Source organism: Paenibacillus bouchesdurhonensis, from assembly GCF_900155685.1.
GTDB classification, from domain to species: Bacteria; Bacillota; Bacilli; order Paenibacillales; family Paenibacillaceae; genus Fontibacillus; species Fontibacillus bouchesdurhonensis.
Window position 1 is genome coordinate 647794 of sequence record NZ_LT732548.1, and the last position, 53926, is coordinate 701719.

Below are 53926 nucleotides of genomic sequence, written 5' to 3' on the forward strand. Positions count from 1 at the left end.
TGCTGGTAGCTACGCCGAGGCGGGATGTGGTTCTGGAGCTGGCGCCGCGGATTGCTGCAGCATTCCCTGACGAGCCGGCGGCAGTTCTTTATGGAGGGAGCTCGCAGCGCTGGGACAGGGCTAGGCTTTATTTGGCCACGACGCATCAATTGATGAGGTTCCATCAAGCTTTCGATCTCGTCATTATCGACGAGCTGGATGCCTTTCCGTATATGATAAATAGTATATGATTTAAGACACAAAAAATTAGTTTAATTTCAGTTCCTTGATGTAAAAAGGCAGTGACCTTCCTTTTCCTGCTACTCCTCTCCCAGTCTTAACTTTACATTCTATAAATATTTTTTCGAATAGTATTTGGGTTAGTTCCCTTTTGTCGTTGTCGTCCAAAACTTCCCACAGATCAGGTAACTCGAAAAACCTATTTAAATTTTCTTTAGATACGCCAATGTTTTCTGATTGCAACTCTTTTATTTTCTCGTTAATCAACTGTTCTTTGATGTCTTCTTCATTTTTTCTTTCTTTAAAATCACTAACATTGATTAAATTTTCGACAAACATATACTGCCATTTTTTTCTCCTTTCCGTAATGTTTTTAAGTTCTTTATTAAGTTTTTCTATCTCGAGGACATTTTTTTGTCTGTTTGGTGTTTTTCTTTTTAATTGATCCAATATCTTAGATTCCTCTAATTTCTTTTTTTTAATGTGTTTTAGCAACAAGTCCTCTGCTATGTGTTGTCTAAGCAGCGGTAAGTCGCACCCTTTAGAAAGTGACCTACTAGAGCAAATATAATTGTAAACATTCTCCGTCTTTGTACCGTCTACCTTGGTATTTCTATAAGGTCTTCCTATTAGTGTTGCTCCGCATCTAGCACATCTTAATACGCCAGTAAATAAGTATTCTCTTTTTTTTGAATGTCCATAAAATTCTTTTCTTTCCATCCTGGCTTTGTGTTCTTGATATTCTTCCCATGTGTAGATGGTTGGAAAGTTTGTTTCCGACCAAATTACATCAACCAGCTGTTCCTTTTTGCGAGATGCATATTTCCCGTTTTTCTTTTTTTCACCATATCTTATTTTTCCGGCATAAAAAGGGTTGTCCAATGTATACCAAACAGATTGAGAAGACCACTTCTTCCCGCGTCGCATTAGTCCCAGGGCATTGAGTTTTTTAGCTGTACTCCCCAATCCTTCACCGCTCATATACGTATCCCTTAATGTGCGTAAAATATTCGCTTCCTCTTCAACGATTAACATCGTTTTACCTGTCCATTCATAGCCATACGGCACGGGTCCACCGTGCCAGTTTCCTTTACGGACTAACTCCTCCATTCCAAATCTAACTCTTTCTGATAAGTTTTCTCTTTCCCATTGTGCTAGTGCTGCAACAATAGTAATAAATAATTTCCCCATTGCTGTAGTTGTGTCGTAAACCTCAGTGGCTGACTTGAATTTAATAGAGTGTTCCTCAAACATCTGTAGCATGTCATACAGGTCGACAACTGACCTCGTTAGACGGTCGAGACGGTAAACTAGTATAACATCATACATCCCACTTCTAGCGTCTCTCAACAAGCGTTGCAATTCTGGCCTATTTGTATCTTTAGCCGATTTTCCTTCTTCGGGGTAAACTTCTACCAGTTCCCAATCATTTTGTGATTTACAAAAATTAATCAATTTTTCCCGTTGGGCATCTAAGGAGTATCCCTCTTTCGCTTGCTCCTCTGTAGATACACGGATATAACCAGCAACTTTCATTGTTTCACCCTCTAAAATTTAATATTAAACGGAGACATAAACCAAACTAATTTTCCTATTATTTGAATCATTTCACTCTCTTCATCAGAATTGTATGTTTGTGCTCGATGTTCAGGGTTATAACTATCAGGTTCGAGCACAGTAGTGTTTTGTAGTTTGTAAATTCTTTTTAAAGTTGCTTCAAAACCATTTACAGATACAGCCACTACATCTCCATTCGCTGCCTCTTTACAAGGTGTAATCAACGCATAAGCACCGCTAGGAACGACTCTATTCATGCTGTCACCACTTACTTTTAATAAAAAAGCATTAGGGTATTGTTCTGCTACAGTTTTTGGAACGTCAATATAATCTTCTACTGGAATCATTTCTAACGGCAGTCCGGCTGAAATCGATCCGTACAAAGGTTTTGGAACGGAATCACCCACAACACTAACTGTTTTGATTGGCTTTTCTATGTCTAGACCAAGTTCATCTCCAACAAATAACAAAGGATTAACTCCAAACATTAAAGAAATTTCTTTAATTTTTGATAGGTGAGGAGATTGCTCTCCGGTTTTCCACCTGCTTATTGTTGACTTGTTAACATTTAATCTACGCGCTACTTCCGCATCATTAAGTTCAGATTTATTAATCAGTTCACCAAAAACTTTACTAAACGCACTCATTTTTTCCATTTAATCTCACTCCTCCTATGTTGTCTATAATACAACAAAATTGTGCCTTGCACAACATATATATTGAAACTAAAATGATTATTATAAAAAACACAAAATATAGTTGCGTCGGGCGCAACGTTGGTGTAATATAGGTATTAGCAAGGAGGTGATAACATGCGTAAACTTGCTACTGAATATGCAGAATTGGCTTATATCAGAAAGAATGTAAAAAAGTTCAACGCTACTCAAATGGCTGAGGCCATTGGGAAAAGCACGGAAACATACTTACGATCCGAACGTGGCGAAAGAGAATTTACACTATCTGAAGCTATGAGAATCGCTGTTTTTTTGGAAATGCCTATAGATGAAGTGTTTCCAAAAATTTTTAAAGTAAACGTTGCGTGAGGCGCAACTATAGAGAGGTGGTGTTGCGCAATGGACAATACTCTATCTGATAAGGCCGAAAATGAGCTGTATCTATTTATCGGACGCATTTTACCGAAGTATGTTGTCGAACTAAATAAAATCACTAAAGAGCGCAATAGAAAAGAGATTCTAACTTTGGAACATAAAGAAGCTGTATAGAAAGGAGTAACCAAAATGACAAACCTGATCAAAGAAATTGTGGGTTGCTCAGAAAAAGAAGCTAACGAACTTCTTAAACTGAGCAAAAAAGAATTGGCTTTTGTAATTGCATCTAAAGAAATAATTAAGAATTTAAATCGATACCACGTTCCTTTAGTTGAGCAGTAAGAGCTTTGTGATACTCCTCAAGCATAGCTGACATCATTTCTTCGATGATAATGATATTTGTTTTTTGCTCACGGACAAGTTTAGCCATTTCAGGGTCTTGTTCTTCTAGCAAACGTGACAATTCATTTTTCGGTTCATTTTTTTCCTGAACAAAGCGTTTCGCAATTGCTTCACTTGACTTTTCAAATGCAACTCGTTTGATTTCATCGAAATTCATATTTAACCATTCTCCTTTCTTTAAAAATTGGTAAGTCTGGACAACTTCATTTTAGCAGAAAGGAAAAACAATCAAAGGAGTAACTGTATGAAAAACACTGAGTTAACTTTATTCGACGGTCATAACGTAGCAATCTTATTCCCGGATGATGTAAACATCCAATTTGTCGGAGATTTTATCATCAGCGCGAAGGACGTTGCGGCAGTTCTTGAATATCAAGGTGCATCGGCAACGAGTGAAGTCCTTAAGTTTTGTAAGAATAAACATATATACACTGTAAAAAATTCAGACATGGCGAATCGCCATATCCGAAAATTGAACAACGCCGGGGAAAAATTCATTTCGAACTTATCATTAAATCGCATCTTAGGACAATCACAACAACCTAAAACAGGAAAGTTCCAAGACTGGCTATATGAAGACATGCTCCCATCAGTTCAAAAGTTCGGGGCTTACCTCACGCCATCCAAAATCGAAGAGGTATTACTCAATCCTGATACGATCATCGACCTGGCAACGCAATTAAAAGCAGCTAGGGAAGAAAACGAGAAGCAGAAACCACTCGTGGCATTTGCGGAAATTTGCCTACAGTCTAGCGACTCGATAAAGGTTAGAGACTTGGCGCACTCGCTTAGTAGTCACGGTATTACAATCGGTCAAAACAGGCTCTTTGAAAAGCTACGGGAGTGGGGTTTGATTAGTCAGAAATCCACGGAACCGACACAGCGGGCGGTTGAGCAAGGACTGTTCGAGGTTGTCACCGGGGTAAAGCAAAAGCCTAGCGGAGAGCCGTTTACATGGCGTACGCCTTACGTGACAGTTAAAGGCCAGGTTTATGTAACTGACCGCTTGCGAAAAGAAATGATTGCTTAGAAAGGAGTAGCCCATGAACCCGAATGCGATTGTGTTAACACCAGAACAGTTTGAGAAATTACAGGAAAATTTGAAATCTGAGCTGCTTGCACAGTTGAAAAGTCAACACAAGCCAAAACGAATGTATTGCACTGAATGGATTAAAGTTCGAACTGACTTAGAAGAACTGTTATGCGGCGATTACAACGACGGATGCGGTCAATGGTATATGAACCAGCAAGGAGTATATGCGGTGTTCAGGCTAGCGTTTCAAAAAGAGCGGGTGCAATACCTGAATGGCGTTAAAGAGGGTCGACTAACCAACTTTTATACCGAGCTAATGGCACTCATTAATAAGTATCGTGATGGACAAGACCTTGAAGGGAAGGAGTAATGAAATGAACCCAAAACAGAACAAAAATTTTATCGGTAAAGAAAACCTCCATTCGCCGGAGCAAACGGAGGATCAAATGATTTCTTGCTTGAAAGAACAATTTTCGTTGTTGGCAGCTTGGAATGTTAGAAATTTAAACCTCGATCCAGAACAAGTTAGAAAAAACATTGAAACAATGCTTGTGATATTTACTCACTTACCTTCTTGTCCAGGTTCTCCAGAGTCTCATTAACACTTACTATGACGTTGTTGACAGCTTCAAGGGTAAGTGATGAACTAATTGAATTTCCATTTTTATAAACAAGCCTTGGGTTTGCGTTAATCAAAGCAACAACAATTTCGACAGCCAGTTCTTTGTTCGTTTTAGACATATCTCAACCTCCCTTCAATGTAATGAAAGCTCAACACTTCCAAATATTCGACAGGGAGAGCACAAATCCTATACGGAAAGGAATGATTATGTGAATCAATTAGTTCAAATCAAAGTAGACAACTACTCTCAGTCGGTAACGATCAAGGAGTTCGAGGGAAAACGTGTCGTCACACTTAAAGAAGTAGACGAGCTACACCTTAGACCAGACGGAACAGCAAGAAGAAATTTCAATGAGAATAAAAAGCATCTTATCGAGGGTGAGGATTTTATCGTACGAAATTCGTACGAAGCCAAAAATGAGTATGGCATCACAGCTCCTAATGGTTTAGTGCTTCTAACAGAGTCGGGTTATCTCATGTTGGTCAAATCCTTTACAGATGATCTTGCATGGAAAGTGCAGCGGCAACTAGTTAACAGTTATTTCCGTGTACAAGCATCTAACCGCGACACTGTAAAAGGCTTACTGCTCGCGACTAAGAACCTCTTGGCAGCACACGAACTTATGGAAGAACGTGTGGATGATCTTGAAGACAAGGTAGAAAACCAGATCACACTCGATAGCGGGCAGCAGCGGCGTTTGCAGCAAGCGATTAACAAAAAGGTATGCAGCATCGAACCGGACAAAACGGAGCGTGGAGAACTGTTCAGGCAGCTACACCGGGAGATTAAAGACCGCTGGCAAGTCCCGAGTTACAAGGATATTCGCAGACAGGATTTACAGGATGTTTTAAATTACGTTTCCGCTTGGGTTCCGATCCGGCGAGCTAGTTAGGAGGTACAAGCCATGAACCTTAACATGGACGATTTATACACAATTAGCATAGCTTTGTCAGATCGCATCGAGAAGCTAGAAAAAATACTGGCCTACAGATATGACGACATGATCGACAAAACAAAAAAAAAGGTAGAAGACTTGCTGGCAAGGGTTGAACGTGAAAGGAAAGGGGAGACAAGCCAATGAGTTACGAGGAAGAAATATTGCGTGTCACGTTTCAAAATTTGCTAGATCGAAAGGTTAGCCCGGAGCAATTGCAAGACTTCATAGACCGCTCCAAACGCTATCACGCTGGCGATGAAAATCTTATTGCAGTGTTAGACGAGCTGGAAAAACAAATCTAAATCAAATTAGGAGGAGTATCAAATGTCAATCAAAGGTTGGAAAGGTTTCGACAAGGATTTGAAATGCCGTGGAATGCAGTACGAGGTAGGCAAAACGTTTGAAGAACAGGAAGCGGTGGCTTGCAGCAAAGGGCTTCACTTTTGCGAAAATCCACTTGATGTGTTTGGCTACTATCCACCAGCGGACAGCCGCTACGCAGAAGTTGAGGGCAATGGTCAGTTATCCCGTGATGGTGACGATAGCAAGGTTGCGGCGACTCGCTTACACATTAAAGCAGAGATTGGGCTTCCTGGCATTATCAAGGCTGGCGTGGATTATATCAAATCAAAAGTAGATTGGGACAATGCCAAGGAATCAAAAACAGGCGACCGGAGCGCAGCAACCAACACAGGCTCCCGTAGCGCAGCAACCAACACAGGCTACCAGAGCGCAGCAACCAACACAGGCTCCCGTAGCGCAGCAACCAACACAGGCTCCCGTAGCGCAGCAACCAACACAGGCGACCGTAGCGCAGCAACCAACACAGGCTACCAGAGCGCAGCAACCAACACAGGCGACCGTAGCGCAGCAACCAACACAGGCTCCCGTAGCGCAGCAACCAACACAGGCGACCGTAGCGCAGCAAGTGTAGAGGGAAAAGAGTCTGTAGCGATGGCAATTGGTTACGAAAGCAAGGCTAAAGGCGCTATGGGATGCTGGATCGTCCTGGCAGAGTGGGAAGAGGGTGACGAAGGATATCACATTACAGATGTGCAAAGTGCTCATGTCGATGGTGAGAGAATCAAACCGGATACATGGTACATGCTTAAAAACGGTGATTTTGTGGAGGTTGAATAGTATGGGCAAATACCAAGGCGGTAAAAAGAAAGGCAATCTCATTTACGTTCGTTGTGGCGGCGCTTGGTTTGAAATCAACGCATTGATTCAAATGGAAAAGGAAGCCGCTCGTTACAGGGCTTGCACAGTATAGAAAGGATGTGAGGTCATGAGCAACGCAAACATATTTACAGTCGCTCTTAAGAATGGGGAAGTAGTTTTTGCGGATAGGACAAAATGCAGGTTTATGATTTATCCGCCGGGTCACACATCGGCATCTTTTAATTTGAAAAGTGCCTTTGACATTATAGCCTTGCGAGATTTACTTAACGATGCGTTTCCACCGGAGGACTTTAGGTATGATCCAGTGCGCCGGGTGTGAGAGAGAAGCCTTGTATGAAGTCTACAAAGACATTAAGCAGCCGCACTGTTTGGAGCACATGTTAGAAGCTATTGATTGCAGTGAATTTGTATATGTTAGAAGGTTGGATGAACTTGCAACTAAAAGTCAGGATCGCGGCGAAGGATGATTTTGCGTCACGATATGCGCTGGCGCTGGTAGGTGGTCGGTATGTAGACGGGAAGCATCCAAAGTTCGAGTTTCAGAACCACGCACACAGAGGCGATTATGACCGTGTGTTACGGAGATTGGAGGAAGAGAATGCAGCATCTAACAAAGGCGCTAACCGATCTAAAGCAGCTCCAAGAAGATATCCATTGCCAGTCGGTGGGACACGCCTTGTGCGCAATGGGAGAATTTATAACCCATGGCACCTTGGATAGTGTTATAGCCAACTTGGAGACAGTGGAACAGGTGCTAGAAACGAAGAATGACCACGGTTGCCGCCGTGATCACTAAGACACTTTCAAATAAATTGTTACGGACACAATAACNCTTACTATCCAATCCCATGCATACGCTAGTCCACTCAAATAAAAAGTACTGGATGCCTCGGCTTCTACTCTATTTGCAAAACATGAAAGATGGTAAAGACCCAAGTGTGATTTTGAACGAATTACGGAATAAAGCAAAACTAAGCGGGTGGTGACATGAGCGGATGGATCAAACTCCATCGGAAGTTGATGGAAAGCGAAACGTTTTCCAGACTCACTGCAATACAAAAAGTCATTGCTATTTATATCGTACTGAACGCCAATCACGATGATGGCGTTTGGTACGACAAATACAAGGATATCGAAGTTGAGGTAAAGCGTGGTCAATTGGTTACGTCTAGAGCAAAAATCGTCAATGAATGGTTCCGAGATGATAAAGATGTAACTGAGATGAAAGTAAGGACATGCTTAGACAAATTAGAGAGATTAGGTTTTTTAACCAAGTCTACAACCAGTAACTTCACACTCATAACAGTGCTTAACTATGAGGTTTATCAAGGTTCAGATACAGACGACAACCAAGAAGATAACCAAGTCGTAACCAAGTCTCAACCAAGTGTTAACCAAGCAATAACCACAAACAAGAATGATAAGAATGTTAAGAATGATAAGAAGGTAAAGAAAGAAGATATATACTCTCCTGAATTTGAATCTTTCTGGACTGCTTATCATCCAAACAAAAGAGTTGGAAAAAAAGTTGCATGGGGTAAATGGCAGACTGCAATTAAAACCGGAGAGAACGCTGAACTAATAATTTCATGTGCTGCAAATTACACGAATCAATGCCAAAGGAAAAAAACCGAAACTCAATACATTTTGCATCCATCTACTTTTTTAAACAAAGAAAGATACAAAGATTACCTGAAAGGAGGAGCCGAAGGTGGAGAGTCTAAAGGACGCACTCAAGAGCTTCGATCTGGAAGCGATCAAAAAGAAAGCGAGTATGCTTTCCTCGATGAAAACCGACCAATTGAATGGGAATGCGAACCAGACCCAACAATCTTTTAACTGTGAGAAGTGTAAAGACCAAGAGGGCTGGTTCTATCGCAACGAGGAAGGGAAGGAATACTGGCGAGATTGCGAGTGTGTAATGAAAAAAAGAATAGAGAGAATTATGAAGTCTAGCCACATCACGGAGGAATTCCAAAAGAAGACCTTCGGCAACTTCGATCACGAGGGAAGGCCTGATGTAGTCGTTCAAGCCTTCCAGATAGCCCGCAAATACGTTATAGACTATCGGAGCATCAAACAGACGAGGCATAACAGCGTGGCGCTCCTAGGCCGTCCAGGGTGCGGCAAAACGCACCTCCTTATGGCAGTGTCTAACAACTTGATACAAAAAGGTGTTGAAGTGGTCTACTTTCCTTGGGTCGAAGGATTCAACGAATTAAAAAGTGACTTTGATCGAGTAGAAGAGCGGATAAATAGATTGCAACGGGCAGAGGTTTTGTACATTGACGACATGTTCAAGGGGCGCAAAGAGCCAACGGACTTTCAAAAAGAGCAATTATTCGCAATTATCAATTTTCGCTATCTCGAAAACAAGCCGATCCTTGTAAGCTCCGAAAAGAGCATTGCTGAAATGTGCGAGTTTGACGAAGCGATTGGCAGCCGCATAAACGAGATGTGCCGGGATTACAAAGTAACCATAGCTGGTGGGATAGAGCTAAATTACAGACTGCAATAGGAGGATGACCATGCAAATTGATGATTACGAACTGTTTGACAAGGACTTTGCTGAATTTGTCCGCAGGGGTCGGGAGGCATTCGGATTTGCTGCGGAAGAAGTAGCCCAGGACACGAGTCGGAGCTGGGATGATCGAATAAGAGCTACAGCAGAGATATTGCATAAAGAGAGGGGTGCGGAAATTGCCTACAGGTTACAGGATGGAAACACAGTTCGTATCCCGAAGGAAAATTTACTTAGCCTGTGAAGAACTAAATTTTGTTTGGGACGGGACGGAGGTTAGCAATTTCCGCAACATGTGGGATGACGGGAAAAGCATAAGGCAAATAGCAGAAGTGTTAGACCGGGATCCAGACGAAGTTTTGATACTGGCACTAGATCAATCGAAGCGTGATCTGATACAACCACGAGACGGCGGATTACTAGGAAGAATGGCGTAAAGGGAGGGCGAGGACATGAAAGGTTGTAGGATGCCAGGATGCCAACGGTTCGCGTCTAGGCATTGGGCGCTAGTAGATGTGTGTTATCACTGCTTTGACAACATACAAGCGGAAACGCAAAGGTTTTATGCAAAGCGGATAAAAGCAAGCGAACGGACTTTATACAAGCAAATACAAAATATCAGGGGGAAAGCACAATGACAAGGTTTGTAGGCATTGACCCGAGTACAAAAACAGGAGTGGTTATTTTAGACCATGACGGCAACATTCTCGACACGATGGAGATAACGGCAAAAGGGCAAGACCCGGCACGAATGGCGGACATCATCGAAACTACCATTGAGCAGCTAGAACCGGGCGATGTAGTAGCGATAGAGGGCTTTGGTTTCGCCTCACAGTCTGGATTCCTGCTTGGCGGTATCGGATGGGGCATTCGAGTGGGTATGTACTTGCAGGATAACCAGTACATCGAGGTGGCGCCAACACAGGTTAAAAAGTTTGCCAGTGGTAAGGGCAACACGAAAAAGGACGAACTTGCGGTACACATTTACAAGCATTGGGGCTTTGAGAGTAAAAGCGACAACGTGCGAGACGCATTTGTTTTGGCTCAGATTGCACGTTCAATCCGCACTGGTGTATTTACTACCAAATACCAGCAAGAGGTCATACAGGCGATTCTAGCGCCTCCAAAATCGAAGAAATCTAAGAAGGCGGTGTAAAGCATGCAGATGATTATAAGATTTCTCGTTTGCTTGGGTTTAGCCTTAATACCAGTAAGCTTCTACATGTTTGTGTTGGGCGTGTTTTTGAATAAGGAATCGGCGGTGATTGCTGGGATGAATGTAGTAATTGGAATTATGTCAATTGCTCTCATTCCAATGTACAAGGCAGAGGCGAAGAACATCTGGCGAAATATCAAACGTAATTTTTGGAAAGGGAGATAACATGAACATTGTAAAACTATACAACATGCAAAAAGAGTTGGACGATCGGATTATCGAAAAGCACGGATTGAGAGGTCAGGACTTATTGCCGAATACAGTGCTGGCGTTACAAATAGAACATTGCGAACTCTTTAACGAATGGCGCGGCTTCAAGCATTGGAGTAAGGATCAAGAACCACGGCGGCGAAATATGATTACGGAAGCATCCGACTGCCTTCACTTTTTCCTATCAATCGCGCAGCAACTCGATATCCCGGCGGAGAACTTGTCAACCTATGATGACTCATTTGAAGGTAGCACGCCAGTATTACTATCTGAACTATTGATCACGATCGGGCTAATAAATACTTACGAGGATCGTTACAGAAAAGTATACGCGTTTAGAAATGCCTGGTTCCTATTTTGGAATATCCTTGAACAACGACTGCAAATATATCCAGACGATCTATATCAAGCCTATTTAGACAAAAACGCCGAGAATCACAAACGCCAAGACACAGGATACTAATGACATGCTGTTTGAACGCCAAGAACGCCGTTTCTAGCGACTTACAGATCGAATGAGTATAAACGGAAGGGTAGAGACTTAGAGGGGCTTAAACAAGCTCCCAGGACGCGCGCAAATGTAAAGCTGAGTTTTCGGGGAAGAATAGGAGGTTGAAAAAGATGGATAAAGAGACTATTCATGTCGGGTTATACGGTGGAAAAGGGTTGTTCGGGGGCAAAGAAAAGCCGCTGGAAGCCAGTGTCATACATTGCGATAAACACAGCAAATGCTCTTATTACAATAATAATCAATGTCTAAGAGTGCGGAGCTTCGGCGGTATGGGGTGTAAATTCGGACGAAATACGACTCATACGGGGTATACCAGCCGAGCGAGGAAATACGGAGAATTCAAGGCTCAATGGCAGGGTCATGAATGCTATGGAAAATTGAATTATCCACCTAGAAAGTTGGGTTTGGTCAATGGTTATGTGGTATTTCCTTACCCTCATATCAAGATTTCAGAAGAGGAAGGATATGAGGTTGAATCTCCTTTTCTATTCGCAAGTGACGGAGCATTTATACAAGAACGGTATTTCACGGTGGAACTGATTCGGAAGATATGCCTGTTTAGACCACAAGCGGTTTTTGGTGGAGAAATAACGGATTATCAAAAGAAGATTGTTCCTTTGTTCCTCTCGCACCTAAAGGAAGTTATGCCAGAAAAGTATCAAGAATATATCCAAACTTATCCTAGCGAGGAGCAAAGCATTAGCTATGTGGGAAGAAGGGCAAAATTAAAAACCGTGGCTCCATCCAAGGTTAATTACGAATCTTCGCAGTACCCACAGTTCAACGAGGCGTGGAATTGGGACGGAGAACGATTGATATATGAATCAGGCAATCTAAGTGGATTCAAAGTGATAAAAGATTACACCATTGAAACTTTAAGCATCATTCCAGGCGATCAGTCCATTATCACCATTACGAGCAATGATCAAGTAACGGATAAAACTGTATTTGTTGATTAAGGAGGACTGAGCATGTTAGGTAAAGCNAAGGGAGAGATAAAATGTATGGCAAAAGAATTGATTTGGTCGGAAGAGAGCGATTTTGTATATGGCAGAGCAGTAGAATTTGAGAACAAAGAAGACTTTATCAATACAGTTAAAGATCAGTACGAAGACGGAGAATGTGAAGTGGCTGACGTTAAAATTCAGCCTTGTGTCTGGACTGAAAGGACTATACCTAAAGAGTGTCTCGTAACTCTTTCTTCAGCATATGCAGTAATTGAAAACTACTACACGGCATCTGTAAGCGATATAGAGTAAAACAGCCGAAGGCCCTCGACTCGACCGCAATACCCAGCGAAGCGGGGGCCGATAATGGTGCATTTACTTTAGGAGGACAACCAATCTATGAAGATCCTGAATATATCAGTGAAGAATGCGAAGTGATAGGCACACGCTTTGACAATCCAGAGCTATTAGGGGAGGTAAGAATATGAACGAGCTGTTAGAAGAAGGTGTGTGTCCTGTATGCGGCGGCGATATAAAACACTGGAATCAAGGGATATATGAATGCCAGGATTGCGGCGCAATGATTCCGGACGATGACGAAGATGATGAGTAGGGGAGGTAAGAGAGTAATGAGAGTGACAGTAGATCGTCAATGTAATTGCCATAACTGTTTTAGATTCTCGCATTATGTGATTGAAATATCGTATGGAACTAGCGGCTGTTTTTATCTATGTGCCAGATGTGCTGACGCGCTAAAGGACGAGTTGAAAGAGATTAGGGAGAAAAGATTTGGTATGAAGGACAGCCAGCAGTTATAACTCGTATTACGCAAGATAATGAGTTATGGATAGAGCCTGATGGTATTGGAAAATTCCAAGCCCCGATTCATTGGGGAGACGAATTTGATTACGAGGATTATGAGGATGGTCTTCGAGTGGAGTTGCTATCTCCGAATATAAAATGGTTCTGAAATCTTTGAGGGGAGGAATAGAACATGAGTAAATGGTGGAAAGAAGTAAAACTACCAAACGAAACGCCGGAGCAGCGAGAGAGAGCGCTGCGTGAAGCTTTAGAAGAGATATGGATACAAGGTAAAGACCGCGGCACATCATCTATACCGTGGCGTATGGCTTACAAGGCAGAAAAAACATTAAAACTACTTTACGGGGAAAAACCATATGAAAATATCAGCTAAATCGTATTGGGTGTGGACGGAGAAGGCCGAGAAGGAGAATCCGCAACGTTCCCGAGCGGGCGAGATGATTTGGCCTCACTATGCCAAGGAAGCGCCGAAAGAATGGCTAGAACAGGGTCTAATCGTGGACAAGTCCGAATATGCAGCAGAGGGGCAAGTGGAGCTGTTTGATTTGCTAGAGGGGGTGTGAGGCATGGAAGACCTATTAAAGTCCTACAGGGAAACGAGGGCGATTATACAAAACGCCAAAATAAAAGCCGATCCAAAGGACGAAGAGACAGTAAAAACGCTAGGAAGCATGTTATCCGATGTACAGTATACGATTGATTGGTTAAACAGAGGCCATCCTCCAGCACCTAGGAGGGGCATACACAGACGATCTAGGGAGCAGAGGGAATTACTAACCGAACCACTTAGGATGCAGTCTTATGCCAATCCAGCGGCTTGCGGAAGCCCTACAACCATCACAGACAGCGAACGACAACGGATAGACGAGGCAATGTACATGCTTACCGAGAGAGAAAGAGAATGCTACATCATGAAATTTGGCCGTTGCTTCACGGAACATGAAATAGCTGGACTTTTGGGACTTTCGAGGGCAACAGTCCAAACAAACATTAGACGGGCAGAAGTTAAAATAAGTGAGAGTTTGAGCAAAAATTTGTTTCTGGCATAGTTTCGGTTGAATATGTAGAAATGTGATTTCTTGTCATCATAAAGCCACCTTATAGTAGAGGGGTAAATACTCCTAGCGATTGATTATGTATACATCCGTTGTAGTGTGCAAACTCATTCGGGAGGTGTAATCAATCAGCCCTCGGGCGGATCGAAAATGAGTTCGGTTCGCTCGGTGTGGGGCAAACGTTATAGGGGTGATCTTATGAGGGTAGGAGATAGCAGAGTCTTTGGGTACCGCATAAACGGGATGATCGTTCACAATATCGGCGAGGTTATTAATGTGGGGCGCAAAACCCTGGACGGACTTCGGGTGGTGGAAGTAAGATTCAAGGATGGCATCCGATCATACTCATTAGATCATTTTCAACAAAGGTAATTCGTAACCTTAACATATTCGTTACTCCACTCTTGCCAGAAGGTACAGATTGACACCTGTACACCTCCTTTCAGACCGTGACCAGAGCGGTTAAAGAGTGTGATCCTGGGGGCTGCCGCTGCCTAAGTAAAGCGGTTTGTGGTATTATCTCTTCGAGGTGAGGGAATGAAGTGGATCATTGTAAGGGAATATAATGATTACGAAGTTGCTGTTGATGAGTTTGAAACATACGACGAGGCAAAGAAGGAATATGATTCGCATAATAACGAGCACAGCTTGTTCCAGAAGATATATCTTGCAAAAGTCGAGGAAAGTTCAGAAACAGGTCGCCAATAAGGCGGCTTTTTTATTTTATATAGGGAGGGTAAACGAAATGTTAATGGTAGCGTGGGTTCTATTTATAACTCAATCCTTGGCAAGCCTGATCAATGTAATCGGCTTATTTTGTGAGGATGATGCAAAAGGGCGAGTAAAAATAGGAGTAAACCTATTGTTTAGTGGGATGCTTGTTTGGTTTTTTATTAATTATTTATTCTATTAGCGAGTAGAAACATGAAACAATACAAAACGCCCGAACAAAAGCGCAAGTTCTACGACAGCAAAGAATGGAAACGTACCCGTGAAGAAGTAAAGGAACGCGACAATTACGAATGCCAAGAATGCAAGCGTCAAGGGCTCGTCACGATTGACACTAACGAGTACAGCGAGAGAGCAAAGCGTAAGAAGATACAACTAGTGGTGGATCATATTAAAGAGTTGGAAGATCATCCAGAGCTAGCCTTAGAAATAGACAACCTAGAGACACTATGCGTTATGTGTCACAACATTAAGCATGGGCGAGTGTTCAAACCAAACATAAACAAGTGGGATCATGATGAGAGGTGGTAGCGGAGATGATGAGTAATAAAGATCATGTAAACAATTTAGTAGAGAAGAGATTGGGAGAGATAGAGCGAGAAGCTGAGGTGCTACGCAACACCATTAATAGCCTTCAAGAAGAGATTAGAGCAGAAGAAGGAAAACTTAGTGCGTTAGGCTATGAAAGGGTGCAATTGCTAACATACCTTGATGGATACAGCGAGATGAATCACGTGGTGAAAAAGAATATAAATTGTTCTGAATGCGGGACTGGTTTCATTTTTAAAAAGTAAAACCAAAGGGGAGTAGTAACACGGCGAAAAGGTGGTGGGTGACAGTGGTTGAGTTGGGTTGGTTACTTACTAAATATGTAACATTGCCGATTGTACTTATAATCTGTTTGGTATATTTAGCGCATTTTTTAAAGCGACGAAAGAATGGTTGATATATAGCGCGCGTGTTGTGAGCGAGGAACATTGCTAAAACAACAGCGAGACAGGCTGTGTGAGGGAGGTTCGAGTGATGAAGTTTAAACTAATGCATCATCAATGCCTGGACGAAGAGTGTGGATACAGTGAGACCAGCCACAAGGCTGGCGATGCCAAGAGATGCTCAAGGTGTGGTAGTAGGTTCGTTGCTAGTAAGTACGTAGACAAGCACAGTGAGAGTGAGTGTGTGTCGTCATGACGGAGGGTGCAGCAGCGTGTGTGGCGAGTAGTCAATCGTATCGGTCGGGTGTCGGCAGGTAGGTGGATGGAAAAGGAAATATTTCGACATGGTTCATGAATGCTTTCGTGGACTAAAGCGATGAAGCCCCCCGGTCAAAAACTTTAGCCAAGTGCAGCGACCCGGGCACCGGTGGGGGGAGTGTTTTGTCGAGTTTTTTGCTGTTTTCGTGCGATATTAATTATTGGGAACTAATGTAAAATATTTAAGAGAGGGGGAGATTCGGTTGACTGCCATAGACAGGGACAAATTAAGGGGAAAAATCGAAACCGATTTAACGAAACAAATGAAAGTGAACGGAACAACATTCAGTTACCACAGTGATTTAATTCAGGATTATCTATCATTATGGGATTTGAAGAATGATCTGATCGATGATATCCAGAGCACAGGCATAACTGTTCCGGGTATGCACGGGCCTAAATCGAACCCGTCAATTAATGATTTGCATAAGACCAATGACCGAATGATCAAAATACTGGATGCCTTGAATTTGAATGTGCCAAAAGCGGATAACAGTCCTCCTAAGGGTGGTTCGAAAAGTGATCTGTTATGATCCGACAAAAGTATGTTGATGAATACATTGGGTATTACCGATTTGGCAGAATCAAATTTAATGAAGAGCGAATCCAGTTAATTGAATACCTTGAGCGGGACATTATATCTCGCGACGATCTATATTTCGACGACGAAATGATTGAGAACTGTATCCGGTTTATTGAGAAGTGGTATTTCCCACTCCAACCGTTTCAGAAGTTCTTAATTGCTTTCGTTTTTTTATTTTCTAAGAAGACTGACCGTGTTTTCTACCGCAAACACCTATGGATGATGGGGCGCGGAGCTGGTAAAAACGGATTAATCTCTGGTCTATGTCACTTTCTAACTAGTGAACTACACGGAATAGACGAATACAATATATCGGTTATAGCCAACTCGGAGGAACAAGCTAAAACATCAGTCGAAGAAGCGGCTAAGACAATAAAGCGTGAGTCGGTGCTTCAAAGGCATTTCAAGGCTACAGCTACTCAAATACTTTGTAAAGTAACGAACAGTATCTTTAAGTTTAGAACGTCCAATGGGAACACCAAGGACGGTTTAAGAGACGGCATGGTAGTGTTCGATGAAATACACTACTTCGAGGACAACAAGGATGTACGAGTCCATATAAGCGGTCTAGGGAAGAAGAAGAACCCTAGAGAGTTTTACATCGGTACAGATGGTTATGTGCGTGACGGCTTCCTAGACAAAACAAAAGAGATCGCTTTAAAGGTGCTTAAAGGCGAATCACGTTCTAACGCCATGTTCCCGTTTATATGTAAGCTCAACAATGAGGACGAGGTGGACGACCCTGCAAATTGGGAAATGTCTAACCCGATGCTGAGTAATCCTCGTAGCGAGTATGCACAAGGCTTATATGAAACGATTTTAGAGGAATACCAGGACTTGGTTGACGACCCTTCCAATAGAGAAGAATTCATGACAAAACGTATGAACTTGCCTGTTACAGACCTTGAAAGGTCGGTAGCTAAGTGGGAAGAGATCGCAGCTACTAATCAACCTATACCTGAATTGGAGGGTAAAGAGTGCATCGGTTCTATTGACTTTGCACAAATCAGGGACTTTGCAGCAGTTGGGCTTGTGTTCAAGCATGATGGGCAAATACCGTTTATAACGCACTCCTTCGCTCGTAAGGAGTTCGTAGATAAATACTATGGCTACTCTATGCGGCAAGTTGAAAAAGACCGCAAGTTCGCTCCTATAAGGGAATGGGAGCAGCAGGGCCTGTTAACCGTGCTCGACGAGGAAATGATCAACTTTGAACACATCGTCAATTGGTTTGTTACAATGCGCCTGAAATACAGCATCACAAAGATCATCGGGGATAACTACCGCATGGAAGTTTTACAACCAATGCTTGAAGCGGTTGGTTTTGAGGTTGAAGTCATTCGCAGACCAGAAGCTATCCACGGCCTTCTAGCGCCTCGTGTGGAGATGTATTTCTCTAAGCGCATGTTTGTGTGGGGTGACAACCCTCTAATGCGCTGGTACACAAATAACGTCTTAGTAAGCATAGATAAAAACGGTAATAAGACATATGGCAAGAAAGAACAGATCAGACGTAAAACAGACGGTTTCCAAGCTCTAGTGCATGCCTTATATCGTATTGAAGAAATAAGCGAGGACACCTTAGATGATGCGTTGAGCGCCTTAGACGACTTGAATTTCTAGTGAGGGGGTGAGAAGAATGAGGTTCCTGCCACTTGTGCTAAGGCGAGATGAAAATCAAAAACAATCATTTGAATTCGATTTTGATTTTACTGATTTACCTGTAAAAGACTATTTAAAAAAAATGGTGTTAGAAACTAACGCCAATTTCATAGCTAGAACGATCAGTTTGACTGAATTTAGAATTATGCAAGACAATAAACGTATTTATGACGATTGGGATTATGTATTAAACGTTAGACCTAATGCAGACCAATCAGCAGCCGAATTTTGGCACTCAGTCGCTTATAAACTGATTTACGACAATGAGGTTTTGGTTGTCGCTAGTGATGATGGTCAATTGCTTATAGCTGATAGTTTTGAGCGAGTAGAATATGCAGTATATGAGGATATATTCAAAAATGTAACGGTAAAAGATTACACTTTTCAGCGTAATTTCATGAGAAGTGAAGTGTTTTACTGGACTTATAACAATGAAAAACTCAATACCTTGCTTAACACTATGTTTGCTGATTATGCAGACTTGTTCACGCGAATGTTTGAAACTCAAAAACTGAGTAATCAAATCCGAGGAACAGTGGAATTAGACAGCACTCAGGCATTGAACGAGGAGAATAAAGAGAAGTTACAGAAGTTCATAGACCGTCTATTCCAATCATTCAAGAAAAGCGCAATAGCTTTAGTTCCGAAATTAAAAGGGTTTGACTACAACGAAGTGAGCAATGGCGCAAACAATGGGAAATCTGTTGAAGAATTAGCAAAGCTAAAACGAGATTTGACAAATGATGTAGCTAACATTTTAGGTATTCCAACTTCCTTAATACATGGAGACTTGGCAGAATATGAAACAGGTATTAAGGCTTATGTTAAATTTTGTTCGGCTCCATTTCTTAAAAAATTGCAAGATGAGCTTAATGCGATTGCCATCGAAAAAGAAGATTATATGAAAGGTAAAAGGATTCAAGCAAGAGGCATAGCAGAATTAAATCCACTCGAATTAGCTACAGCAATAGACAAGCTAAGAGCTAGTGGAGTGTATAACGGTAATGAAATCAGAATTAAGTTAGGTGATGAACCAGTGGACAATCCGTTACTAGATGAATACGTGCTAACCAAGAACTATGAAAAAGCATCGAAAGGGGGTGAGGAAGGGAATGCGAAAAATGACTAAGCAAGATTTCTTGAAATCATTCAAAAACCAAACATATGTTAATCAACTAGAAAAAATCGAACGAAAACTTGATGCTAAAGTAAATGAAGCCAGTAACAACACTGAAATCACGATTTACGGAGTTATTGGTGACAGTTGGTGGGATGATTCTGTTTCCGCATCGGACATTGACAACCTCCTGAAAGACATTACAGGTGATATTGTGATTAACCTCAATTCTCCTGGTGGCGATGCTTTCGATGGAATAGCTATTTACAACCGACTGAAAAAACACGATGGTAAAGTAACCGTAAATATTGACGGTTGGGCGTGCTCTGCCGCTTCTGTAATCGCTATGGCTGGCGATACAGTTAATATGGGGCTTGGTGCTATGCTAATGATTCACGAAGCTAGCTCATTGGTTTGGGGCACTAAAAAAGAAATGCGTAAGGAAGCAGATGTATTAGATCAACTTGAAGAAGGAATCATTGACATCTACATGACTAAAGCAAATGTTAGTCGTGAAGAAATTCGTCAAATGGTTGATGCTGAAACGTGGTTTAGTGCTTCGAAAGCTAAAGAAATTGGCTTTGCTACTGTAATTGAAACCAAAGAAGATGAAGTAACGAACTTACGAAATCAAATCACAGATTTACAAAACGAATTACAACAATATAAAAACCAAAATCAAGCACCGCAGCAACCTCCTGTTAACAAGGGAAGTCGCAGGGTGCTTTATTAATTTTATAATATGGAGGTCATGAACAATGACAATGAAATTAAACAATCATACTAAAGCTTATGAAACTGCAAAAGCCAATTACGCTAATGTGTTGAAAAATGAAGAGTCTACAGCAGAACAAATTGAAACTGCTTGGACTGAAATGCAAGACGCGCTTGTAAATTCATTAACCACCCAAATTACTAACGAAGTGCTATCGAACAACATTGACAACGCTGTTTTAGCTAGTCGTGGCGTTAATGTATTAACTTCCGAAGAAAAGAAATTCTTCAATCAAGTAGTTGCTTCAGGTGGTTTTAGTGATGAAGATATTCTTCCGAAAACTACTGTAAATAGGGTGTTTGAGGAATTACAAAATGAGTACCCGCTTCTAGCTGCTATTGGCATTCAAAATTTAGGAGCAGTTACTCGTTATATCGAGTCAGACCCGACAAAAGCATACGCTTGGGGCAACCTGTTTGATGGTATTGCTGGTCAAATTTCTACAGCATTTAGTGATAGAGAAGTTGGTCAATTAAAACTTACTGCTTACGCTGTGATTCCTAACGACATGTTGGAACTTGGCCCTGAGTGGGTTGAGCGTTATGTGCGTGAACTACTTAAAGAGTCTTACTCCACGGGTCTTGAATATGGCTTTGTAAATGGCCGCGGAGCCACTCAAAAAGAACCAGTTGGTTTAATGAAGGATGTAGCTGAAAATGGTGCTGTAACAACCAAAACGTCTAATGGAACGTTGACATTTGCACCTTCTCAATTTGGTGAAGTTGTCGCTGGCGAATTACACGATGTGGTAGCTGCATTGTCAGTTGATGCCAAAGGAAAAAAAGTAAAGGTTGCTGGCAAGGTTGTAATGGTTGTCAATCCAACAGATGCGATTGCAGTACAATTCCGGAACACTATCCAGACAACTAACGGGCAATGGGTAACTGCATTGCCTTACAACGTTCAAGTTGTGGAATCAGACCAAATTCCAACTAAACAAGCTTTGTTCTTTGTTAAAGGTCGCTATAATGCTCGTCTTGCTGGTGGTGTTACGGTTAAAAAATTCGATCAAACACTAGCAATTGAAGATGCTACATTATACACACTTAAACAATTCGCAAACGGTGAGCCGAAAGACAACAAAACGGCGCTATTATACGATCTGGATATTAAGTTCGGAAGTGGAGGCGGAACAGAAGAAGAGGAAGAGACTCCTTAATGGGGTCTCTTTTTTAGGAGGGGATATAAATGTCTGAATCCTACAAGGTAGTCCGCAAATTTAAAGACACGAAGCATAACGGTCATGTTTACGAGGTTGGGGAAACTTATCCAGCCGAGGGGCAAAAGACAACTAAAGCGCGTGTTAAACAGTTATCAACTACGAACAACAAATATGGAAAGGTTTTTATCGAGCCTATTAATTATGAAAAGGAGTGATGTTTGAATGGCTGATATCATCACTCCTGAAATCTTGCAGGAATTTAAAGACCGCATGCATCTTGATGACGATGAAAACGGCAATTTATTACGCATACTCAAAGCGTCTCATGCAGATTTGATAAAGATTTGCGGAGATTACGATATTGAGGATGAAAGGTTCAAAGAATTGGTATTCGAGCGGGCCCGTTATGCCTATAACGATGCGCTTGAATACTTCTATACCAACTTTCTAACGCAGCTTAACAACTTGAACCTGGGCAAAGCTCTTGACGAGATCAAGCTAGAGGGTGATACAACTTGAAAGCTTATGAGTACAACCCTAACCGCTACTATAAAGACACTCATTCAGGACGTTTTAACAAGCGCATCGCCTTTTGGGGCCCGACAATTACACAAGATGAAATAGGCAACGAGATTGAAACGTTCGGTGAGATCATTCAAGTATGGTCAATGGTCAAAACGACTAAAGGCTCAGAGTACCCGGCAGCAGCGCAGACCAATACAGTAAACATTGTTCGCTTCGTCGTGCGGTATTCCGAGACTATGCACGATCTGTTTACAACTCACAAAACAAAACTCGAAGTGCGATACAAAGGTGTTGCTTACGATATTAAAAGCATCATCAATGACGACGAAACGAACAAGACGTATACAATCATAGCCGAAGGGAGACTGTGACGTGGGAATCTCAATTGATGATCTAGCAAATGAAATCACCAGCGCAGTCAAGTCGTATACGGATGATGTGACCAGGGGAATTGAAAAAGAGGTAGATAAAACTTCAAAGACAGTCACAAAAGGAATATCCTCTGATTCACCTAAGAAAACAGGCGAGTACGCGAAGGGTTGGACGCGAAAAAAGACAGCACAAGGCGGGACGGTGCGCTATGTTATCCATAACAAGAAAAAGGGCAGCATAGCTCACTTGTTGGAGTTTGGACACGTCAAACGGGGCGGCGGTCGTGTTGCAGGAAAGCCACATATCAGACCAAACTACGACCGTGAAGTCCCAGAGATGGTAAACCGAATAAAAGCGATCATCCGAAACGGAGGGTGATGCATGACACAGGTTGAATTGTTAAATCTACTCAAGGCTATCGGCTACCCGGTGGCTTATTCGCATTTCAACTCAGATCCACCAGCGCCATATTTGGTCTATCTGTTTGCTTACGATACCGATCTAATGGCAGACAATCGAAATTACGTTGAAATAAGTAATTTTCAGATTGAGCTTTACACCGAGATAAAAGATTTAGCTGCTGAAAAGAAGGTTCAGGACACCTTGAAAGTCGCTGAATTGCCGTACAGAAAAAATGAATCGTGGATCGAGTCGGAAAAACTCTATCAAATAATATACGAAATACAACTAATAGGAGCGTGACAAAATGAGTCAAAACAAGGTTACATTTGGTCTTAGCCGCGTTCACATTGCTTTCGTGGACGAAACTGAGGAAACACAACCAGCATGGGAAACGCCTATCGCTATTCCTGGTGCTGTACGTTGGACTCCTGAAGCTCAAGGAGATTCTAATACGTTTTATGCAGACAATACCTCTTACTACGTAATCACGTCCAACAACGGTTACACAGGGGAGTTGGAAATGGCTAATGTACCGGACGAGATTAAGGCGAAAATGCTTGGCTGGGAAATTGATGATAACGGAATGTTGGTGGAAATCTCGGACGCTAAGCCTAGGAAATTCGCGCTTATTGGTCAGATCGAGGGAGACAAGAGGAATCGCAGATTTGTTTACTACGATTGCCAAGCAGACCGCCCGGCGAAGGAACTTACCACTAAGGGCGAAAGCATTGAACCGAACACCGACGTTATGAACATGAGTGTAACCCCAATTGAAGTAGACGGACGAATGATTGTTAAAGGTGATTTGGAATTGAGCGACACCAACGCAACAGCCTATAACAGCTTTTTTACAGCGGTGTATCTGCCAACCTTTACAGCAGTCCCAACACCATAAGGAGGACAATATGAGAGAAATAAATATCGGTGAACAAGTCGTTAGAGTCAGGGCAACTCCCCTGGCTCTTTTGTTTTATAAGCAAGAGTTTAAGGGAGACATACTCGGAGACATTGCCAAAATGCAAGATGTACAGCAAGACATTAGCAAACTAGATACAGTTGTCTTTCTTCAACTTATTTGGGCTATGTCAAAGGCGGACTCATTTGGGACAGGGCAATTCCCTTCCTTCATTGATTGGGTGGCATCGTTGGATTCGTTTGACGTGGCGGATCCAAATATCCTTAATGAGGTGCTGGAGGAAGCTGCAAGCGGCTTTTTTCGTTCCGGAGTCAAAGGAGCAATCAAAAAGCGGTAGAACTCCAACAAGGTTGGACACTTTCTTATTAGCTATCGGGAAGAAAATAGGTTTGAGTTTCACGGAAATAAATGAACTTCGCGTTATTGATTTGATTGATTTGGCGAAAGATTTTGCTGGTGCCGAAGACAACAAGCCGCGAGAGGCTACACAAGAAGACATAGACGCTTTTTACAGGTAATGGGGGTGAGTAGATGGCAGAAATCTGGAAAGACGCGCCTGGATATGAGGGGTACTATCAAGTTTCTAATACCGGTAAGGTTAGAAGCTTAGATCGAACTGTATTAGATAAGAACGGTCGTTCCATGCAATACAAAGGTGTTCTTCTCACCCCTCAATATAATGAGTTTGGGTACCAGAAAGTTGTGTTGATGAAAGGCGGAAGAGGGAAGTCATTCAAAATTCATCAACTTGTGGCATTGGCATTCATTAAAAATGAAGACGGTCATCAGTGCGTGAATCATAAGAATGGGGATAAAACGAATAATAATGTTCAAAATCTTGAATGGTGCTCATTTAGTTACAATATTCAACACGCTTACGACACGGGATTGAAAGCCCCATATGAAAGATATGGGGAGAAGAACCCAAAAGCAAAATTAACAAATGAAGAAGTTGAAGAAATCAGAAGCTTGCACAAGCGCAATGGCGGGCCGTTTGGAACTATGTATTTTTCTAGAGTATACGGCGTGCACAAGGACACCATCACAAACCTGATCAAAGGGAAAACATATGCTAGGGCAGGTGGGTTGTGATGGCAGAGAGTATACGCGGTATTAACGTTGTAATTGGCGCTGAAACCACGGGTCTATCGAAAGCCCTGTCCGAGGTAAATAAGCGTAGTAGAGATATCCAAGCCGAGCTAAAGCAAGTAGACCGACTACTAAAGATTGACCCTAAGAACACGGAACTTTTAGCGCAGAAACAGAGATTGCTTGCCGAGGCTGTAGTAGTTACAAGGGAAAAGCTTGATAGCTTGAAGGCTGCACAGCAACAAGTTAATGAACAGTTTGCTAAAGGCGAGATAAACGAGGGGCAATACCGTGCATTCCAGCGTGAGCTCGAAGGTACTGAGGGTAGATTGAAGACTCTCCAAGGAGAGTTAGAGAAGACCAAGCGTAATTTAGACGCTATGGGCGAGTCTTTGAAAAAAACCGGGCAGAAAATGACCGAGGTTGGCGGAGTTCTAACCAAGGGAGTTACCGTTCCGCTTGCAGCAGTAGGAGCGTCAAGCCTTAAAGCAGCATCCGATTTTGAAAGTGCCTTCGCTGGAGTTAGGAAAACCGTAGACGCAACAGAAGAAGAGTTTGCCGTTTTTGAACAGGGCATACGTGATATGGCTAAAGAAATGCCACAAGCCGCAACGGAAATAGCCACAGTCGCGGAAGCTGCCGGACAATTGGGGATCCAAAACGACGCTATACTCGGATTTACCAAGACCATGGTTAACATGGGTGTAGCAACAAACATGAGTTCAGACGATGCGGCAACAGCGTTGGCGAGATTCGCGAACATCACGAAAATGTCTCAACAGGATTTTGATAGACTAGGCTCGTCCGTTGTTGATCTAGGTAATAACTTTGCAACAACAGAGCAAGAGATAATCGAGATGGCCTTGCGCCTCGCTGGTGCTGGTTCGCAGATTGGTATGAGTGAGGCGGATATACTAGGTCTTGCAGCGGCCCTTTCCAGTGTTGGTATTGAGGCAGAGATGGGCGGATCGGCCATGAGCCGGGTTATGGTACGCATGCAAGTTGCGGCTACAACGGGACTCGGTAAGGTTCAAGAGCTGTCCGAAAAAACGGGAATTTCGTTGCGTGACATGCAATTGATGTCAGCGAACGCAGCAATGGACTTTGCTGACTTGGCTCAATCTTTAGGTATGACAAAAGGCGAATTGAAGGCTGTTATTAACGCTGGGGTTGACTTAGAAAACTTCGCCAAAGTAGCTGGGGTGAGCGCTGTCCAGTTCAAGGAAGCTTTCGAAGTGGATGCTGTCGGCGCGCTAGGATCATTTATAAATGGGCTTGGCAACGCAGAAGCGGCAGGGGATTCTGCAATCAATATGCTGCAAGAAATGGGCATTACGGAAATTAGACTTCGCGACTCCTTACTTCGTGCTGGTAACGCAAATGAATTGTTTGCTGATTCCGTTAAAATCAGTAACGATGCCTGGGAAGAGAATATGGCGCTGACAAATGAGGCGAATGAAAGGTATAAGACCTTCGATTCTCAATTGAAAATGCTGTGGAACCGCATAAAAGATGTTGGAATAACGATTGGATCCGCATTAATTCCCATCTTGATTAACGCAATGCAAGCCGTCCAACCCATGATTGATGCCTTCGCAGCTATGGCGACTTGGTTTTCTAAGCTTAACCCAGTCATCCAACAAATAATTCTCGTGATACTAGGGCTGGTCGCCGCATTGGGGCCAGCTTTAGTAATTGTCGGGCAGATAGTTAGCTCGGTCGGCACACTGTTGCCGTTGATTACCAAGTTAGGGCCAGCCTTCGCGGCGATAACAGGCCCTATAGGGCTTATAATTGCCGCTGTCGCTGCTCTAGCCGCCGGGTTGATTTATCTATACAACAACAACGAAACAGTACGAGAGGGGCTTAATGCGGCTTGGGAGGCCATCAAATCCGCAGCTGAGACAATATTCAACGCGATAAAAGAGTTCTGGGCAAAATGGGGCGACGATATCCTAGCCTTTTTCAAAAAGGTGTTCGATATCTACAAGACCATTTGGACGACAATCTTCAAAGCCGTGTGGGACTTCATCAAATTTATTTTTAACGAGATTAAAGCGTTTTGGGATAAGTGGGGAGATACGATCGTATCTGCATTCAAGGCTTATTTCGAAATCCTTAAGATCGTATTCACCACGGTGTTTGGTATCATTTTCGAAGTGGTCAAGAAGATATTCAACGATTTAAAAGCCTTTTGGGACAATTGGGGGGGCGTGATTACAAACGTCTTCAAGACAATATTCAATATTGTAAAATCCGTGTTTCAAGGCACGTGGAATACTATCAAAATAGTAGTAGAAACTGCAATCGGCGTTATTTCAGGCATCATCCAAACCTGGTTGTCCATCTTTAAAGGAGATTGGGCAGGGGCCTGGGAAAATGCAAAATCAGTTGTGTCGTCGATTTGGGAAGGCATCAAGGGGCTGTTTAGCAACTCCTTCGAAACCATGAAGAACATCGGTAAAAACATCGTTGAAGGACTTATAAATGGCATCAAGGGAATGAAAGATGCTGTAGTAAACACGGCTAAAGATATAGCGGATGGTATAGCTAACGGGGTTAAAGACTTCTTTGGCATCAAGTCACCATCTCGTCTAATGATGGGCTATGGAAAGAACGTTGTGCAGGGCTTGGCTAACGGCATAAGCGACACAGCACGAGAAGCTGTTAAATCGGCCTCTGCTGTCTCTTCTGCTGTTGCTGGTGCAATGAGCTTCGACGCTAGTGGCGTGTCCTCTGCTGCTGGCTCATCGCTTCAAGGCGGGGGTTCGCAAGTAGCAGGGAGCACAACGAATAATTTTGCGGATATGTTCCGCGGGGCAAACTTCGTTGTTCGCAACGATAACGACATTAAGTTGATATCCCAAGAAATTGGCGGCATGTTCACACAAAGAACAAGAGGATTAGGAGGGGCGCAATAATGGCATCTGATGCAGTATTAACGCTAGATGGTAAAACACCAAGAGAGTTAGGCATGGGCGTGTTTGGGAAGACTCAGCGCCCTGTCCTGTCCTCTACAGTGGACAATATACAGACGGTTCCAGGGATGCACGGGGCATATGATTTCGGCGCTACAATGGGGCCGAGATCCTTCGAGTTAGAATGTGCCTTTATGGCACGTAATCACATCGAATTACAAGGCCGTGTTTCTAACCTTGCGGCGTTCCTGCTGGATGGCGACGGTAGGCCGCGAACAATGCCTGTCGTGTTTGCCAATCAACCGGATCGACAGTACATGGTTAGATACAGCGGCGACTTGCAAATAGATCGTATCGCCGGGTTAGGGATGTTCACCTTGCCTTTTACGGCTTATGATCCGTTTGCATATAGCACGTATTTGTCACACGAAATCAACGTCGATAGCTTAATCGTTGTGGACTCTGATATTTACGTGGACACAGGATACATTTTCCCGATAACAAGCCCGCAAACCTTAACAGTTTATAACTATGGTAATCAAAACGCCCAGCCGATCATTGAGATTTCGGGGGCGTTTTCTTCTTTATCTCTTTCGGTCGGCGGTGTTGTTTTCAGATATAACGTCCCTTTCGCTGGAACACTGACGATTGATTTTAAACGCAAGACGGCAATGGCGGGGGCTTTGAACGTGCTACAAAACACCAATGGTCAGTTTGGCAAATTGCCGCCTGGTACATCAAATATAGTTATTGGTGGTTCGGGGCTTAACTTTACAATGACTCTTAAATTCCGTCAGAAATATGCATAAGAGGTGATCACTATGGCAGACATCGAAATAATTAAAGGGGCGGATAATGGTAACCCACCAGATACACTACCACAAATGTATCCAAAGGTTAATCGCAATTTTGATAAGCTTAATAAAGAAGTGGCGGCTAACAAAACAGACATTGAAAATAAATTAAAATCTCATGAAAACTCCACCAATGCCCACCCAGCGGAACACATACCTTATTCCGGTGCTGTGGTTGGTGCTAATAATGCAAAGCAAGCATTGGACAAATTAAAGCAAGAAATAAATGACCTAATCTTAGGCGGCGACGACAGTGATCCAAACACGAGGGCGGAGGTTGAGGCAGCACGCGGAGGGCATGCAATGTTAGGCGACAGGTTGGATTCGTCTGATGCGCAGTTAGCAGATTCCGGGATGCAGAACCCTCAACATCGACCAATTTCAGATTATATCGATATGGGGGCGTCTGAAATTCAAGGCGACTATGGCATTTGGTCATCAGTCACATACGGCAGCCCCGATAATCCGTATACCGGTAGCGATCCTGTGCGCCGAAGTCAGTTATTCACTTCAGTAAACCAAGAAGCAACTACCCCATGGGTTGTGCAAGAAGCGATTCAAACCGTTATCATGCCTGATACTGACGAAAAGTTTGCCTCGCAGCTTATCGAAATGTTTTCGTATGCGCCAAACAGATATGAACATATAGGCCAGGTAATACATGTTCACGGTTCTGTCGATCGAGATCCAGACGGTGGTGGCAGCGGTGGGGACTTATGGGCATCGTGGCTAAGAGTTAGCAATGATGGAAATCTTGTGCATGGTATAGCTCTGGAAGCTAATACAAGGAACACATACGATAATTGGCTTGAAGCGGCAGATCCAACACTGACAGATCCTGAACATTTCATGTTCGTCGCACAATTATATCCTGACTGGTCAACGAAACACAGTACGCGTGGTTTGTCTATACGTCCACGCCCGGCAGACCCGGACAATGGGCTACAAAGCTCCATCGGATTCGGAACCGGAATACTCGTGACCGGGTATGTAGACCATGGAATATATATTGACTCTGACATCCAACACAGGGATCCTGGAATGTGGTCTGATCTTGCTGAGCCAGTAGGAATTACGTTTGGGCATCACACATCGAAAAAAATAAGATTTCGCAGAAACCTAGATGCTGGTTGGGATTTTAACGTTGAGGGGCCATACCTACTTTTCAGAAATAACGATGATGACTGGTTTATTGGACTAAACAATGACACCGGAACAACGCATTTTAATAACAATAAATTTACAATGGATAAAGAGGGCAATCTCGGCATGAGTAAAATAACAAGCTCACTTTCAGAACCTCCGGGAGTCGGAAAAGCTGTTTTGAGATTTCAGCCTGGGTCTACGCCTGGAACTTTAATGCTGGCCGCTTACGCAGGTACATCGACAACTGGCGTTGTCATTGCTGATAATATAGGATCAGGAAACTAAGGGGGATAACTATGGAAAACAAAGTAGAAAATCTAGATAAATCACACCTCATCCAAATTGCTGAATTACTGGACATTGCCTTTAAATCTGGCGGTATCCGGGCCGTGGATCGTTATGGGAGCTTGTACAAGTCAGTAGAACAAGGGATAAGGAAGCAATCCCCTGTAGAATCAAAATTGTAAGGAAGTAAGAAACAAAACTAGATATGGAACCCTTCGTAAATTAATTGTTTATTGATGTTATCTGTGGTATAAGTTAACATGTTAACTTTATAAAATCGAAGGGGATACATATCTTGTCAAAATCGCAAGTTCCAATGATAGGCGACTACGTTTCAGGAAGAAAAAACAATTTTGATATTATCAGGTTTGTTGCTGCAACAATGGTTATCTTCTCGCACTCCTATGCTTTGTCCGGTTACACTGAACCGGAAGCAATAGGAACACGTGATACCTATGGACACCTAGGCGTTTTAATTTTTTTCGTTATAAGCGGATTCTTAATAACCCAAAGTTATCTTAGAACCGAAAATTTCTCAGTCTTTCTTAAGTCTAGGGTTCTTAGGATTTTTCCTGCATTAATATTTGTGGTACTTTTAACTGTTTTTGTACTAGGGCCTGCAATAACCACACTACCTATCAAAGATTACTTTTCTGACATAGCGACTTATAAGTACATTAGCAATATCACTTTATATGGTATTAATTTTAACTTGCCAGGAGTTTTCGAAAACAACGTATTCGCGGAGGTAGTTAACGGATCACTATGGACTCTGCAATATGAATTTACATTTTATCTATTTGTAGGTTTGTTGGGCTTATTCGGACTTTTAAATAGTAAACGTTTAGTGTTTCTTCTATTTTTTATTTCGTTATCTATGTTGACCCTGGGAATTGGCAAAGGCATTACTGTTTATAATATGAATGTGCAATTTATAATAGAGTTTTTCGCTTGTTTTTCAGCTGGAATGGTTTTCTATATTTTTCGAGATTGTATTCCGTTGGATAAGTATATTGCTTTAACTTGTTTGCTCTTAACATTCATATCTATTCCATTTAATGACTTGCCACCTGAATTATTAATTGTTTCCTTTAGCTACCTTATTTTTTATTTTTCCTTTAATTCATCTATTAACATTTCGAAATTTTCTAAGTTTGGCGACTTTTCATACGGAATGTACGTTTACGCTTTCCCCGTTCAACAGTTGGTGACATATCTTCATGGCGGGAAAATGGGTCATTATGAGAATTTCATAATTTCTTTTTTCGTAACGTTACTATGTTCCATATTTTCCTGGCATTTTATCGAAAAAAAATGCATGAAACTTAAACATATCAGGCTTATAAAAAAAAGAAATGAACAATATAACGACGCTACCCAGCAAACAGGCGTATGAGTTTGTAACGCTCAAGGATTTAGAACGACTCTATAACATAGATGCAGGACGATACTGTGCAACAAGCCCAGAGATTAATTTTAGGGCTTGTTTGCATTGGAGGTGATACATTGATAACCATCCTAAACTCACAAAAACAACCTATAGCCATACTAGAGGATTATTTCAACGACGAGATAAGCGAACAAATCAACGGCGAATATCTACTTAAATTCTCGGTTTATCTCGTTGACGACAAAAGCCAATATATCCAGGTCGGAAATATAGCAGAAGTAGAAGGACAATGGTTTAACATCGTCAAACACCGCCGAACCCGTGCGGAGGATGGCAGTGTAATAATAGCGGTAGAATGTGAGCAGGTCGCATATGATCTGCTCTTTACTGTTTTTGAGGGCGGGTTTATTCATACAGGGGAACCGTGGACGCTGCTTGGCAGGGCTTTACAAGGCACAGGATTTAGCATTGGTGGCGTGGCGTTTTCGAACTATATCAGTGTTGACCTTAAAGAGGGCGTTACGGTTCGGGCTGTATTGCTGGAAATCGCCGCACAGACAGGCGGAGAGTTAGAGTTTGATAAATACACGGTCAATCTGCTTGCTAGAAGAGGTTATGATCGCGGCAGACAGTTCCGGCTAGGTAAGAACATTAAAGGCATCGTAAAAGACGTTAACGGGCAGTCTGGTGAGGTTTTGACAGCGTATGAGGTGGATGTGCTGGAACTTAACACGTTGCCAGAATTTGAGGGGCTAGAGGACTTCGAACTAGGTGACACGGTTCAAATAATCGACGAGGAACTAGGCATAAACGAGCAGCAGCGGATAATCGAATATACCTACAGCCCTAAGCGCCGTATAAACAGCAAAGTAGTAATTGCCAACTACATTGACGGCATCCAGGACGCTATATACCGCATCCAAACCACTACAGTAGGCAAGGACAAATGGATGTATGGCGTTAAGATCGGCCCCGATGACGGTATTGTAATTGAACGTTACGACAAACTGGCGCGGTCTATTTGGAACGCTGATGAATTTAGGATGCAAAAAGGTAACGGAAGCGGCTCATATACCGATTCTCTTTACTTTGACCCAATCAATCAGCAATACGAATTTACAGGCGTTGTACGAGCCGGGCAATTCATCGGGGGCAGCATCCAAATAGGGGATAACTTTAGCGTAGACAGCAACGGGATTATGCGGGCCGTAGGAGCAGAATTTGAGGGGGATATAACAGCATCTAATATCTATGGTGGGTATATTGAGGGTGCGGAGATAGAAGGCGGCATGATTACGGGAACCACCATAAGAACATCATATTCTGGAAGTAGAATAGAACTAAACTCATCCGGCTTCACTTCTCGTGACAGTTCGGGTAGGGCGAGGGTTGTTTTAGCTAACAATAGTGAATCTGGAATGACGGGGTTCGCATTTAAAAACTCGTTCGAAACGACAATAGGCCAAGTTTATGAATATGAGAGCGATCTCCATATTATTGCGCAAAACGAATTGTTTTTCAGAGCGTATGGGGTTACTAGGTTTCAAGGTATCGTTGATTTTAGCGGTGCAACTGTAATAATGCCGTAATGTTTACCTAATCAATAGGATCAAGTATAATAGTCCTAAACACTTTCCAACGGAGGTAAATTAATGAAAAAGTGGGCTTATATCATTGGTGGTTTTTTCTTAGGCATTGTCGTTGCTATTTCGAGCCAATCGGCTTTAGCTAATGTTCAGACGTCGGTTGTTGGTGAAGTCGTGAAAAATGATGAGAAAACAAATAGCGTTGCTAAGGTAGTAATAAATGAAAAGGGTCTTATCACATATGACGAAGCAGACAAAAAACGGGTTGCATTAGGAATTAATGACGAAGCTGGCATGAGTGGGTTGGCTTTTTATGACCAATCTAGCGACTTGAAGGGACAAGTATACTCGGTTCCGAACGGGTTCCACATTATAGCTGCTAAGGATCTTCTCATTCGTTCCTTTGGGGAAACAGTTATTCAAGGTGATGTTGTTTTCGAAGGGAATGTAAAATTTAAAGGAACAGTAGATTTTTCGGAAGCTAAGATTGTAGGACTGGAATAAGAAATAACATACTTAATACTGAGGTCTCCACATAGTGGGGGCCTTTTATTATGCCTAAGGAGTGATTACATGGCCATTATTCAAAACACGCTTAAGATTGAGATTTACCCCACTGTACCGGAGTTATGCGAGGTTATTAATGCCGTACTCGCCTTTTATCCAGGCGAGGAAAAAAGGGTATTGCAGGCTGTGCAAGGCGCAATAAACAAACGTTTAGAAGAAATCAAGGAGAGTGAACAAAATGGATAATGCACTTAAAGTTATTGTTGCCGTTGGTGGATCGGCGGCATCTTTTTTATTTGGAGGGTGGTCGTCTTTGCTTAGTATCTTACTTGCTTTTGTGGTGATTGATTATTTAACTGGCATTGGTGCAGCGTTCAAAGAAGGAACTTTAAACAGCACCATAGGCTACTGGGGAATTGCAAAAAAGGTTTCTATCTTTGCCATTGTCGCCGTTGCCCACTTGGTAGATACGGCGCTTGGCGACTCTCATTTATTTCGGGATGCAGCTGTGTTTTTCTATCTTGCAAATGAGTTGTTGTCGTTGATTGAAAACGCCGGGAGAATCGGCGCTCCAATCCCTCCAATGCTTACAAAGGCTGTGGAAGTGCTAAAGGGAAAAAGTGGTGACAGCAAATGATCTACCGCAAAGACTATATACCGTATAACACGCCTTGCAATCGCCGCCCTAGGCATTCTATGACTCCTACGACAATTACCATACACAACACTGGAAACCCGTCCAGCACGGCAGCAGGAGAGCGTAACTGGCTCACTAATCCAACCAACAACAGACAAGCATCCTATCACATTGTAGTGGACGAACGAGAAGCTATTGAATGTTTGCCTCTTAATGAGTCAGCTTGGCATGCAGGAGACGGCAGCGGGGCTAAGAGTGGAAATAAAACGTCGATAGGCATTGAGATATGCGAGAGCGGCAATTACGCTAAGACGCTGGATAACGCCGTGAAGTTGGTCGCATCCATGCTGAAGGAGAGAGGCTGGGGCGTGGATCGGTTGCGGCGGCATTGGGACTGGTCGGGTAAGATATGCCCTAGGCTCATGTACAATGGCGGCAAGTGGACAGGCTGGAACGAATTCAAAAGCCGTGTAGCGGCAGAATTGGAGGCTGGTAACGTGGAGAAAGCAAAGGTGTATGTAAACGACGAGAAGATCGAAGACGGGTTTATCCTCGAAGGCCGTGTATATGTCCCACTACGGGCAGCAGGGGAAGCGCTAGGAGCAAAAGTTGGATGGGATAACAAATCTAAGACGGCTACACTAACAAAGTAACTTGTGCTATAATCAAACCAAATCCGAAAGCATCGGTGAAGCCCTGTCAGCGTCCTGCTGGTGGGGCTTTTTGTGTTTATATGATACTGGACTGAATTGAGCATTAAAACATCAAATAAACATCAGGAACCCTTATGTATCAACGGCTTGTGTGCCGGACTGATAAACCGAACGTTTCATCCTCTGTTTACAAATCGAACCAATTGAGGTAATGTTATTGTAGGGGCGAGCAATCGTCCTATTTTATATTTGAGAGGGGTAATGTTAATTGAAATTGAGACTGGTCAAGCAAGGCGAGTTCCTGGGGATCAAATGTGACTTTTGGATGGACGAGCATGGTGAAGTTTACATGACGCGGGAGCAGATTGGGAGAGCGTTGCAATATCGCGACCCGGCGAGTTCTATTGAAGTCATCCACCGTCGGAACGCCGATCGCTTAGACCGACTATCAAGTACCGTCAAACTGACGGGGGTTGACGGACGCGAACGCGAACACATCGTTTATAAAGTAAAAGGTATCTTTGATGTGATTCGTTATAGTAGGCAACCTATCGCAGACGACTTTATGGATTGGGTGTATGATATTCTCGATGCCATCCGTGTAGGCCGTATCAGTCAACAGGTGTTGCGCGATGCAGGCATTACTATTAGACGCACAATGACCGATTCAATCCGTGATTACGTCGAAGAAAGCCCTAACAAGAAATTTCAATACAGGAACTACACAGAACTCGTCTATAAGCACTTGTTCGGGATGAGTGCAAAAGATTTGCGCTTAGAACTCGGACTGAAAAAAGACGAAAAAATAAGAGATCACCTAACAGCCGAAGAACTTGAGGCAGTTCTTACAGCAGAAAGGCAAATCTCTACGCTTCTTGAAATGAATTTATCCTACCACGATATTAAAGCAATCCTGTCAAAAAAGCAAGTGTCTCGCGCTTTGCCACGTACTGGACGCGACCGGGACGCAGCAGAACAAGCGAATTAATATATACAAGCCCACTAACCTATATGGTCGGTGGGCTTGATTCTATCTTACCGATTTAGTTGTTAGGTATGTGTAAACGTTGTTGTCGTAGTCGTCAAAGCTGTGTTCGTAGAGGTGGACGCGAGTAGCACCCTTTTCAGCGGCGTGTTCGTAGATTTCTTTTTCAGCACCTTCGATGAGGTCTAAACGAAGATCATTGTCCTCGTCGATCTTGGAGGCTGGGGCGCCTGTGTTGTCGTTGATTATTGCATAATACTTTTTCACTTAAATCACCCTTCCCTTATTAATACACAAGTTTGAAATCGTTATAATCAATGTCATCAAACCCGTTAGCTTCGATAAACTCCTGTTCGTTAAACCCGATCAATTCCAGCGCTTCATAAACCGTCATGCTGCGATTTGTAACTACCTCGCCTACCACGATATCCTCATACATTACTTTTACCATTTTCATTCGCTCCTTTGATTTTAATTTTGTCTGCCGTCCCTTGCTGTTAATACAAATATACCACTCCTACACTCTGTTGTATAGGGGAACAGATGGGAACGAATTGTGAACAATTATAGCAAGTGCTTAATGGTATCATATCGCCAAGTTTTATCTTTATCGTAAGGCGGTAACGTTCCGCGTCTCATACGATCTGCTATAGCGCCTCTGGTTACGCCAAGGAGCCGCGCTAAGTCGGATTGTGTGTAAAACTCCGGTTCGATGTCGCTAGGCTTGTACCCGCGTCCTGTGGGACTTATTAGCGTGTCATCTTTTATTGTCCAACCGTCCCATATTCCCGATCCTGTCCAGTTACTCATCTTGTCCCTCCAAATATGGTTTATGATATTTTTCCTCTGCTGCCTTACGTAGAGTTATTGCATCTTCTTTGTTTTTTCGATATCCCAGCGTGATATTTTTGCCCTTAAATCCAATGTAAGATTTCCATTCTTGCCGGGACTCCATCCAAATAACCCCCTTGTGTCCGCTCTTATTATCTTTATGTAATTTGGCTTTAAGAGCTGTCTTGCGTGTACCATCTATACGATCCGCGGCTATGTGCTTTAATGCACCTTTATTCCGCTTTGCAACTCTCTTACAGCCGCAACTTTTATAATACCCGGCGTTTAAGCTGCCAGTAGGTACATGTGTAGTTTTACCGCAGGTGCAAAGACATTCCCAAAGAAGGTTGTTATTTTTGTCCCTTCGGTCGCTCAGTCGAATTACCTCCAGATCTCCAAACATTTTCCCCGTTAAATCAATACGCCTAACCATTACGCAATCGCCGCCAGTACGCTGTTTTGATCAACATTGCGGATTTCTCCATTAACTACTTCAAACATTCCACGACGGCGACCGTCGTTGTACTCGTAAAAACCATTGTTTAAGCGGAATACTTTCTCGCCGTACTCGTTGCTGTAATCCTCGTTCAGAAACTTCCGATCCAATTTGTATGTAGGATGCGTTCCAACGATTTGAGCCAGCCATGTGCGAGCCTTGCGAGTGTCAGCAGCCAGTTCAAACGTAGCCTTTGCCGCCCAGGCTTTAACGTTAGCCCACGCTTGCTTTAAAGCTGCTGCAAAGTATTCTTTAGCCGTTCCTCCGAATTGTGCTGCTCCTTGTCTTGCAATTGCCCATGCCGCTGTCATAATGTTTTTCATTTTCATTACCTCCGCTTGATTTGTTATATACATAATAACATGGCTATACGCATTTGTATAGGGGGAACATTATACGAACATAATGTGAAATAAAAATACCCACCGACTAAGTCAGCGGGCTAGTTAATGAAGAGACCACCGAGGCATAAGCCAAAGTGGTTATTTTTTTCTTCCTAATCTAATATTAAGTTTATTATTATTTACTTTTCAACATATATGCCTTCCCCTATCATAACGACCCGATGCTTGCTTTCGCCGCAGAAGCGTCCTGCAAGCCGAATGGGCGCTTTATATTTCTGTCCGCCACGCCTCCGCGGTCTTTACAGCGCCAGATCCAGCAAGGCAAGCTCCCGCATGCTAAAGTTCCGGCGCGATTTCATGGTTATCCCTTGCCCGTACCCCGGCGGATTACTATGAATTCCGTAAAGGAGGCGGTAGAGCGTCAGCGGCTGCCCGGCTCATTGCTGCATCCCTTACATAAATCCATTCAACGAGGAGCACAAATATTTATGTTTGTTTCCCGTATTAAGCATATCGAGCCTTTTGTTGCTCTTTTGAGGCGCAAATTTTCTGATATTTCGATTGCGGGCACTTCCTCGCAGGACGAGGGGCGTGCTGAGAAGGTGCTGGCTTTCCGTTCGGGGGAAATTCGCATTCTCGCAACAACGACGATTCTAGAGCGAGGTGTCACTGTGCCGAAAAGCGACGTATATATTTTGGATGCCGATAGCGCGCTTTTTGATGAGGCGTCTCTCGTTCAAATGGCAGGCCGAGCCGGGCGATCCAAAGACGATCCCGCAGGCGTTGTTATTTTCGCATCGCCGGAGTGGACGGTGTCCCAGCGCGCAGCCGTGAAGCAGATAAAATCGATGAACAGAATCGCTCTAAAAAGGGGCTTCCTCCGCGCGGCAGAGCAGCGAACAGACTAACGTCTATTTTTATAAAAATCAGATTTAAGCTTAAGGCAGACCTCACTGGAGTAAAAGTTATGATCGCACTCCGACCATTGCTTACGCGACACTACTATAAATTAAAGTGAGGATACGGTCAGTTAATAAAGAGAATGTATAGCAGTTGAAAGGAGATTCGTATGATCTACGATGTAGGGCGGATGGGGGGGCATCGGTTTTGAAGGAGAATGGGAATGAGAGGGGGAGAAGTGATGTGTTTTTCACGGGAAAGTTTTGGTCAGCTCTGGTCTGGGATGTTCAAGCCGATCCAGCAACTGCTGGTCAAGGGTGAAAGCTCCTGCTTGGCTTGCGGCAAAATGATTTCCATATGCGTTCCTGGCTATTCTGAATTGTGTGCGCCATGCTATTCGAGTATCCCTTGGATCACGCTGCCTCGCTGCTGGACTTGCGGTCGTCATGTCGGGTGTCCTGATTGCAGTCGCAAAGGGGGAGTGCAGCGCAGCTTTGTCATGAATCGAAGTAGTGTTGCGTATAGTGCCTCTATGCGTCAGTGGTTGGCCCAGTACAAATATCGGGGGCATGAATCATATAGTACTGTTCTGAGTCGCATGATGGGACGCGCCATGGAGCAAATGAAGCAGGAGCTCAAATCGCAACGAATTACCTTTGATGGTGTTGTTTTTGTTCCACTAAGCGAGGCAAGATGGCGGGAGCGGGGCTTCAATCAGGCGGAAGAGCTGGCTAAGGGGGCAGCATTGGTTGGGTGGTGTGTTGGAAGAGGCAGGCTGCCCTTGCTAAATTTATTAATGCGTTCCCGGCATACTGATAAACAAAGTTTCAAGAGCAGGAATGAGAGATTAAGGAATATGCAGGGAGTATTTCAGGCGTTGCCCGATGCGCCGGAGCAGCTCGGAAGGGTCATTTCGGAATCCCGCAGAACATTTCTTGAGCATGGTGCAGTAATTCGTTTGCTGCTGGTGGATGATGTTTACACGACAGGGAGTACGATTAATGCCTGTGCTGGCGTTTTGCAAAGCATTTGCGGGGAGCTCGGCTTTGGCGGGGAAATTTACAGTTTGACCTGGGCAAGATCTTAAAATTTACAAAACGCAGTATTTTTGTATGAAAATATGGACGAACACCCCTAAAATAAGGTAATCTATCATAAACAGCTTTACGAATGTAGTAGTAGGGGGAATAGTTATGAATTTAGGAAATTGTCCGCGCTGCGGCAGACTGTTCGCCAATAATTTCAGAGACATCTGTCCTTCCTGCATTAAAGATATTGAGCAAGAGTATGAGAAATGTCTGAAATATTTGCGAGAAGAGAAGACGGCTACTATTCAAGAAGTTTCGGAAGCAACAGGCGTTTCGATCAAACAGATTACGAAGTTCATCAAAGAGGGCCGCATTACTGTGGCCGACAATCCGAATATGATGTATCCATGTGAAGTATGCGGGGTTCTTATCCGCGAGAACAACATGTGCGATTCATGCCGCGCTCGTCTAACGCGAGATTTCACCGCTGCGGCTAAGGAGGATTCCGGAGCCGGTCAAAACGACTCTGCTGAACGAAAAGGCACCGGGGCATACGGCGCTGTCGACAAATTCCGTAACCAGTAAGGCTAAGAGTACTCAAATATTGCTATAATAATATAAATAAACCTATAGTTCGCTATTAACAATGTTTCAACCTACGCCGATAAACTTAGTAAAGATTATCGGTTTTTTTAATTTGGAAAGAAAGGTGGAGCCCATGAAGATCAACGAAACAGGACGGGTCGGAGCCATTAATAGTTATCAACGCCATATTGAATCACAGCGTCAGGAATCAGACCGCAAAGCACGCCGCAAGGATGAGGTGTCCATCTCAACGGAGGCGATGGAGCTGTTGCAGGCACAGGGGAAGGTACAAGATCCTCGGCGCTTAGAACGGATTGAAGAGCTGAAAGCCCAAGTATCCTCGGGTACGTATCATGTCGATGCCGGCAAGCTGGCAGAGAAGCTCGCTCCGTATTTTAAGTCGCTGACTGAGAAATAGGGGGCAGTTATGTCAGTTCAAGGATTGATTGATGCACTGGAAGAAATGGATCAGCGCTATGAGGCATTGCTTGAAGTAATGCAGGAGAAGAAGCAAGCGATCATTAGCAACGAGTACGACGCATTGGTGCGTACGATGTCTAAGGAATCAAAGATGCTTAAAGGCATTGAAGAGCAGGAGAAGCAAATCCTGGCGTCGGCGCAAGCCTTTTTGCAATCGAAGGGAATTAAATCCCAGTTGGAATTAACTATTACAGAATTGCTTCGGCTAGTATTTGATCCTGAGGAGAAACGGGCTCTTTCCGAGATTCAAAACAAGCTGAGCGATCGCTTAAGCAAGCTCAAGCATATTAATACGTTAAATCAAAGCCTGATCGATCAGTCGCTTTCTTTTATCGACTTTTCTCTGAACCTGATGGTCGGCGGCATGGATGAAGAAGCCACTTATGCGCCTCCTCAGCAGCAGGAGAGAAGAAGCTCGGCAAGAAGCAACTTCGATACAAGAGCTTAAACTTTTGATGATATAAATACGAGTTCAAAAAGTAAAAATTTCAGCACCGAAGTATACGCTCTCGATGTGCGTTTTTACAAACGCCCTAGATTGAATGAAACTAGAGATTGAGGAGGCACTGTTACACGTTTTCGAAGAAAACGACTACGGAAGCATACACAGGCAAACCTACGTGTGCACCTAAAATGTTTCCGAAGGAAACATACTTCGAAAGCATAGGCTCGGCTCGGGTGAATTCAAGATTCGATGCCGAATAAACTTCCTGGGCTGCTTCGTGATCAAAGATTGACTTTTTGAACAACATCTATAAAGGAGAATGATGATGACCTCCACATTTCATGGATTAGAAACGAGTAAGCGCGCCTTATTCGTCAATACAACTTCAATGCAGACTTTGGGACATAACATCGCAAACGCAGGCACAGAAGGGTATACGCGCCAGCGTGTAAATACGACGGAAGCACGGCCGATCTGGGCGATGGGGATGACGAGAAGCCAGCAGCCAGGGATGCTTGGAACGGGTGTCGAGTACGGAAGTATTACGCGTATTAGAGACAGCTTTCTCGATACGCAATTTCGGCGGGAGAATCAGTTTCTAGGCTCTTGGGAAGTGCTGAACTCAACGATGGTTTCTATCCAAAGCATTATGAACGAACCATCAGGCAGCGGGCTCAGCAAGGTCATGGATGACTTCTGGAACGCTTGGGAGACGCTTAACCGCGATCCATCTCTGTTAAGTGCCCGGGTAGCCGTCGCTGGAGCAGCCAGCAACCTGACGGATACGCTGCAGCATATAAGCACTTCTTTAAATAATTTAACCAGCGATCTTACAGCGAATATCGACAAGAAGGTTATGGAAGCGAACAATATTCTCGACAATATTGCTAGATTGAATGCTCTAATTCGCGACAATGAGAGCTTTGGCGATAATGCAAACGATTATCGTGACCAAAGAGACTTGTTAATTGATCAACTATCGACGATCGTTGACGTGCAGTTCGTGGAAGACGAAGCCGGCATGGTCAGTATAGTCTCCGCAGGAGCGAACGTGCTCGAAGGGGAGAATATAACGTATTTAACAGCGGCCAGTGCTGCTACAGCTACTGCTGGGCAGCTCAATGGGTACAACAGATCGCTGGAAGAGACAAGCACGATCCGCAACCAACTGAATGCACTGGTGAGCACGCTCGTGACAGGGGATGTCAAGGTTACTCTCAACAATGGATATATTACTTCACAGGACATGGTGGCCCTCAATGATGTGACTTTGCAAGGCGGTGCGCTTATCCCGGCTGGGCAAAATATTCCGGCTGGCTCCACGATTACTTCATCCGTAGATGTTATGGTCAAAGGATTCAATGGATTGCATCAGCTGGGTTACTCACTTACCGATCCGCCGGCTTCAGGCATCCCATTCTTTGTCTCGACAGGGGGAGGGTTCACGATCGATGACATCCGCGTTAACCCGGACATTATAAGCAATACGAATAATATCGCGGCATCCTCTAAATTCGAGAATGTGAACGGGGTCAATAAAGTCATTCGGGGGAATAGTGATATTGCCAATGCTCTAGCTTCAATGCGTGACGCCTTGTTTACCTTCCCGGCAAATCTAACCTCGCTCTCGACGGGTTCCACGGACGACTACTTCCGGGCACTTGTCGGCGATTTGGGGATTCGGGCAAGCAATACGCTGCGGAATTACGAGAATCAGTACAGCATGACAGACAACCTGCAAATGCAGCGCCAATCCGTGAGCGGCGTTTCCTTGGACGAAGAATTCGCGGATATGATCCGCTTTCAGCAAGCCTATAATGCAGCGGCGCGTAATATGACGGCTGTAGACGAAATGCTTGACCGAATTATTAATCAAATGGGTCATGTTGGTAGGTAATGATTAGGAATAGGAGGCTAAATCAGTATGCGTGTAACAGGTTCAATGCAAAACATCCAGTTGCTGCGTAATTTGCGCAATATTAACTTTGCTATGACGCAAGGACAGCAAGAGCTGGCAACAGGCCAGCGAATCAGCAAGCCGAGTGACGACCCGGTAGGCGTCGGCTACCAAATGCGCTACGACACAGACCTCGCCAGAAGCGAAGAGTTTCTGATGAATGCGCAGACAGGAACCGAGATTTTGAAGACAATGGATTCCTTGATGCAGCAGGCGAGTGATGTGATGAAGCGTGTTAGAACATTGGCTTTGCAAGCAGGAAATGGTACTTTGGATGCTCAGCAGAGACAGACGATTTCAGCTGAAGTTCAGCAGCTGAAGGAACAGATGGTAACGATCGGAAACAGTACTTATAATGGTCGGTATCTTTTTAACGGTCAGAAGACCGATCAGGCCCCGTACACGGTAGACGGAGCTGTGGGAGAGAACACTGATCCGGGATTATATTATTTGAATGTAAGTCCGGCAGTTAAAGTTCCTGTGAGTATCACCGGCGAGATTGTATTTGGACAGGCTAATTCTCCCAATAATGTATTCGGAGTGTTAGATGAGCTTGTCTCTGCTCTGGATTCCAATAACGTCGCTACAATATCAGCAAGTGTTGATAAAATTGACGCCGCTTCCGATCATATGGCTATTAGCTGGGCAGAAATCGGGGCGCGTATGAATCGGTTTGAGTTAATGGAGAACCGGATTCAAGGTGAGCATGTAAACTTGAAGGAACAGCGCTCTAATGTGGCGGATGTAGATTTTTCCGAGGCGATTATGAACTTGAAAATGAAGGAAAACGTACTGCAGGCGGCTTTATCCACTGGTGCTAGAGTTATGCAGACCTCTCTTCTGGATTTTCTAAGATAATATTATCAAGCTTTATTTAGGAGGGGATGGTAATGCCAGGTATTCAGCCGATGACTTCTAGTGATTGGGGACAATATAGACCAGCGGAGCTTACCGTTCGTTTAACCTCTCCGGAAATGATTACAGATTGGTCAAGTGTATTCGATGATTTGGAGCTAAAACGGCCGCACTCTTTGATGCGCGAAATAGAAGGTAGAATTCAAGGTGAAATTTTACAGAATATTGCGGCCAAAGCCCAAGAAGGAGACAGGGTAGCTAATATCTCTTCGGGCGAGAAGAATGTTTTCGGGAATATTGCTCATCAGAGGTATATGCGTAATGGACAGAAGGAAATTACAATAGAAGCACTCCCCAAACAAGGGGTTTATATAGATTTTCGAATTTATCCGCCAGAGATTAACGTTGAAGCGAGAGGAGCTCTTCCGAAATGAACCAACACGCGGATCAGGCAGACACCGTTGTTATTGATAGCGAGGTATATGGCCGCATTGTTATAGAGCCGAATCATATTTACCGTTTTGGAGCGGGTATCGTAGGCGTTCCGTCCATTCACGAATACGTTTTGATACCGATTGAAGACTCTCCTTTTTTTATTCTTCATGCACTGGATGAGCAGATCAGTTTTATTGTAATTGAGGCTCATCAGGCGGTAGATAACTATAACTTTGCAATATCCGACGAAGTGGCAGATCTTCTTGCGGTGAGACAAGCAGATGATATGGCTGTTATGTTGATCGTGAATATTCAAGAGGAGCAATTGTTTTTGAACTTGAAAGCTCCCGTCCTCCTGGCTCCTCATTCTCAGCAAGGATGTCAGTATATTATCCATGACCAGGAACTACCGATCCGGCACCTCCTTCAACGGAAGGAGGAGTGAGTTATGCTCGTTCTGAAGCGTAAGCTGGGGGAGTCTGTAATGATTGGAGACCAGATTCAGGTTCAAATTTTAGGCATTGAGGGTGATCAAATCAAACTTGGATTTGTGGCACCCAAAGAAGTTCAAATACTACGCCAAGAGCTTTATATCGGAATTGCCTCCGAGAATAATGCAGCAAGAGAACAACCTAGTGTCATTCAACCGGAGCAAATCTTGAACCTGCTTAAGAACTTTAAAATGTAATGCCATATTACAATTTAGGTGGGGTTGGAATGAATATTAATCCAATAGGCAAGGAATCACCGGTTCATCATTTTAGGGGAGCTATGGCAAGGATCAATTCTGACGAACTAGCTCAGACAAGCTTAGCTACACGGAGCCTAGATTATAAATCCTTAACCGATGAAGAGAAATTAAGTCTTGAAGAAGAAATCAAAAAGCTAAATCACTCGATAGCTTCTTCCGGTAAGCATTTGCAATTCAAGTACAATGAAGATGCCGCTCAGTTGTATGTTGAAATTATTGATTTGGAAACGAAGGAAGTCCTTTCTAGCTTGCCGCCGGAGTTTTTGGTGGATCTATCTATCAAAATGAAGGAACTAGTCGGAATGTTTTTTGATGAGAAAATCTAAAGAAAGGTGTGATTCGATATGGGAATTAGTTTAATGGGTCTAGCATCGGGTCTAGATACTGCTGAAATTATTAGCAGTCTGATGAATATAGAACGTATTCCATATAATAATTTAGAAAATAAGAAAACAAATGTTACTAACACTAAAAGTGTATTCAACAATATCAACTTAAAGCTAAAGACACTGCGCGATGCCGCAACCAATTTGTCTGATTTGGACTCTTTTAACTTAAGTGGAGCTGTTAGCTCAGATGCAACAAAACTTGCAGCAACTGTCGGGGATAATGCACTTAATGGTAACTATTCTGTAGAGATCATTCAGTTGGCGAAGCAACAGGTGAATGCGACAGGATCCTTCCAAGTAAAAGAAGCTAACGGAGATGCAAAGTCATTCAGTAATTCAGACTTGCTTGCTGCCCAGAGTATTAAAATCGGCGGTACTGGTCTTAATTTAGATAATGTTGAATTAGTAGGTAAAACTTTTGATGAGGCTCTCGTAGAAATATCGAAACAAATTAACAAGCAATTTGGTGAAGATGTTCAAGCTTCTATAGTTCAAACTGCTGAAGGTATGAAGAGTTTAGTGGTAACAGCTAAAGAATCCGGGAAGACGATTGATATGGAAGGTACGGGGGCTTTTGCCCTTCAATCCAAAGTAACTTCACAATTAGCTAAAATTAAAGTCAATGGAATCGAAGTGGAAAGCTCCAGTAATTCTGTGAAGGACGCGATCCCTGGTGTCACACTGAATTTGTTGGCTGAGAATACCACAGTAAATGTGGAAGTAAAGCAGGATGTCGATAAAATTGCGGCAAAGGTAGAAACCTTTGTTAATGCATATAACGATGTGGTCAACCTTATTCGTGAAAACACCAAGAAGTTGACTAATGAAAAAAATGCCGATGGTTCCTACAAAAATTTTAGGACAAATCTTCAAGGGGATTCATTATTAAGAGATCTCCAGAGAGAGTTATATGACATCGTAAGCAGTGTTAAGGGTGCTTCTGAAAATGATGCGCTTTTTATGATTGGTCTTGAGATAGATAAAGGTGTAAAGACTGCTGCATTAATGACGGGAAAGCTGGACTTTGATAAGGAGTTATTTAAAGAAAAGTTAACGGCTGATCCGAGTATGGTTGAGCAGTTGTTCAAAGGTGATCAAGGACTTGGCTCCGTAGCCAAAGATCGCTTGAATGATTGGACAAAGGCTAATGGCTTGCTAGCCTCTCGTATGGAAGGCTATGATACAGAGATTAAGTTTATTAATGAACAGATGGAGAGCATGAATCAAAGATTGATTCTTAAAGAGGAAGCTTTGAAGAAGCAGTATGTTCAATTGGAAGTAGCTCTCTCTAAATTAAACAGTCAGAAGGAATGGATGGCCGGACAACTTAATGCTCTCACAGCTTCGAGTAAATCTTAGATTCTAATAGGAGATGAAAGTAATGGCCATGCAAAACATGTCAGCCTACCAAAGCTACCAGCGTAATAAATATGAGACGGCTTCGCCTCACCGCCTTACCTTGATGCTGTATAATGGCGCGGTGCAATTTGCCACTCGTGCTGAACAAGCTATTCAGGAGGGCAATGTTAAGGATACAAATACATTCATTCAGAAGACGCAGGATATTGTCTATGAATTGATGTCTTCTCTAAATGAACGTGAAGGCGGCGAGCTAGCCAGCAATCTTAAAAATATATATTTGTACATCGTTGATCGATTGGTTCAGGCAAACATAAGGAAAGAACAAAGTTATGTTGCTGAAGTCATTGTCCTGCTCAAAGAACTTCAATCTGCCTGGGAGCAGATCGGGAAGGAAGTTAGTCTTGGATAAGCAAAGGGAATCTTTTCTTAATAAGCGACAGAAGCTTTATGCCGCATTGCTTGAATGTGCACAGTCACAGTTGCGAGTGCTATCTTCTGAGGATATGGAAGATCGATATGGCGAGCCATTTCTACAATTAACACAGCAATGGGATCAAATTTGCGGTGAAATTGAGGCTTTGGATGAACTGGCTGGAGGCCTGACTGAGTCTTCAATTGCAGCTATAATGGAAGACATAGTTGGTATTCTGAATTTAATCGAACAACGTCTTCATGACTCTGTTAACGAAACAGGAGGGGATATGAAATCGGTAAGTGATCGAAAGCTAATGATGAACGCTTACTATGGTATGAACCGTAGAGGCCAAAGCTCTCTTTATTTTGATGAAAAAAAATAATTTTTTGATTTTAGGTATAAAGTTATATGAAAGTTTGACCGATATATTATTTAGGCCACAAGGATGTAGCCAATATAAACCAAATCACGGAGGATGATTACGATGGGAATGTTTATTAACACAAACGTTGGCGCGTTGAACGCTAACCGCAACTTGAACTTCAACAACACACAAATGGGTAAGACAATGGAGAAATTGTCTTCCGGTTTCCGGATTAACCGTGCAGCAGACGATGCAGCAGGTCTGGCAATCTCTGAGAAAATGCGCTTCCAAATCAACGGTTTGTCCCAAGCGCAACGTAACGCTCAAGACGGTATTTCCCTGATTCAAACAGCTGAGGGTGCTTTGACCGAAGTTCACTCCATGCTGCAACGTATTAACACATTGGCTAACCAAGCTGCGAACGGAACTTATGACACTACTGACCGTGCGAAGATCCAATTGGAAGTTACTGAACTTCTTGGAGAAATTGACAATATCGCTAAAACGGTTAACTTTAATGGTATTCAACTTTTGGGTGCTGGTGCGGCTACCGGTGCTACGCTTGCTACATCTGTCAGCTTCCAAGTAGGCGCTGATGCAAATACTACTATTTCTATTAGCCTTAAGAGCATGGCGGCTTCAGGTTTAGCTATTTCTGGTCTTTCAGTTGCTGGATCGAATGCCACTAACGCAAACAGCGCCATTGCAAAAATTAAAGCAGCAATTAGTACTGTTTCTGAACAACGTGCTACATTTGGTGCGGTACAAAATCGTTTGGAGCACACAGTTAACAACCTAGGCGTAATGGTTGAAAACTTGTCTGCTTCTGAATCCCGTATCCGCGATGCTGATATGGCTACTGAAATGACAGCATTCACAAAAAATCAAATTTTGGTACAAGCTGGTACAGCAATGCTGGCTCAAGCCAACTCTGCTCCACAAGCAGTGCTTAAGCTTTTAGGTTAATAATTATGTATAATAGAAAAGCCTCCTCTTGGAGGCTTTTTTGCTATACATAATTATCTTCAATAATCCGATAAAATAAGTAAACATGAAGGTAAGGAGTAATATTAATGCGCATTTTTATAGATGGGGAATATAAAGAAGAGCTTGAAATTTTGCAAGGACAAGTTTTTGATTGGTGGAAGGAGCAATGTTCCAAAATTAATAGTGCCGATAAATTTGTTTATTCTGTATCTATAGACGGACAAGTAATTTACGATAATTTTGATGAGAGTATCGCAGCTAATTTTTCCCGTATCGATGCATTAGATATACAAACTATAACAAAGCGAGAAAGTTTAATTGAAACAGAAAAATCTTTAGTTGAATATTTAAATAGATTTATACCTGCTATTTCAGAACTTTCGGGTTGTTTTTACGGAGAACTTACTGAGTATCATTGGGAGAAGTTTAGTTATTTTATTGAAGGATTAAGTTGGATATTGCAATCGGTTGAGTTTATACAATTAATAGTTGATGTTGAAATTGATCCAATTCATATTTTAACTATGCAGAAGTTAGAGAGTATCATCAAAGAGTTGGAGAGTAGTGTTGAGGAAGAACAGTATGTTATGATTGGTGATCTGATGCAGTACGAATTAATGCCGGTGTTAGAGAATTATAAAAGGAATATTACACTAACTGGAGAATTACAATGAACATATTGCAAACGAATTTGAATTTTTTACGTAATCAGTACCCAGAGGTTTTTGAAATTTTGGATAATGCTGATCCAACTCACACAAATGAGTATATTTCTTGTACTACTAAAAATAATGAACCAAACCTGGAAATTCAGGTAGAAGGCAAATCATATTTTTTACACAGTAAATATAATGCTAAGGATGAAGCTAAAAAATGGGTTCGCTCTATTCATCATAAAATGGTTGGCTTTAAACACTTATTAATTTTTGGAATAGGATTAGGCGATTTTTTAGAGGAAATACTTCTAACTACGGATGCAAAAGATATATTTATATTTGAACCAGACATTAATATATTCCGTGAATTAATCTACAGAAAAGATATTAGAGGTTTGCTATCAGATAGACGTATTAGAATGTTTGCTGTCGGTGGAGATGAGATAGTACAGTATCAGATAGCCATATTTTTGGCCGGTTACATTTCAGGGGAATTAATATCCGTTTCCCCGCTAATTTATGAAAAGTTATTTCCACAAATGATCAGAAGTTTTGACTCTATAGTAAAGGATGTGATTCTTAAGCAGATATCGACTTTTAATACCTTGAAGATATATCAGAATGAATGGTTGCTAAACATTTTGCATAATTTACCGCATGTACTTATGTCGACTTCAATGAAGAAATTGAAAGAAGTATGGCAAGGGCAAGATGCTACAGCGATTATTGTTGGTTCAGGTCCCTCATTAAAAGAGGACGTGCATTATTTAAAAGAACTGCGTGATAAATGTCTTATAATAGCGGCTGGATCTAGTATTCAGGCAATGAATCATTATGGAATACATCCACACTTTGTAGTTTCATTAGAAGGAAGCCATAATTACAATAAAGTATTCGAAAATGTAAATGTCTCGCGAGTTCCTCTAGTATATTGTACACAAACTTATCGCAAAGTTGTCGATAGCTATCAATCGGATAAGTTTGCTTCAAAAATTATGAATGATTGTATTACAGAGTATTTTGTTGATAAGGAAATTCCATCATATTTTGAAACGCCTACTGTGACTGGAACTGCAATGCAAATAGCTGATTACATGGGGGTATCTAAGGTAATATTAATGGGGCAGGATTTATCATTTCCGAATGATCAATACTATGCTCCTGGAGTGAATCATTTAAGTGAAGAGCGGAAAAAGTCAGATTTGTCTGTATCGGATATTAAAGTGAAAAATGTAAATGGAGGAGAAAATAGAACGAACCGGTCAATGCTTGTTCTTCAGAAAGGTGTAGAAATGACTGCTAGGGTATTGAAATCCAGAGGGATAGAGGTTATTAATACTTCAAAGAATGGAGCTGCACTTGAAGGAATTAATTGGATTTCAATGGACGCCTTAATTGAGCAATTACAAAAAAGTCCATTGCGAGAATTTAACATCTCGAGATTTGCTGATGTTCAAAATAAAGAAGAGCTAGTAAGTAGTTTGGAAAAATTAAATTCTAGATTTCAAGAAACGCAAATAGCATTGTCCAAAATGGATCAGCATGTTGTGAAAATAATTAACTCTTTAGAAAAATTGGATGAGGCTGTTCGTAAAAGGAATATGAATGCTGTAAATAAAGCATTGCTTAATGTAAATAAATTATGGAACTGGATTTCTAGACAAGATATTTTTAATGTATTCTATAAGTTTTCCTTAAATAACTACATTAATGTTTACAAGAGATATATTCCAGAAATCATGGAGACTAAGGATACTATTGAGAAATCTAAGCTTATTATTACTCATTTAGGGGCCTTAATCAGACAAATAAATGAGTTTAATCCAATTCTGACAACCTCTATTGAAAGCTTACAGATCAATCTTAAAGATATCATTATTAATAAGAAATTTAATTAGTATTTACATTTTTGTTGGCTGGAGGCAAACATGACTAAACCATTCATTCAAATTGGTGATCGGAAAATTGGTGAAGATTATAAACCTTTAGTTATAGCTGAAATTGGGATTAATCATGAAGGAAGTCTTCAAGTTGCTAAGCAGATGGTGGATGCTGCTTATACTGCAGGAGCGGAAATCATTAAGCATCAAACTCATGTTGTAGACGACGAGATGAGCCCCGATGCAAAAAAGGTGATTCCAGGAAATACAGATGTATCTATATATGAAGTTATGGCTCGATGTGCATTAAGCGAAGCTGATGAACTGGAATTAAGGAAATACACCGAATCATTGGGCTTAATATTCTTAAGTACTCCCTTTTCTAGAGCTGCAGCAGATAGACTTCAAAGAATGGGGGTTCTTGCCTATAAGATAGGTTCAGGTGAGTGTAACAACTATCCATTGATTGAACATATAGCTTCATTTGGTAAGCCAATGATTATTTCTACAGGAATGAATGATATTAATAGTGTCAAAAAGACGGTCGAAATTGTGGAAAGGTTTGATGTTCCTTATGCTCTTCTCCACTGTACCAATGTATATCCAACGCCTCCTTCCCTAGTACGTTTGGGTGGAATGCAGGAACTTCAAAAGGCTTTTCCGAGAGCTGTTATTGGGCTTTCTGATCACACTCTTAACAATAATGCTTGTTTAGCAGCTACTGCACTGGGAGCATCAATCTTGGAACGCCATTTTACTGATTTTAAGGATAGACCGGGTCCAGATATTATCTGTTCGATGGATCCGTACGACCTAAGACAACTAATTGAAGGAAGTGCGGAAGTTGCATTAATGAGAGGTGGAGAAAAAAAGGCAGCAGCAGAGGAAAAACTGACCATTGATTTTGCATTTGCTACCGTAGTTACTATTGAAGATGTTAAGGAAGGAGAATTGTTCACAAAGGACAATCTTTGGGTAAAGCGTCCTGGGACGGGAGAGATTAAAGCAGAACATTATAATGATATTCTAGGAAAGCGGGCAAGTCGAGATATAGCTAAAGATAGGCATTTGATATGGGGAGATGTGGAGTAACAGAAAGAGGAGTTTGTATGAAAAAAATCGTATTTGTAACAGGAACGAGAGCTGATTACGGTAAGCTAAAGTCTCTAATGAAAAAGGTAGAGGAGCATCCAAAATTTGAACTTCACATTTTCATTACAGGAATGCATCTTCTGTCTAAGTATGGAGCTACTTATCAGGAAATAGAAAAAGACGGTTATATAAATATTTATAAATTTGTTAACCAGAAACTCAATCAACCTATGGACATAACCCTTAGTAATACAATATTGGGCTTTAGTAATTACGTTTCTGAAATTGATCCTGATCTGATTGTAGTTCACGGGGATCGTATTGAGGCTTTGGCAGGAGCTATTGTAGGGGGAATAAATAATATCCAAGTAGCACATATAGAAGGTGGAGAGGTTTCAGGTACAATTGATGAATCAATTCGACATGCTATTACAAAATTCTCCCATATTCATATGGTTGCAAATGAAGAAGCCAAAAACAGGGTTGTGCAGTTGGGAGAGAAGATGGAGACTATTTATGTCATTGGTTCACCTGATATAGATATTATGTTTTCTAATGAACTGCCTACTGTAACTAAGGTCAAACAAAGGTATGATATTCAATTCGAAGAGTATGGTATTTTAATGTATCATCCTGTAACTACTGAGATTAATCAACTAAAAGAGAATATTAGAGAGGTAGTAGACGCAGTTATTAAGTCAGATAAGAAATATGTAATTATTTATCCTAATAATGATGAGGGTAGTCAAATAATTCTTAACGAATATACCAGAATGGAGCAAAATGACAACTTCAGGATATTCCCATCTATTCGTTTTGAATATTTTTTAACTTTGTTAAGTAATGCTGACTTTATTATTGGAAATTCAAGTGCAGGTATAAGAGAGGCTGAGGTTTATGGCGTTCCTGCAATTGATTTAGGTAGTAGACAACAAGGGAGATATGACCCCAATAAGAGTAAGAGCATCATTCATACAGAGGAAAATGTATTTGCAATTTTATCAGCAATTAGAACAGTATCAGGATTGAAACTCCGTAAAAAATCATCGTTTGGAAATGGTGATAGTGCAGAAAAATTTATGCGTATTATTGAAGAGCAGACTTTATGGGAGAGAAGTCCACAGAAGAACTTTGTTTCACTAAGTACTCATAGTTGAAATAGAGGTAGATCAAATGTCATCATTAAAAACATTAGCTATTATAACCGCCCGTGGGGGATCTAAGGGAATTCCGTTAAAAAATATTAAATTGTTAAATGGCGTTCCTATGATTAGTTATACTATTGAAGCTGCTCTTAAATGTCATTGTATTGATGAGGTGCTAGTATCAACTGATCATGATGAAATTGCGTGTATCTCTCAAACTGCGGGAGCGTTGGTTCCATTTATAAGGCCTAAAGAGTTATCTACAGATCATGCGAAGAGTATTGATGTAGTTGCTCATGCGATAGAATATTACGAACGAATAAATAGCTGTTCTATAGATCATATTATACTATTACAGCCAACATCACCTCTTAGAACTGCTGAGGATATTGATGCAGCTTGGAGAGTTTATCTCGAAATGAGCGCAGATTCTTTACAGAGTGTTGTTGAGGTTAATGATCATCCGTATTATTTAAGAAAAGTTAAGGATGGGCTTTTGATAAACTACGATAGTAATGATTATAAAGAAAATTTAAGAAGACAGGATCTGGATAAGATATTTAGAGTAAATGGAGCAATCTATATTGCAAGAAGAGATCTAATCATGAATAAAAAGACTTTCGTGGGGGAAAAAAACGCGGCATATATTATGAGTAAAGAAAAGTCGGTAGATGTCGATGATAACTTGGATTTTTCATTAGC

78 protein-coding genes and 2 pseudogenes (1 of these 80 cut by a window edge) are annotated in these 53926 nt (G+C 42.2%); 71 read left to right on the forward strand and 9 right to left on the reverse strand.

The genetic code is table 11. From position 1 onward, the window contains the following. A pseudogene (locus tag CZ379_RS07225) lies at positions 1 to 230 on the forward strand (helicase-related protein); the annotation flags it as partial. Between the two features lie 16 nt (positions 231 to 246). Here CZ379_RS07225 and CZ379_RS07230 read toward each other — a convergent pair. After that, the gene (locus CZ379_RS07230) at positions 247 to 1755 is read right to left on the reverse strand and encodes a recombinase family protein (RefSeq protein WP_110931042.1); all 1509 of its coding nucleotides are present in this window, start codon (positions 1753 to 1755) and stop codon (positions 247 to 249) included. A gap of 11 nt (positions 1756 to 1766) precedes the next feature. Further along, on the reverse strand, positions 1767 to 2432 hold the full coding sequence (locus CZ379_RS07235; RefSeq protein ID WP_110931043.1) for a LexA family protein: 666 nt from the start codon (positions 2430 to 2432) through the stop codon (positions 1767 to 1769). Between the two features lie 156 nt (positions 2433 to 2588). Between CZ379_RS07235 and CZ379_RS07240 the strand changes: the two genes are divergently transcribed. Then, a complete protein-coding gene (locus CZ379_RS07240; RefSeq protein WP_110931044.1) occupies positions 2589 to 2819 on the forward strand; it encodes a helix-turn-helix transcriptional regulator in 231 nt (76 codons plus the stop codon). A gap of 30 nt (positions 2820 to 2849) precedes the next feature. Continuing rightward, positions 2850 to 2999: a hypothetical protein gene (locus CZ379_RS26020; protein ID WP_199925510.1), complete on the forward strand. Its 150-nt coding sequence runs from the start codon at positions 2850 to 2852 to the stop codon at positions 2997 to 2999. A gap of 124 nt (positions 3000 to 3123) precedes the next feature. Here the strand turns inward: CZ379_RS26020 and CZ379_RS07245 are convergent, their stop codons facing one another. Beyond that, positions 3124 to 3384, reverse strand: coding sequence for a hypothetical protein (locus CZ379_RS07245; protein ID WP_110931045.1), 261 nt, complete (start codon positions 3382 to 3384; stop codon positions 3124 to 3126). A gap of 87 nt (positions 3385 to 3471) precedes the next feature. Here CZ379_RS07245 and CZ379_RS07250 point away from each other — a divergent pair, with 87 nt between their 5' ends. Together CZ379_RS07250 and CZ379_RS07255 are read left to right on the forward strand one after the other, a co-directional pair. Then, entirely contained in the window at positions 3472 to 4257 is a 786-nt protein-coding gene (locus CZ379_RS07250; protein WP_110931046.1) for a phage antirepressor KilAC domain-containing protein, read from the forward strand. A 13-nt stretch (positions 4258 to 4270) separates the two neighbouring features. Beyond that, positions 4271 to 4630, forward strand: coding sequence for a hypothetical protein (locus CZ379_RS07255; RefSeq protein WP_110931047.1), 360 nt, complete (start codon positions 4271 to 4273; stop codon positions 4628 to 4630). Between the two features lie 188 nt (positions 4631 to 4818). Here CZ379_RS07255 and CZ379_RS07260 read toward each other — a convergent pair whose 3' ends face one another. Then, complete coding sequence (locus tag CZ379_RS07260; protein WP_110931048.1) at positions 4819 to 5001, reverse strand: hypothetical protein; 183 nt, start codon at positions 4999 to 5001, stop codon at positions 4819 to 4821. Positions 5002 to 5091: 90 nt separating this feature from the next. On the opposite strand from CZ379_RS07260, the gene CZ379_RS26025 reads away from it, so the two are divergent. From CZ379_RS26025 to CZ379_RS07460, 46 genes are all read left to right on the forward strand, one after another. Then, entirely contained in the window at positions 5092 to 5775 is a 684-nt protein-coding gene (locus CZ379_RS26025) for an ORF6N domain-containing protein (protein WP_199925511.1), read from the forward strand. Between the two features lie 12 nt (positions 5776 to 5787). After that, positions 5788 to 5964, forward strand: a complete 177-nt coding sequence (locus tag CZ379_RS26030) for a hypothetical protein (protein ID WP_199925512.1) — start codon at positions 5788 to 5790, stop codon at positions 5962 to 5964. Beyond that, positions 5961 to 6122 (forward strand): hypothetical protein, encoded by a 162-nt coding sequence (locus tag CZ379_RS26035; protein WP_199925513.1) that lies wholly within the window; start codon positions 5961 to 5963, stop codon positions 6120 to 6122. The genes CZ379_RS26030 and CZ379_RS26035 overlap by 4 nt, the downstream gene beginning before the upstream one ends. 22 nt (positions 6123 to 6144) lie before the next feature. Then, positions 6145 to 6960: a DUF7666 domain-containing protein gene (locus CZ379_RS07270; RefSeq protein ID WP_110931049.1), complete on the forward strand. Its 816-nt coding sequence runs from the start codon at positions 6145 to 6147 to the stop codon at positions 6958 to 6960. Position 6961: 1 nt separating this feature from the next. Beyond that, positions 6962 to 7093: a hypothetical protein gene (locus CZ379_RS26935; RefSeq protein WP_267890482.1), complete on the forward strand. Its 132-nt coding sequence runs from the start codon at positions 6962 to 6964 to the stop codon at positions 7091 to 7093. Between the two features lie 507 nt (positions 7094 to 7600). Then, positions 7601 to 7798 (forward strand): hypothetical protein, encoded by a 198-nt coding sequence (locus tag CZ379_RS07275; RefSeq protein ID WP_110929740.1) that lies wholly within the window; start codon positions 7601 to 7603, stop codon positions 7796 to 7798. 191 nt (positions 7799 to 7989) lie between these two features. Beyond that, positions 7990 to 8841: a hypothetical protein gene (locus tag CZ379_RS07280; RefSeq protein WP_110931050.1), complete on the forward strand. Its 852-nt coding sequence runs from the start codon at positions 7990 to 7992 to the stop codon at positions 8839 to 8841. Next, the gene (locus CZ379_RS07285) at positions 8789 to 9520 is read left to right on the forward strand and encodes an ATP-binding protein (RefSeq protein ID WP_110931051.1); all 732 of its coding nucleotides are present in this window, start codon (positions 8789 to 8791) and stop codon (positions 9518 to 9520) included. The genes CZ379_RS07280 and CZ379_RS07285 overlap by 53 nt, the downstream gene beginning before the upstream one ends. A 10-nt stretch (positions 9521 to 9530) precedes the next feature. Further along, entirely contained in the window at positions 9531 to 9767 is a 237-nt protein-coding gene (locus tag CZ379_RS07290; RefSeq protein ID WP_110931052.1) for a hypothetical protein, read from the forward strand. A gap of 390 nt (positions 9768 to 10157) precedes the next feature. After that, on the forward strand, positions 10158 to 10679 hold the full coding sequence (locus CZ379_RS07300) for a crossover junction endodeoxyribonuclease RuvC (RefSeq protein ID WP_110931054.1): 522 nt from the start codon (positions 10158 to 10160) through the stop codon (positions 10677 to 10679). A 226-nt stretch (positions 10680 to 10905) separates the two neighbouring features. Then, a complete protein-coding gene (locus tag CZ379_RS07310; RefSeq protein ID WP_110931056.1) occupies positions 10906 to 11412 on the forward strand; it encodes a dUTP diphosphatase in 507 nt (168 codons plus the stop codon). A gap of 158 nt (positions 11413 to 11570) precedes the next feature. After that, on the forward strand, positions 11571 to 12419 hold the full coding sequence (locus CZ379_RS07315; RefSeq protein ID WP_110931057.1) for a hypothetical protein: 849 nt from the start codon (positions 11571 to 11573) through the stop codon (positions 12417 to 12419). 472 nt (positions 12420 to 12891) lie between these two features. Further along, positions 12892 to 13020 carry a hypothetical protein gene (locus CZ379_RS26940; protein WP_267890458.1) on the forward strand — a complete coding sequence of 43 codons (129 nt, stop codon included), beginning with the start codon at positions 12892 to 12894 and terminating at the stop codon, positions 13018 to 13020. A 381-nt stretch (positions 13021 to 13401) separates the two neighbouring features. Next, positions 13402 to 13602, forward strand: coding sequence for a hypothetical protein (locus CZ379_RS07325; protein ID WP_110931059.1), 201 nt, complete (start codon positions 13402 to 13404; stop codon positions 13600 to 13602). Next, the gene (locus CZ379_RS07330) at positions 13586 to 13792 is read left to right on the forward strand and encodes a hypothetical protein (protein ID WP_110931060.1); all 207 of its coding nucleotides are present in this window, start codon (positions 13586 to 13588) and stop codon (positions 13790 to 13792) included. The genes CZ379_RS07325 and CZ379_RS07330 overlap by 17 nt, the downstream gene beginning before the upstream one ends. Before the next feature lie 3 nt (positions 13793 to 13795). After that, positions 13796 to 14278, forward strand: coding sequence for a sigma factor-like helix-turn-helix DNA-binding protein (locus CZ379_RS07335; protein ID WP_110931061.1), 483 nt, complete (start codon positions 13796 to 13798; stop codon positions 14276 to 14278). A 204-nt stretch (positions 14279 to 14482) separates the two neighbouring features. After that, positions 14483 to 14656 carry a hypothetical protein gene (locus CZ379_RS26040; protein WP_199925514.1) on the forward strand — a complete coding sequence of 58 codons (174 nt, stop codon included), beginning with the start codon at positions 14483 to 14485 and terminating at the stop codon, positions 14654 to 14656. Between the two features lie 165 nt (positions 14657 to 14821). Next, positions 14822 to 14992 (forward strand): hypothetical protein, encoded by a 171-nt coding sequence (locus CZ379_RS26045; protein WP_199925515.1) that lies wholly within the window; start codon positions 14822 to 14824, stop codon positions 14990 to 14992. A 37-nt stretch (positions 14993 to 15029) separates the two neighbouring features. Beyond that, on the forward strand, positions 15030 to 15197 hold the full coding sequence (locus CZ379_RS26050) for a hypothetical protein (RefSeq protein WP_199925516.1): 168 nt from the start codon (positions 15030 to 15032) through the stop codon (positions 15195 to 15197). A gap of 11 nt (positions 15198 to 15208) precedes the next feature. Next, positions 15209 to 15544: an HNH endonuclease gene (locus CZ379_RS07340; RefSeq protein ID WP_110931062.1), complete on the forward strand. Its 336-nt coding sequence runs from the start codon at positions 15209 to 15211 to the stop codon at positions 15542 to 15544. A gap of 5 nt (positions 15545 to 15549) precedes the next feature. Then, positions 15550 to 15807 (forward strand): hypothetical protein, encoded by a 258-nt coding sequence (locus tag CZ379_RS07345; RefSeq protein ID WP_110931063.1) that lies wholly within the window; start codon positions 15550 to 15552, stop codon positions 15805 to 15807. Positions 15808 to 16466: 659 nt separating this feature from the next. Then, on the forward strand, positions 16467 to 16796 hold the full coding sequence (locus CZ379_RS07350) for a hypothetical protein (RefSeq protein ID WP_199925517.1): 330 nt from the start codon (positions 16467 to 16469) through the stop codon (positions 16794 to 16796). Next, complete coding sequence (locus CZ379_RS07355) at positions 16793 to 18469, forward strand: terminase TerL endonuclease subunit (protein ID WP_110931064.1); 1677 nt, start codon at positions 16793 to 16795, stop codon at positions 18467 to 18469. The genes CZ379_RS07350 and CZ379_RS07355 overlap by 4 nt, the downstream gene beginning before the upstream one ends. A 16-nt stretch (positions 18470 to 18485) precedes the next feature. Further along, positions 18486 to 19637, forward strand: coding sequence for a phage portal protein (locus tag CZ379_RS07360; RefSeq protein ID WP_110931065.1), 1152 nt, complete (start codon positions 18486 to 18488; stop codon positions 19635 to 19637). Beyond that, on the forward strand, positions 19621 to 20358 hold the full coding sequence (locus tag CZ379_RS07365; protein WP_110931066.1) for a head maturation protease, ClpP-related: 738 nt from the start codon (positions 19621 to 19623) through the stop codon (positions 20356 to 20358). The genes CZ379_RS07360 and CZ379_RS07365 overlap by 17 nt, the downstream gene beginning before the upstream one ends. A gap of 25 nt (positions 20359 to 20383) precedes the next feature. Continuing rightward, positions 20384 to 21559 (forward strand): phage major capsid protein, encoded by a 1176-nt coding sequence (locus tag CZ379_RS07370; RefSeq protein ID WP_110931067.1) that lies wholly within the window; start codon positions 20384 to 20386, stop codon positions 21557 to 21559. Positions 21560 to 21588: 29 nt separating this feature from the next. Further along, positions 21589 to 21777 (forward strand): termination factor Rho, encoded by a 189-nt coding sequence (locus CZ379_RS07375; protein ID WP_110931068.1) that lies wholly within the window; start codon positions 21589 to 21591, stop codon positions 21775 to 21777. A gap of 7 nt (positions 21778 to 21784) precedes the next feature. After that, a complete protein-coding gene (locus CZ379_RS07380; RefSeq protein WP_110931069.1) occupies positions 21785 to 22081 on the forward strand; it encodes a hypothetical protein in 297 nt (98 codons plus the stop codon). After that, on the forward strand, positions 22078 to 22458 hold the full coding sequence (locus tag CZ379_RS07385) for a phage head closure protein (protein ID WP_110931070.1): 381 nt from the start codon (positions 22078 to 22080) through the stop codon (positions 22456 to 22458). The genes CZ379_RS07380 and CZ379_RS07385 overlap by 4 nt, the downstream gene beginning before the upstream one ends. 1 nt (position 22459) lies before the next feature. Beyond that, positions 22460 to 22837: an HK97 gp10 family phage protein gene (locus CZ379_RS07390; protein WP_110931071.1), complete on the forward strand. Its 378-nt coding sequence runs from the start codon at positions 22460 to 22462 to the stop codon at positions 22835 to 22837. 3 nt (positions 22838 to 22840) lie between these two features. Next, on the forward strand, positions 22841 to 23161 hold the full coding sequence (locus tag CZ379_RS07395; RefSeq protein ID WP_110931072.1) for a hypothetical protein: 321 nt from the start codon (positions 22841 to 22843) through the stop codon (positions 23159 to 23161). 4 nt (positions 23162 to 23165) lie between these two features. Beyond that, positions 23166 to 23756 (forward strand): major tail protein, encoded by a 591-nt coding sequence (locus CZ379_RS07400; RefSeq protein WP_110931073.1) that lies wholly within the window; start codon positions 23166 to 23168, stop codon positions 23754 to 23756. Positions 23757 to 23766: 10 nt separating this feature from the next. After that, positions 23767 to 24114, forward strand: coding sequence for a hypothetical protein (locus tag CZ379_RS07405; protein WP_110931074.1), 348 nt, complete (start codon positions 23767 to 23769; stop codon positions 24112 to 24114). Between the two features lie 52 nt (positions 24115 to 24166). Continuing rightward, on the forward strand, positions 24167 to 24295 hold the full coding sequence (locus tag CZ379_RS26945) for a hypothetical protein (protein WP_267890483.1): 129 nt from the start codon (positions 24167 to 24169) through the stop codon (positions 24293 to 24295). A 13-nt stretch (positions 24296 to 24308) separates the two neighbouring features. After that, positions 24309 to 24869, forward strand: a complete 561-nt coding sequence (locus CZ379_RS07410) for an NUMOD4 domain-containing protein (RefSeq protein WP_110931075.1) — start codon at positions 24309 to 24311, stop codon at positions 24867 to 24869. Continuing rightward, on the forward strand, positions 24869 to 27787 hold the full coding sequence (locus tag CZ379_RS07415) for a phage tail tape measure protein (protein ID WP_199925518.1): 2919 nt from the start codon (positions 24869 to 24871) through the stop codon (positions 27785 to 27787). Before CZ379_RS07410 ends, CZ379_RS07415 begins: the two co-directional genes overlap by 1 nt. Continuing rightward, positions 27787 to 28593 carry a distal tail protein Dit gene (locus CZ379_RS07420; protein ID WP_110931076.1) on the forward strand — a complete coding sequence of 269 codons (807 nt, stop codon included), beginning with the start codon at positions 27787 to 27789 and terminating at the stop codon, positions 28591 to 28593. The genes CZ379_RS07415 and CZ379_RS07420 overlap by 1 nt, the downstream gene beginning before the upstream one ends. A 12-nt stretch (positions 28594 to 28605) precedes the next feature. Further along, positions 28606 to 30069 carry a hypothetical protein gene (locus CZ379_RS07425; RefSeq protein ID WP_110931077.1) on the forward strand — a complete coding sequence of 488 codons (1464 nt, stop codon included), beginning with the start codon at positions 28606 to 28608 and terminating at the stop codon, positions 30067 to 30069. An 11-nt stretch (positions 30070 to 30080) separates the two neighbouring features. After that, positions 30081 to 30251: a hypothetical protein gene (locus tag CZ379_RS26055; RefSeq protein WP_199925519.1), complete on the forward strand. Its 171-nt coding sequence runs from the start codon at positions 30081 to 30083 to the stop codon at positions 30249 to 30251. Between the two features lie 113 nt (positions 30252 to 30364). Next, on the forward strand, positions 30365 to 31465 hold the full coding sequence (locus CZ379_RS07430) for an acyltransferase family protein (protein ID WP_110931078.1): 1101 nt from the start codon (positions 30365 to 30367) through the stop codon (positions 31463 to 31465). 110 nt (positions 31466 to 31575) lie between these two features. Next, on the forward strand, positions 31576 to 33048 hold the full coding sequence (locus CZ379_RS07435; RefSeq protein ID WP_199925520.1) for a prophage endopeptidase tail family protein: 1473 nt from the start codon (positions 31576 to 31578) through the stop codon (positions 33046 to 33048). Between the two features lie 63 nt (positions 33049 to 33111). Further along, positions 33112 to 33549 carry a hypothetical protein gene (locus tag CZ379_RS07440; protein WP_110931080.1) on the forward strand — a complete coding sequence of 146 codons (438 nt, stop codon included), beginning with the start codon at positions 33112 to 33114 and terminating at the stop codon, positions 33547 to 33549. Between the two features lie 69 nt (positions 33550 to 33618). After that, positions 33619 to 33798, forward strand: coding sequence for a hypothetical protein (locus tag CZ379_RS07445; RefSeq protein WP_110931081.1), 180 nt, complete (start codon positions 33619 to 33621; stop codon positions 33796 to 33798). Next, the gene (locus CZ379_RS07450) at positions 33791 to 34189 is read left to right on the forward strand and encodes a phage holin family protein (RefSeq protein WP_110931082.1); all 399 of its coding nucleotides are present in this window, start codon (positions 33791 to 33793) and stop codon (positions 34187 to 34189) included. The genes CZ379_RS07445 and CZ379_RS07450 overlap by 8 nt, the downstream gene beginning before the upstream one ends. After that, on the forward strand, positions 34186 to 34842 hold the full coding sequence (locus tag CZ379_RS07455) for an N-acetylmuramoyl-L-alanine amidase (protein ID WP_110931083.1): 657 nt from the start codon (positions 34186 to 34188) through the stop codon (positions 34840 to 34842). Before CZ379_RS07450 ends, CZ379_RS07455 begins: the two co-directional genes overlap by 4 nt. 268 nt (positions 34843 to 35110) lie before the next feature. Further along, positions 35111 to 35830 (forward strand): BRO family protein, encoded by a 720-nt coding sequence (locus tag CZ379_RS07460; protein ID WP_110929732.1) that lies wholly within the window; start codon positions 35111 to 35113, stop codon positions 35828 to 35830. 42 nt (positions 35831 to 35872) lie between these two features. On the opposite strand, the gene CZ379_RS07465 is transcribed toward CZ379_RS07460, so the two are convergent. From CZ379_RS07465 to CZ379_RS07480, 5 genes are all read right to left on the reverse strand, one after another. Continuing rightward, complete coding sequence (locus CZ379_RS07465) at positions 35873 to 36094, reverse strand: hypothetical protein (protein ID WP_110929733.1); 222 nt, start codon at positions 36092 to 36094, stop codon at positions 35873 to 35875. Between the two features lie 19 nt (positions 36095 to 36113). Further along, positions 36114 to 36278 carry a hypothetical protein gene (locus CZ379_RS26060; RefSeq protein ID WP_199925379.1) on the reverse strand — a complete coding sequence of 55 codons (165 nt, stop codon included), beginning with the start codon at positions 36276 to 36278 and terminating at the stop codon, positions 36114 to 36116. 113 nt (positions 36279 to 36391) lie between these two features. Further along, positions 36392 to 36637 carry a helix-turn-helix domain-containing protein gene (locus CZ379_RS07470; RefSeq protein WP_110929734.1) on the reverse strand — a complete coding sequence of 82 codons (246 nt, stop codon included), beginning with the start codon at positions 36635 to 36637 and terminating at the stop codon, positions 36392 to 36394. After that, complete coding sequence (locus tag CZ379_RS07475) at positions 36630 to 37091, reverse strand: HNH endonuclease (RefSeq protein ID WP_110929735.1); 462 nt, start codon at positions 37089 to 37091, stop codon at positions 36630 to 36632. The genes CZ379_RS07470 and CZ379_RS07475 overlap by 8 nt, the downstream gene beginning before the upstream one ends. After that, complete coding sequence (locus CZ379_RS07480) at positions 37091 to 37477, reverse strand: hypothetical protein (RefSeq protein WP_110930973.1); 387 nt, start codon at positions 37475 to 37477, stop codon at positions 37091 to 37093. Before CZ379_RS07480 ends, CZ379_RS07475 begins: the two co-directional genes overlap by 1 nt. 212 nt (positions 37478 to 37689) lie before the next feature. On the opposite strand from CZ379_RS07480, the pseudogene CZ379_RS07485 reads away from it, so the two are divergent. From CZ379_RS07485 to CZ379_RS07585, 20 genes and pseudogenes are all read left to right on the forward strand, one after another. Next, positions 37690 to 38406: pseudogene (locus CZ379_RS07485) on the forward strand (helicase-related protein); the annotation flags it as partial. A gap of 233 nt (positions 38407 to 38639) precedes the next feature. Beyond that, positions 38640 to 39485, forward strand: coding sequence for a ComF family protein (locus CZ379_RS07490; protein WP_110931085.1), 846 nt, complete (start codon positions 38640 to 38642; stop codon positions 39483 to 39485). Between the two features lie 106 nt (positions 39486 to 39591). Next, entirely contained in the window at positions 39592 to 40011 is a 420-nt protein-coding gene (locus CZ379_RS07495; protein WP_110931086.1) for a TIGR03826 family flagellar region protein, read from the forward strand. A 133-nt stretch (positions 40012 to 40144) separates the two neighbouring features. Then, the gene (gene flgM, locus CZ379_RS07500; RefSeq protein ID WP_110931087.1) at positions 40145 to 40429 is read left to right on the forward strand and encodes a flagellar biosynthesis anti-sigma factor FlgM; all 285 of its coding nucleotides are present in this window, start codon (positions 40145 to 40147) and stop codon (positions 40427 to 40429) included. Positions 40430 to 40438: 9 nt separating this feature from the next. Further along, positions 40439 to 40939 (forward strand): flagellar protein FlgN, encoded by a 501-nt coding sequence (locus CZ379_RS07505; protein ID WP_110931088.1) that lies wholly within the window; start codon positions 40439 to 40441, stop codon positions 40937 to 40939. Between the two features lie 322 nt (positions 40940 to 41261). Next, positions 41262 to 42833 (forward strand): flagellar hook-associated protein FlgK, encoded by a 1572-nt coding sequence (gene flgK, locus CZ379_RS07515; RefSeq protein WP_110931090.1) that lies wholly within the window; start codon positions 41262 to 41264, stop codon positions 42831 to 42833. A gap of 27 nt (positions 42834 to 42860) precedes the next feature. Beyond that, positions 42861 to 43751 carry a flagellar hook-associated protein FlgL gene (gene flgL / locus CZ379_RS07520; protein ID WP_110931091.1) on the forward strand — a complete coding sequence of 297 codons (891 nt, stop codon included), beginning with the start codon at positions 42861 to 42863 and terminating at the stop codon, positions 43749 to 43751. 32 nt (positions 43752 to 43783) lie between these two features. After that, positions 43784 to 44182, forward strand: a complete 399-nt coding sequence (locus CZ379_RS07525) for a DUF6470 family protein (RefSeq protein ID WP_110931092.1) — start codon at positions 43784 to 43786, stop codon at positions 44180 to 44182. Then, positions 44179 to 44628: a flagellar assembly protein FliW gene (gene fliW / locus CZ379_RS07530; RefSeq protein WP_110931093.1), complete on the forward strand. Its 450-nt coding sequence runs from the start codon at positions 44179 to 44181 to the stop codon at positions 44626 to 44628. The genes CZ379_RS07525 and fliW overlap by 4 nt, the downstream gene beginning before the upstream one ends. A 3-nt stretch (positions 44629 to 44631) precedes the next feature. Then, positions 44632 to 44871 (forward strand): carbon storage regulator CsrA, encoded by a 240-nt coding sequence (csrA, locus tag CZ379_RS07535; RefSeq protein ID WP_110931094.1) that lies wholly within the window; start codon positions 44632 to 44634, stop codon positions 44869 to 44871. A 29-nt stretch (positions 44872 to 44900) separates the two neighbouring features. After that, complete coding sequence (locus tag CZ379_RS07540) at positions 44901 to 45260, forward strand: flagellar protein FlaG (protein WP_110931095.1); 360 nt, start codon at positions 44901 to 44903, stop codon at positions 45258 to 45260. A gap of 18 nt (positions 45261 to 45278) precedes the next feature. Further along, on the forward strand, positions 45279 to 46682 hold the full coding sequence (fliD, locus tag CZ379_RS07545) for a flagellar filament capping protein FliD (RefSeq protein ID WP_110931096.1): 1404 nt from the start codon (positions 45279 to 45281) through the stop codon (positions 46680 to 46682). A gap of 22 nt (positions 46683 to 46704) precedes the next feature. Continuing rightward, complete coding sequence (gene fliS / locus CZ379_RS07550) at positions 46705 to 47094, forward strand: flagellar export chaperone FliS (RefSeq protein ID WP_110931097.1); 390 nt, start codon at positions 46705 to 46707, stop codon at positions 47092 to 47094. Continuing rightward, positions 47087 to 47482, forward strand: a complete 396-nt coding sequence (locus CZ379_RS07555) for a hypothetical protein (protein WP_110931098.1) — start codon at positions 47087 to 47089, stop codon at positions 47480 to 47482. Before fliS ends, CZ379_RS07555 begins: the two co-directional genes overlap by 8 nt. 102 nt (positions 47483 to 47584) lie before the next feature. Continuing rightward, positions 47585 to 48430, forward strand: coding sequence for a flagellin N-terminal helical domain-containing protein (locus tag CZ379_RS07560; RefSeq protein WP_110931099.1), 846 nt, complete (start codon positions 47585 to 47587; stop codon positions 48428 to 48430). Positions 48431 to 48537: 107 nt separating this feature from the next. After that, positions 48538 to 49125, forward strand: a complete 588-nt coding sequence (locus CZ379_RS07565; protein ID WP_110931100.1) for a DUF8042 domain-containing protein — start codon at positions 48538 to 48540, stop codon at positions 49123 to 49125. Further along, positions 49122 to 51005 carry a motility associated factor glycosyltransferase family protein gene (locus CZ379_RS07570; RefSeq protein WP_110931101.1) on the forward strand — a complete coding sequence of 628 codons (1884 nt, stop codon included), beginning with the start codon at positions 49122 to 49124 and terminating at the stop codon, positions 51003 to 51005. Before CZ379_RS07565 ends, CZ379_RS07570 begins: the two co-directional genes overlap by 4 nt. A 30-nt stretch (positions 51006 to 51035) precedes the next feature. Next, entirely contained in the window at positions 51036 to 52079 is a 1044-nt protein-coding gene (locus CZ379_RS07575; RefSeq protein WP_110931102.1) for an N-acetylneuraminate synthase family protein, read from the forward strand. Positions 52080 to 52096: 17 nt separating this feature from the next. Continuing rightward, positions 52097 to 53236: a UDP-N-acetylglucosamine 2-epimerase gene (gene neuC, locus CZ379_RS07580; RefSeq protein ID WP_110931103.1), complete on the forward strand. Its 1140-nt coding sequence runs from the start codon at positions 52097 to 52099 to the stop codon at positions 53234 to 53236. Positions 53237 to 53252: 16 nt separating this feature from the next. After that, a protein-coding gene (locus tag CZ379_RS07585) for an acylneuraminate cytidylyltransferase family protein (RefSeq protein WP_110931104.1) crosses the window boundary here: on the forward strand, positions 53253 to 53926 show its 5' portion. The gene runs 28 nt beyond the window's last position; 674 of the gene's 702 nt are visible here — the first part of the coding sequence; its start codon is at positions 53253 to 53255; its stop codon lies off the right edge, out of view.

Excerpts from the sequence above, each read along its gene's own strand:
- fliD (WP_110931096.1), top strand. The coding sequence starts at position 45,279 with ATGGGAATTAGTTTAATGGGTCTAGCATCGGGTCTAGATACTGCTGAA.
- CZ379_RS07360 (WP_110931065.1), top strand. The coding sequence starts at position 18,486 with ATGAGGTTCCTGCCACTTGTGCTAAGGCGAGATGAAAATCAAAAACAA.
- CZ379_RS07440 (WP_110931080.1), top strand. The coding sequence starts at position 33,112 with ATGAAAAAGTGGGCTTATATCATTGGTGGTTTTTTCTTAGGCATTGTC.
- CZ379_RS07445 (WP_110931081.1), top strand. The coding sequence starts at position 33,619 with ATGGCCATTATTCAAAACACGCTTAAGATTGAGATTTACCCCACTGTA.
- CZ379_RS07415 (WP_199925518.1), top strand. The coding sequence starts at position 24,869 with ATGGCAGAGAGTATACGCGGTATTAACGTTGTAATTGGCGCTGAAACC.
- CZ379_RS26020 (WP_199925510.1), top strand. The coding sequence starts at position 2,850 with ATGGACAATACTCTATCTGATAAGGCCGAAAATGAGCTGTATCTATTT.
- CZ379_RS26940 (WP_267890458.1), top strand. The coding sequence starts at position 12,892 with ATGAACGAGCTGTTAGAAGAAGGTGTGTGTCCTGTATGCGGCGGCGAT.
- CZ379_RS07255 (WP_110931047.1), top strand. The coding sequence starts at position 4,271 with ATGAACCCGAATGCGATTGTGTTAACACCAGAACAGTTTGAGAAATTA.
- CZ379_RS07230 (WP_110931042.1), bottom strand. The coding sequence starts at position 1,755 with ATGAAAGTTGCTGGTTATATCCGTGTATCTACAGAGGAGCAAGCGAAA.
- CZ379_RS07330 (WP_110931060.1), top strand. The coding sequence starts at position 13,586 with ATGAAAATATCAGCTAAATCGTATTGGGTGTGGACGGAGAAGGCCGAG.
- CZ379_RS26045 (WP_199925515.1), top strand. The coding sequence starts at position 14,822 with ATGAAGTGGATCATTGTAAGGGAATATAATGATTACGAAGTTGCTGTT.
- CZ379_RS07310 (WP_110931056.1), top strand. The coding sequence starts at position 10,906 with ATGAACATTGTAAAACTATACAACATGCAAAAAGAGTTGGACGATCGG.
- CZ379_RS07495 (WP_110931086.1), top strand. The coding sequence starts at position 39,592 with ATGAATTTAGGAAATTGTCCGCGCTGCGGCAGACTGTTCGCCAATAAT.
- CZ379_RS07450 (WP_110931082.1), top strand. The coding sequence starts at position 33,791 with ATGGATAATGCACTTAAAGTTATTGTTGCCGTTGGTGGATCGGCGGCA.
- CZ379_RS07400 (WP_110931073.1), top strand. The coding sequence starts at position 23,166 with ATGAGTCAAAACAAGGTTACATTTGGTCTTAGCCGCGTTCACATTGCT.
- flgK (WP_110931090.1), top strand. The coding sequence starts at position 41,262 with ATGACCTCCACATTTCATGGATTAGAAACGAGTAAGCGCGCCTTATTC.
- CZ379_RS07420 (WP_110931076.1), top strand. The coding sequence starts at position 27,787 with ATGGCATCTGATGCAGTATTAACGCTAGATGGTAAAACACCAAGAGAG.
- CZ379_RS26060 (WP_199925379.1), bottom strand. The coding sequence starts at position 36,278 with ATGGTAAAAGTAATGTATGAGGATATCGTGGTAGGCGAGGTAGTTACA.
- CZ379_RS07245 (WP_110931045.1), bottom strand. The coding sequence starts at position 3,384 with ATGAATTTCGATGAAATCAAACGAGTTGCATTTGAAAAGTCAAGTGAA.
- CZ379_RS07285 (WP_110931051.1), top strand. The coding sequence starts at position 8,789 with ATGAAAACCGACCAATTGAATGGGAATGCGAACCAGACCCAACAATCT.
- CZ379_RS07475 (WP_110929735.1), bottom strand. The coding sequence starts at position 37,091 with ATGGTTAGGCGTATTGATTTAACGGGGAAAATGTTTGGAGATCTGGAG.
- CZ379_RS26935 (WP_267890482.1), top strand. The coding sequence starts at position 6,962 with ATGGGCAAATACCAAGGCGGTAAAAAGAAAGGCAATCTCATTTACGTT.
- fliW (WP_110931093.1), top strand. The coding sequence starts at position 44,179 with ATGAACCAACACGCGGATCAGGCAGACACCGTTGTTATTGATAGCGAG.
- CZ379_RS07395 (WP_110931072.1), top strand. The coding sequence starts at position 22,841 with ATGACACAGGTTGAATTGTTAAATCTACTCAAGGCTATCGGCTACCCG.
- CZ379_RS07345 (WP_110931063.1), top strand. The coding sequence starts at position 15,550 with ATGATGAGTAATAAAGATCATGTAAACAATTTAGTAGAGAAGAGATTG.
- CZ379_RS07340 (WP_110931062.1), top strand. The coding sequence starts at position 15,209 with ATGAAACAATACAAAACGCCCGAACAAAAGCGCAAGTTCTACGACAGC.
- CZ379_RS26035 (WP_199925513.1), top strand. The coding sequence starts at position 5,961 with ATGAGTTACGAGGAAGAAATATTGCGTGTCACGTTTCAAAATTTGCTA.
- fliS (WP_110931097.1), top strand. The coding sequence starts at position 46,705 with ATGGCCATGCAAAACATGTCAGCCTACCAAAGCTACCAGCGTAATAAA.
- CZ379_RS07575 (WP_110931102.1), top strand. The coding sequence starts at position 51,036 with ATGACTAAACCATTCATTCAAATTGGTGATCGGAAAATTGGTGAAGAT.
- CZ379_RS07240 (WP_110931044.1), top strand. The coding sequence starts at position 2,589 with ATGCGTAAACTTGCTACTGAATATGCAGAATTGGCTTATATCAGAAAG.
- CZ379_RS07375 (WP_110931068.1), top strand. The coding sequence starts at position 21,589 with ATGTCTGAATCCTACAAGGTAGTCCGCAAATTTAAAGACACGAAGCAT.
- CZ379_RS07370 (WP_110931067.1), top strand. The coding sequence starts at position 20,384 with ATGACAATGAAATTAAACAATCATACTAAAGCTTATGAAACTGCAAAA.
- CZ379_RS07455 (WP_110931083.1), top strand. The coding sequence starts at position 34,186 with ATGATCTACCGCAAAGACTATATACCGTATAACACGCCTTGCAATCGC.
- CZ379_RS07300 (WP_110931054.1), top strand. The coding sequence starts at position 10,158 with ATGACAAGGTTTGTAGGCATTGACCCGAGTACAAAAACAGGAGTGGTT.
- CZ379_RS07410 (WP_110931075.1), top strand. The coding sequence starts at position 24,309 with ATGGCAGAAATCTGGAAAGACGCGCCTGGATATGAGGGGTACTATCAA.
- CZ379_RS07355 (WP_110931064.1), top strand. The coding sequence starts at position 16,793 with ATGATCCGACAAAAGTATGTTGATGAATACATTGGGTATTACCGATTT.
- CZ379_RS26055 (WP_199925519.1), top strand. The coding sequence starts at position 30,081 with ATGGAAAACAAAGTAGAAAATCTAGATAAATCACACCTCATCCAAATT.
- flgL (WP_110931091.1), top strand. The coding sequence starts at position 42,861 with ATGCGTGTAACAGGTTCAATGCAAAACATCCAGTTGCTGCGTAATTTG.
- CZ379_RS07540 (WP_110931095.1), top strand. The coding sequence starts at position 44,901 with ATGAATATTAATCCAATAGGCAAGGAATCACCGGTTCATCATTTTAGG.
- CZ379_RS07280 (WP_110931050.1), top strand. The coding sequence starts at position 7,990 with ATGAGCGGATGGATCAAACTCCATCGGAAGTTGATGGAAAGCGAAACG.
- CZ379_RS07325 (WP_110931059.1), top strand. The coding sequence starts at position 13,402 with ATGAGTAAATGGTGGAAAGAAGTAAAACTACCAAACGAAACGCCGGAG.
- CZ379_RS07470 (WP_110929734.1), bottom strand. The coding sequence starts at position 36,637 with ATGAGTAACTGGACAGGATCGGGAATATGGGACGGTTGGACAATAAAA.
- CZ379_RS07290 (WP_110931052.1), top strand. The coding sequence starts at position 9,531 with ATGCAAATTGATGATTACGAACTGTTTGACAAGGACTTTGCTGAATTT.
- CZ379_RS07560 (WP_110931099.1), top strand. The coding sequence starts at position 47,585 with ATGGGAATGTTTATTAACACAAACGTTGGCGCGTTGAACGCTAACCGC.
- CZ379_RS07365 (WP_110931066.1), top strand. The coding sequence starts at position 19,621 with ATGCGAAAAATGACTAAGCAAGATTTCTTGAAATCATTCAAAAACCAA.
- CZ379_RS26050 (WP_199925516.1), top strand. The coding sequence starts at position 15,030 with ATGTTAATGGTAGCGTGGGTTCTATTTATAACTCAATCCTTGGCAAGC.
- flgM (WP_110931087.1), top strand. The coding sequence starts at position 40,145 with ATGAAGATCAACGAAACAGGACGGGTCGGAGCCATTAATAGTTATCAA.
- CZ379_RS07570 (WP_110931101.1), top strand. The coding sequence starts at position 49,122 with ATGAACATATTGCAAACGAATTTGAATTTTTTACGTAATCAGTACCCA.
- csrA (WP_110931094.1), top strand. The coding sequence starts at position 44,632 with ATGCTCGTTCTGAAGCGTAAGCTGGGGGAGTCTGTAATGATTGGAGAC.
- CZ379_RS07505 (WP_110931088.1), top strand. The coding sequence starts at position 40,439 with ATGTCAGTTCAAGGATTGATTGATGCACTGGAAGAAATGGATCAGCGC.
- CZ379_RS07490 (WP_110931085.1), top strand. The coding sequence starts at position 38,640 with ATGTGTTTTTCACGGGAAAGTTTTGGTCAGCTCTGGTCTGGGATGTTC.
- CZ379_RS07275 (WP_110929740.1), top strand. The coding sequence starts at position 7,601 with ATGCAGCATCTAACAAAGGCGCTAACCGATCTAAAGCAGCTCCAAGAA.
- CZ379_RS07335 (WP_110931061.1), top strand. The coding sequence starts at position 13,796 with ATGGAAGACCTATTAAAGTCCTACAGGGAAACGAGGGCGATTATACAA.
- CZ379_RS07480 (WP_110930973.1), bottom strand. The coding sequence starts at position 37,477 with ATGAAAAACATTATGACAGCGGCATGGGCAATTGCAAGACAAGGAGCA.
- CZ379_RS26040 (WP_199925514.1), top strand. The coding sequence starts at position 14,483 with ATGAGGGTAGGAGATAGCAGAGTCTTTGGGTACCGCATAAACGGGATG.
- CZ379_RS07425 (WP_110931077.1), top strand. The coding sequence starts at position 28,606 with ATGGCAGACATCGAAATAATTAAAGGGGCGGATAATGGTAACCCACCA.
- CZ379_RS07235 (WP_110931043.1), bottom strand. The coding sequence starts at position 2,432 with ATGGAAAAAATGAGTGCGTTTAGTAAAGTTTTTGGTGAACTGATTAAT.
- neuC (WP_110931103.1), top strand. The coding sequence starts at position 52,097 with ATGAAAAAAATCGTATTTGTAACAGGAACGAGAGCTGATTACGGTAAG.
- CZ379_RS07260 (WP_110931048.1), bottom strand. The coding sequence starts at position 5,001 with ATGTCTAAAACGAACAAAGAACTGGCTGTCGAAATTGTTGTTGCTTTG.
- CZ379_RS07525 (WP_110931092.1), top strand. The coding sequence starts at position 43,784 with ATGCCAGGTATTCAGCCGATGACTTCTAGTGATTGGGGACAATATAGA.
- CZ379_RS07270 (WP_110931049.1), top strand. The coding sequence starts at position 6,145 with ATGTCAATCAAAGGTTGGAAAGGTTTCGACAAGGATTTGAAATGCCGT.
- CZ379_RS07565 (WP_110931100.1), top strand. The coding sequence starts at position 48,538 with ATGCGCATTTTTATAGATGGGGAATATAAAGAAGAGCTTGAAATTTTG.
- CZ379_RS07250 (WP_110931046.1), top strand. The coding sequence starts at position 3,472 with ATGAAAAACACTGAGTTAACTTTATTCGACGGTCATAACGTAGCAATC.
- CZ379_RS07405 (WP_110931074.1), top strand. The coding sequence starts at position 23,767 with ATGAGAGAAATAAATATCGGTGAACAAGTCGTTAGAGTCAGGGCAACT.
- CZ379_RS07315 (WP_110931057.1), top strand. The coding sequence starts at position 11,571 with ATGGATAAAGAGACTATTCATGTCGGGTTATACGGTGGAAAAGGGTTG.
- CZ379_RS07380 (WP_110931069.1), top strand. The coding sequence starts at position 21,785 with ATGGCTGATATCATCACTCCTGAAATCTTGCAGGAATTTAAAGACCGC.
- CZ379_RS26030 (WP_199925512.1), top strand. The coding sequence starts at position 5,788 with ATGAACCTTAACATGGACGATTTATACACAATTAGCATAGCTTTGTCA.